This window comes from Streptomyces ziwulingensis (genome assembly GCF_039542605.1).
In the GTDB taxonomy this organism is placed as follows: Bacteria; Actinomycetota; Actinomycetes; order Streptomycetales; family Streptomycetaceae; genus Streptomyces; species Streptomyces ziwulingensis.
This window is the reverse complement of sequence record NZ_BAABIG010000024.1, coordinates 57,672-115,342: the sequence shown is the minus strand read 5'-3', so window position 1 is coordinate 115,342 and position 57,671 is coordinate 57,672. Positions and strand designations below refer to the sequence as shown.

The following is a 57,671-nucleotide window of genomic DNA, read 5'->3' as shown; positions in this document are numbered from 1 at the left end:
GCCGTCCCGGGGTGCGGCGCGGCCGGTCCGGCCGCGCCGCCGGCGTACCCGCTCGTTGATCAGGGGCTGGAGGGCGACCAGGACGAGCGCGAGACCCACCAGCACCGGGACGATCGTGTCGAACGCCGAGGTGGGCAGCGCCAGCAGCAGCCCGGCGCCCACCAGGCCGCCCGGCAGCACCCAGGCACCGAGGCGCAGGACGCGCCGGCGCTGGCCGCGCAGCTCCCGGCGGTAGCCGATCGCGCCGCCGACCGAACCGGGGACCAGCCCGAGCGCGTTGGAGACCGTCGCGGTGACCGGCGGCAGCCCGACGGCGAGCAGGACGGGAAAGGTGACCAGCGTGCCGGAACCGACGACGGTGTTGAGGGCGCCGCCGACCACGCCGGAGAGGAGGACGGCGGCCATCTCCACCGGCGTCACGGCGTGCGCGGGGGGTACGAGGCGATCCACATGGGCGGACGTTAACCGGCGGACGCTTCGGCGCCCACCGAAACGTCCCGGCGCGGACCTTCCGGCGCCGGTGTCCCGGCGCCGGCGTCGGCGCCCGGTGGCAGGCGCCTGGTCACTCCCACAGCTCGGCGCTGTCGCAGACGCGCGCCCCCATGTTCCGTTCCATCATGCGCAGGGCGGCGTCCGCGAGGTCCCGGTGGATGTGGGCCACGGCGTCCCGGGGGACGATCACCTCGAAGTGGCGGATGTGGGCGTCGAGCGCCGAGTACAGCACGCACTGCTCGGTCACCTGCCCGGCCAGGACGAGCTGTCCGATCCCCTGCTGCTGGAGCAGATACGTCAACGGGGTCTCGAAGAAGATCGAGTGGCGTGCCTTGACGACGAACAGGGACGCGTCGTCGGGGCGCAGCGGCTCGACCAGGCCGGCGTGCGGCCCGGCGAGCGCCCGGTCCAGCATCTCACCGTGGTGCGAGCGCCACTCACCGAAGTTGTCGTTGACGTAGATCACCGGGACGTCCCGGTCCCTGGCGCGCGCGAGCAGCCGGGTCACGACCGGCACCACCCTCTCGGCCGAGGGCAGCAGCAGTTCGGCGTCCTTGTGGTCATACGTGTTGATCATGTCGATGACGACCAGCGCAGTCTTGCTCATGCTTCCCAGGGTTCCCTGGCGTCCTCGTTCGAGCGACCCGGGGCCGTCTGCCGAGGCCGCCGCCGACACCGCCGTCAAGGTCCGGTGACGCCCGTCCGGCGTAGGGGGAACGCCTCACCTGTCACCACCGGGCGTCACGACGTGCAACAGTCTGTGCATGATCTGGATGATGTGGTCACGAAACGATGAGACGCCGCGGCTCCGTCCCGCGGTCCTCCCGGGCGTCCGGACCCTTCTGGTCGCGCTGACGGCCATGCTGGCGCTGGCCCCGGCGGCGACCGCGACGGCCTCGCCCGCGGTCTCCTCCGGCCCCGACTGGGACGCCATCGCGGCCTGCGAGTCGAGCGGCAACTGGCGGGCCAACACCGGCAACGGTCACTACGGCGGGCTGCAGTTCAAGCAGTCGAGCTGGGCCGCGGCCGGTGGGCTGAGGTATGCGGCGCGCGCCGACCTCGCCACCCGCGGCGAGCAGATCGCGGTGGCCCGCCGGCTGGCCGCCCTCCAGGGCATGTCGGCCTGGGCCTGCGCCTGAGGGACGCGGAGGTGTCCAGGGGCCGCGGACCGGTGTCCGGGTGACGCGGTCCGCGGCCCGCACGGGGTGGCCCGCGCCCGACGGCATCCGGCCGTTGAGGTGGTTTCCGGCGCGGGCCCGCGTGACGGGACGGCGCCCGGGTTAACGACAAGACCATGAGTTCTGTGCGACGTCCACTCCCTTCCCGTACGGCGGCCGCGTTCTGTGCCCTGGGAACGTCCGCCCTGCTGCTGACCGCCTGCTCGGACGCCGATACGACGCGTGCCGACGTGGCCGCCGCGGCCCCGACCAGTGCGTCGGCCACCGCGACCGGCCCGTCGGCCGGCTCCGCCAGCCCCTCCGGCGGCTCCATGAGCCCCTCCGGCTCGGCGAGCCCGTCCGACACCTCCTCGTCCCTCACCGACGACCAGGCCGAACGCCGGGCCCTGGTGCCCAAGGCCAAGGTGAGCTGGGACAAGGCGGCCGAGACGGCCGTCAAGGAGGTCTCCGGTGGCAAGCTCACCGAGATCGAACTGCGGAGCGTGTCGGCCGAGGCCACCGCCGCGACCGGCTCGCCGAGCCCCAGCACCCCGAACCCCGCCCCCTCGTCGGGGGCCCCGATGTGGGCGGCCAGGGTCGCCGCGTCCGACGGCACCGTGCACGAGGTCGCCGTCGACGCCGTCACCGGCAAGGTCTTCCGCACCCAGGCCGACTCCGACCAGGACGCGGACGACAAGAGCGAGGTCGCCGACTGGCTGAGCAAGGCCGACCGGACGGCCGAACAGGCGGCGAAGACGGCGACCGACAAGACCGACGGGACCGTCACCGCGGTCGAGCTGGACCAGAACGACGCGCAGACCCTCGTCTGGTCCGTCGACGTCGTGACCACCGGCAACTGGAACAAGACCACCTACGACATCGACGCGAGCAACGGCGAGATCCTCAGCGAGGACGTCGACCGCGACTGACCCGCCGAGGAGTCGGCGTCCGGCCCGCGTCCGCGCGGACCGGACGGGACCCGCGGGCGGAGGCGAGGGCGAGTTCCGGTGCCGTACCCACGGCGGCCGCCGGGCCGCCCTCTTCGCCGTGGCCCGGCCGGTCGGCGTACGAGGCGGCCGGAACCCGTGGCCCCCGCCCCCGGCGCAAGGCGGCGCCCCGGATTGAGGGATTGGCGTTCCCCTGTGGCGGGCAGGGAGCCCTGGAATGTCATGCGCACGACTGCCTTTCCCCCACAAGGAGGTCGACCATGCACGTCCGTACTCTGACCGCCGGGCTCACCGCCGCCCTGGTGGTGACCTTCCCCCTGGCGAGCGGCCAGGCCCTGGCCGCCCCGTCCGCCCCCGCCGGCCACACCTCGGCCGCCGCCCGTGTCGTCACCTACGACGCGAGCGCCACCGCGGAGTTCCGGTCCGCCGTGGACCGGGGCGCGGCCATCTGGAACGAGAGCGTCGACGCCGTCGAACTGCGCCCGGTGACGACCGGTCAGCGCGCCAACATACGGGTCCTCGCGGACAACGGGTGGCCGCGGGCCCAGACCACCTCACTGGGCAACGGAACCGTCTACATCGGGCGGCAGGCCGTCGACCAGGGCTACGACACCATCCGCATCTCCGCCCACGAACTGGGCCACATCCTCGGTCTGCCCGACCGCAAGCCCGGCCCCTGCTCGAAGCTGATGTCCGGCTCCGCCGCGGGCACCGCGTGCACGAACCCCTACCCGGACGCGGCGGAACGGGCCGAGGTGGAGGACAACTTCGGCGCCGCCCTGACCGGGCGGACCGGCCCGTCGGCGCGGGACTCCCTGTTCGTGGACTGAACCCGCGGACGACCGTGGACCGGCGCCGGTCCACGGTCGTGACCGCCGACGGTTGACGCGAATGCCGGGCGTCGGCACGGGGCGGTCGAGGGGAAGGATCAGGACGCCGGGGTCACACCCGCCCCGTCCGCATGCCGCCTGATCCGCCTGATCCGCCCGAGCCGAACCGATCGGCCCGATCGGTTCTCCCCCTCGCCCGCCCCGCACCGCGCACCACCTGGAGACCGTATGCCTCTGCCCGCGCCCCTCGGCGGCGTCATCCCCCCGGTCCTCACCCCCCTCACGCCGACGGGGGAGGTGGACGCCGACTCGATGCGGCGGCTCACGGACCACTTGATCGGGGCAGGGGTGCACGGCCTGTTCCTGCTCGGCTCCAGCGGGGAGGCCGCCCACCTGACGGACGCCCAGCGGCTGACCGCGCTGGAGACGGCCGTGGACACCGCGGCCGGCCGGGTCCCGGTACTGGCCGGTGTCATCGACACCAGCACGCCCCGGGTCCTGGCCCGGGCCGCCGACGCCGCCCGAGCCGGCGCCGACGCCCTCGTGGCCACCGCGCCCTTCTACGCCCGCACCCACCCGGTCGAGGTCGCCGACCACTTCCGGCGCCTGCGCACCGGCGCCGGCCTGCCGCTGTTCGCGTACGACATCCCGGTCGCCGTCCACACCAAGCTGCCCCGCGGCCTGGTGCTCGACCTCGCCGCCGACGGCACCCTCGCCGGGCTGAAGGACTCCAGCGGCGACGAGGGCTCCCTGCGCCGCCTGCTGCTCGCCCTGCGCCGGACCACCAGCGGCTTCTCGGTGCTCACCGGCTCCGAACTCACCGTGGACGGCGCCCTGCTGGCGGGCGCCGACGGCGTGGTGCCCGGTCTCGGCAACGTCGACGCCGCCGGGTTCGTCCGCCTGTACGAGGCCGCGCGGGCGGGGGACTGGCCCGCGGCCCGCGCCGAACAGGACAGGCTGGCCGCCCTGTTCTCCCTCACCGAGGCGGGCGACCCCGCCCGGATGGGCGCCGGCTCCTCCGCGCTCGGCGCCTTCAAGGCCGCCGCACACCTCCTCGGCCTCCTCGACTGCCCCGCCACCGCCGCCCCGCAGGTCCCGCTGGACGAGGCCGCCGTGGCCCGGGTCCGCACCCACCTCGCCGAGGCCGGGCTGCTGTGAGCCCCCCGGGGCGGGGCCCGCCCGGCCCCGACGCGACCGCACCCCGTCCGCGGGCGGCCCGACCGCACCCCGTCCGCAGGCGACCCGTCACCCGCAGAGGACCCGCCATGCCGCCGCCCTCCCCGTCAGCCCCGCCCTGGTACCGCGAGATCACCCGGGCCAAGTGGAAAGCCTTCTTCGCCGCCTGGATCGGCTACCTCCTGGACGGTTTCGACTTCGTCCTGATCACCCTCGTCCTGACCGAGATCGCCGCCGACTTCGGCCTGTCCACCGTCGAGTCCGCGAGCCTGGTGTCCGGCGCCTTCATCACCCGCTGGCTGGGCGGCGCCGTCCTCGGCGCGCTCGGCGACCGGTTCGGCCGCAAGAGCGCCATGGTGGCCAGCATCCTGCTGTACTCCGTGGGCACCTTCGCGTGCGGCTTCGCCTGGAACTACACCAGCCTGTTCACCGCCCGGCTGCTGATCGGCCTGGGCATGGCGGGGGAGTACAGCGCCAGCGCCACCTACGTGCTGGAGAGCTGGCCCGCCCGGCTGCGCAACCGCGCCTCGGGGTTCCTCATCTCCGGCTTCTCGCTGGGCGGTGTGCTCGCCGCCGAGGTCTACGAGCACGTCGTGCCCGGCCACGGCTGGCGCTGGCTGTTCTACCTCGGCCTGTTCCCCGTGGTCGTGGCGCTCTGGGTACGCCGGAGCCTGCCCGAGGCCGACGACTGGCAGGAGCGGGTGGGCGACGCCGGCGAGCGGCCGAACCCCTTCCGGCCGCTGTTCGCCGGCCCCCGCCGGGCGACGGTCAACACCGTGCTGGCCGTCGTCGCCACCGCGTCGCTCTTCGCGGTGTTCACCCCGCTCGGCGCGGGCATGGTGCCCGCGCTCTCCGTCGTGGCGGCGGGCTGCCTGGTGGCGTTCGCCGTGCAGTTGGGCGGCCGCCGGCGGTGGCTGCTCCTGGTGGCGCTGTGCGTCACCGTCTTCTGCGCCTTCCTCTACAGTTGGCCGGTCCAGGCCCTGCTGCCCACCTACCTCAAGACCGAACTGGGCTTCACCCCCGGGCAGGTCAGCGACACCCTGTACTGGGCCGGGTTCGGCACGATGGCCGGCTGCGTCGTCGCGGGCTTCCTCGGCGACCGGTTCGGCACCCGCAAGGCGTACGGCTGCACCCTGCTGGTCGGTATCGCCTTCGTCTTCCCGGTCTTCGCCGTCCGGGACAGCCTGCTGGTGCTGGGCGTCCTGCTCTTCCTGATGCTCGCCTGCATGCAGGGGATCTCCGGGCTGCTGCCCAGGTACATCGCCGGGCACTTCCCGACCGAGACGCGCGCCGCCTCGCTGGGGTTCACCTACAACGTGGGCGCGCTGGGCGGTGCGGTGGCCCCGGTGCTGGGCGCCCGGCTCGCGTCGTCCATGTCCCTGGGCCAGTCGCTCGCCGTGCTCACCTCCACCCTGACCCTGGTGGTGATCGTGCTGATCGGCTTCGACGTGCCCAGCAGGCTCAACCGGCTCGTCGACCCGGCGGCCGTCCCCGACCACCTCGCCGCCGAGGCGGCGGTCACCGGCCCGCACGAGGTTCCGGCGCCCGAGGACCAGGGCCGGCCCCCGCCCGACCGCCGGCCCACGCCCTGACGGGGACGCCCCGCGGTCACCGGAGCGCACGCACGCGCACCGGGACCGGCGACGCGGGAGAACCCACGCCACCGGTCCCGTTCACGCGGTCACTTCCCCGACCGGCGCCCCATGATCACGCCGGTGATCACCATCGCCACGGCGACGGCGGCCAGCACCACCCCCGCGGTGCCGTCGGGGAACCAGAGCGCTGCCTGGGTCGTCACGGGCGCCTCCCGTCTCGTGAGCCGGTGTCGAAGGTTCGGATGTCCGCGTTCACCCGACGTACGCGTCCTTGGCGGCGTCGCCGACGGCATTGCCCGCCAGGGCGCAGCCGCCCGCCACGATCGCGCCGCCGATCCCGGCGCTCGCCGCGCCCACCGCGCCGGCCACGAACATGCAGGCCGACTCGGCGGCGAGGCCGCTGACCGCGCCGACCAGGTCGCCTTCGAGGGCCTTGCCGTCCCCGTTGAGGGCGTCGGTGCCCAGTTCCGTCAGGTCCTTGATGAGCAGGATCTTGTCGAGGGCGCTGAGACCGTCGGGGTCGATGCGGTTGAGCGGGTCCCCCTCGGCGTACAGGTAGGGGTTGGTCTCCTGGCCGGACGGGTCGAGCTGGGTGAAGCGTCCGATGCCCGGGTCGTAGTACCGGGCCCCGAAGTGGTAGAGGCCGGTGGGGTCCTGGTAGCCGCCGGCGAACCGGTAGGGCTGCGGCACGGATTCCTTCGTGCCGGTCCTGGGCAGGCCGCCGGGCGTGTAGGTGTAGGTGTTCACCCGTTTGCCGGACTCGTCCACCAGGCCGATGACCGAGCCCAGGACGTCGGTCAGGTAGTAGAGGCTGCGTCCCCCGGTGGAGAGCGAGTTCAGCGTGCCGTCGGGCTCCCGGACGAACTCGGTGTCCTTGCCCGCGGCCGTCTGCCCGGAGAGTCCGAGCGGCCCGTTGTGGAAGGTCGTGCCGCCCAGCCGGGTGCGTTCGCTGCTGTCGGTGCTGGCGTACTGGGCGGTGTAGGTGGTGCCGCCGGCCGCCAGCGACCTGAGCTGGTTGTGGTCGGTGTACTGCTCGTCGGTCCGGGCGGTGTCCGGCGCGGGCGCGGCGGCCGTCTCGTTGCCCGCCGCGTCGTAGGACCAGCCGGAGGTGACACCGTTGCGGGCGATGAGCTGGGAGGCGTCGTTGTAGGTGAAGGAGTTGGCCTTGCCGGGGCAGCCGGGCGAGGTGCCCTCCGAGGTGAGGTTGCCCGCCGGGTCGAAGCAGTACTGCCAGGAGGTGCGGCGGCCCGCCGGGTCGGTCTCGGCCGCGAGCGAGATCCGGCCGGTGGGGTCGTAGTCGTACGTGGTCCGGGTCTTCGCCAGGTGGTCGGTGCGGACCCGGATCTTCAGCCCGTCGAGCGACTGGTCGCCGGAGACGTAGCCGTACTCGTAGGAGAGGTTGTCGAGGATGACACCGGAGGGTGCGGTCACCTTGATGTTCTGTGGCCGCCCGGAGTTGTCCAGGGTCTGCGCCTGGACGGTGCCGCCCGGGTAGGTGGTGCGGGTGCGGTGGTCGTTGGCGTCGTACTCGTAGGCCGTCTTCTTGCCCTGCGGCCCGGTGAGCGCCGTCAGCCGGTCGGCCGCGTCCCACTCGTAGTCGGTGGTCCCGCCCGGGTCGGTGTAGGTGTCCACGTTGCCGTCGGCGGTGTAGGCCAGCACGGTCTGGGAGCCGTTCTGGAGCGTGCGGACCGTCTCCCGGCTCAGCGCGTCGAACTGGTAGCGCTGGGTGCCGGTGGCGTCCGTGCGCACCGAGAGGTTGCCGTCGCCGTCGTAGTCGTAGCTCACCGGCACCGAGCCCGTGGTCTCGACCCGCACCACCCGGTCGCGCCGGTCGTAGGTGTAGGTGATCTGCACTCCCCGTCCGTCGGTCACGGTCGCGGTGCGTCCGAGGGCGTCGTAGGTGTAGGTGGTGGGGCCCAGCGGGGCGGGCGGCGTGGCGCGCTGCAGGTTGCCCGCCGCGTCGTAGCGGAACTCGGTCCGCTTGCCGTCGGCGTCGGTGGCCGAGCAGCGCTGCCCCTGGAAGCCGCCGCAGGTGGGGGTGGCCTCGTTGTAGGTGAAGGTGCGGGTGCCCCCGCCCGCGCCGGTGGTGGCGACGGACGAGGTGTTGCCGGCGGCGTCGTACGCGAACTCGGTCTTCTCCCCGTCGGCGCCGGTGGAACTGGTCAGCCGCTCCGCCCCCGCGACCGTCTGCCAGCTCCCGGAGGACGTGGCTCCGGTGGGCAGCTCGGCCGAGGTGGGATTGTTGCGGGCGTCCCAGCCGTAGGTGGTCACGTTGCCGCCCGGGCCGCCGTTGCCGGTCCCCATGGCGTCGGTGGCGGTCTGCAGGAGACGGTTCGTGTACGTCGAGGACCGCACGTGCCCGAGCCCGTCGGTGACCTTGAGCACCTCGCCGTCCGCGTTGTGCTCGTAGACGGTGGTGTGCCCGAGCGGGTCGGTCACCTTGCTGGTGCCCTGCTCGGCCGGCGTGGCCGTGTCGTAGGCGTAGGTGTACGTCGGCCCGCTCCCGCCGCCGCTCTCCGCGTACCGGCGGACGGAGGTGACGCGGTCCGCGGTGTCGTAGGTGAAGGCGGTGGAACGCCCCTCCGGGGTGGTCACCTTGACGATCCGGCCGTCGGCGTCGTAGCCGTACGACGTCGTCTTGCCCGCGCTGTCGGTGGTGCGCAGCACGTTGCCGTGGTCCGAGGCGAGTGCGAGGCCGACGGTCCGCCCCGTGTTGTCCTCGGCCGTCCAGCGGGTGGCGGTGGGGCGGGTGAGGTCGATCCAGCGGCCGGAGCGGGTCTCGGTGAGCCTGAAGCCCGCCGCGGCGCCGCCGTCGAGGTGCGCGGTGACGGTGAGGACACCGCCGTTGGGGTCCGTGACCTCGGTGAGCCGGCCGGTGGTGTCGTAGGTGTCGGCGGCCCCTGATCCCCGGTCGGTGAGGGTGTAGGTGCCGTCGGCGTTCGCGCGGAGGTCCTTGGAGTAGCCGCCGGGGGTGGTCAGCCCGCCGTCGGCGTTCCGGGTGAACTCCACGGTGGCGCCGGTCTCGTCGTAGTGCAGGACCGAGTCCGCCCCGCTCACGTCGAGGCTGCGTTCGTACCCCAGCCACCAGGGACGGCTGATCTGACCGGCCGGGGCGTCGAAGGAGTTGTACGTCCGGGTGAGCCGGAGGGACTGGCCCACCCCGGCGATGTCGAAGTCGGTGGCGGCGAGCATCAGATTGCCGGTGGAGTAGTCGATCCGGCCGACCAGGGCGTCGGTGATCCGGAAGTTCGCTATCCGGTGCCAGGGCACCTCGCCCTGGCCGCGCGGCACGAAGGCGGCCTCGCGCGCGGCGGCCGAGGCCCCGGCGGCGGGGCGGCGGCCCTCCCGCAGCCGCCGCGACTCGCGCTCCCACCAGGCCCGTTCGGCCGCCGAGGGCGCCTCGGAGCGCATCTGGCGCGGCGGCCGGGTCACGCCGTCGCGGACCGGCGGCATCGCGGCGCGGCCGTGGTCGCGCCAGTGCGATCCGCCCGGCGCCGGGCCGGGGCCGGGCGCGGCCGCGGCGGGGACGGCGGTGGCGCCGAGGGCGAGCAGCGTGACCAGCGCGGTCAGCAGGCGTGCGCCGCGCCGGCCGGCCGGGCGGCCCCCAGGTCTCTTGTGCGGGCGTGCGAAGAACATGGTTCCCCCTGTGATGAGTCGGGCTCAGTGGTCCGTCCGCTCACTGAGCCCACTCAACGTGGCACGCTTCACTCACAACCGACCAGGGGTCCGAAATTCACGGATATATGCGGGCCAGTTACGGCCAATCTTGAGCAGGGGCAACGCGGGTGCACTCCTGCCCCACCCGTGGTGATCTGTGACGCCGCCCCGACGTCGGTCGTGTCAACTAGGCGTGATCACTTCCCTGGAAGCGTCGCTTCCGTCCCAGGCACGCCGGTAGAACGGTCCCGGACCCCATCGGCGCACCGGCCCCGCCGGTGTCCACGGGTGCACCACCGTCCCGCCCGCCACTTCGCCAGTCCGTCCGTTCTCGTACGGGACAACCCCAGGGAGCCCGCCGTGCGCACCTCTTTCCACGTCACCGCCGCCCTGTCCGCCGCCGTCGCCGTCGTGACCGTCATGGCCCCCGTGGCCGCCGCCGAACCGGACCCGTCCGGCTGTCCGAAGGAGAACTTCTGCGTCTACGCGGGTGAGGGCCAGACCGGCGCGGTGGTGCTCAGAGTCACGGACGACTGGACCGGCGGCGTCTCCGGCCGGTCCGTCTTCAACAACGGCATCCCCTTCCCCGAGGCCGACCACATACAGCTCACCTGGACGTACAACGGCGGCACCTGGGAGGACTGCCTGCACTACAACCCCGGGCCCGAGACGTACAAGCTGGACTTCGCGCCCGGGGTGACCTTCACCAAGGTGGTCTGGCGGGGCGAGTGCTGACCCGCTGGGCGGGCCCGGCGGCGGGGGGCGTCACGGCAGCGGGGTGCCGCCCGTGGCGTTGACGATCTCCGCGGTGATGAACGACGCCTCCGGCGAGGCCAGGAAGACGTAGGCCGGCGCCATCTCGGCCGGCTGGGCGGGCCGGCCCAGCGGTGCCTGCTTGCCGAACTCGACGGTGTCCGGCATCGTCGCGGGGATCAGCGGCGTCCACACCGGCCCCGGCGCGACGGCGTTGACCCGGACGCCGCGCCGGGCCAGCATCTGGGCCAGCCCCTGGGTGAAGGTGACGATGGCGCCCTTGGTCATCGCGTAGTCGAGCAGATGCGGACTCGGCTGGTACGCCTGGACGGAGGCCGAGTTGATGATGCTGCCGCCCTCCGGGATGTGCGGCAGGGCGAACTTGGACAGCCAGAACATGCCGTAGAGGTTGGTGCGCAGCACCCGGTCGAACTGCTCCGTGGAGATCGCCTCGATGCCGTCCGGCTGCGACATCTGGTACGCCGCGTTGTTCACCAGGATGTCGATGCGGCCGAACGCGTCGACGGCCCGCGCGACGAGGGCGCGGCAGTTCTCCTCCTCGCGGATGTCGCAGGGGACGGCGACCGCCCGGCGCCCGGCGTCCTCCACCAGGCGCACCGTCTCCGCCGCGTCCTCCTTCTCCTCGTCGAGGTGGGTGAAGAGGACGTCGGCCCCCTCACGGGCGAAGGCCAGCGCCACCGCCCGGCCGATCCCCGAGTCCCCTCCGGTGACGACGGCCTTGCGGCCGTCGAGCCGGCCGCTGCCCCGGTAGCTCTCCTCGCCGTGGTCCGGCGGCGGGTCCATCGGCCCGGTCCAGCCCGGGTGGGGCTGCTCCTGGGCGGGAAGATCGGGCTCCGGATACCGGTGGGCGGGGTTCTGCGGCTGGTGCACGGTGGTCGGCCCTTCTCCTCGGTCGTGCGGCTGTCCTGGGTCCTCGGCAGCGCGGTCCGGGCGGGCCCGGACCGGCACTCGGGTTCCCGGGCGAGTGCCACGGAAACGGCCCCGGGCGGCCCGTGCGGGCGCCGCGCGCCTCGGGGTGCGGGCGTGACCGGCATGTGACCGGGCGGAGCTTGCCGTACTCGCAGTAACAAGATCATCATCTGAGGTGAGAGCCTCAGGCAACTTGTCGAGGCTGTATCTCCTCCTCCCCTCATCTCCTCCCCCCCCGCCATCTCCTCCCCCCCCCGGAAATCACAGGTGTCCGCCGAGCTGAGGCCGGCCGCGCCTCCCTGTCTGCCAGGAGCCCTCCATGCAGCCGTTGAACCAGCCCCCCGCCTCCCTCGACCAGGCCCGCGAGGAGTACGAGGCGCACACCCGCCGGTGCCGTCAGTGCGCGGCGGACGGCGCTCCGTGCCCCGTCGCCAAGCACCTGCGGCGGGTGTACAACAACCTCACCCGCGCGGCCCGGCCCCGCCCCTCCGGCCGCACCCCCTCCAGATGACCCGGGGAGCCCGCTGACCAGCGCCTTCCCGTCGTGGGTGCCGTCCGCGCCGGGTGATCGAAAGGTTCCGCGCACGCCCGAGGGTGATCGGATCGGGCCGATTCCCATGCTCCGCGTTTTTCTGGGTACCCGGCTGCCGTGACGGTCGAAGCTCAGGAAGCGGGCGGATCGGATGGAAAGAGCTGCCCAGAACGGCGGCGACCGGCTTCGGGAAAGGCCGGTCTGGACCTCGGCGGTGTTCGAGGGAGTACCGGGTGACATCGCGCGGGCCCGGGAGCTGGCGCGTGCGTTCGTGACGCACCTGCGGTCCGGGTGCGGGGTGCCGGTCTCCGGCCGCGCCATGGACGTGGTGCAACTGGTGGTCAGCGAACTGCTGACGAACTCCTGCAAGTACGCGCCGGGCCCGGCCACGGTCCACCTGGAACTGGTCGACGACCGGGTGGACATCACGGTGCGGGACAGCGCTCCGGTGCTGCCGATGGCCCGCCCCGCGGACCCGGGCCGCATCGGCCAGCACGGCCTGGAGATCGTGATGGCCGTGTGCAGCAGTTTCGAGGTGGACCGGGAGCCGGTGGGCAAACGCACCACGGCCGGCGTGTCCCTGCTCGACGACCCGGGCGAGAACCCGTCCGGCCACCGCCGCTGACCCCTCCCGGGTCCGTGCGCATGGTGTGCCGGGCCTCGCCGGGCCCTGAGTGACCTGCACCGGGCCCGTCTCCGGCCGCGCCGCCGCGTCCGCGCCCGGAGGCGGCCGAACCGGCCAGGTCCGTACCCGTCCCCTTTTGAGGCTTAGCGCCGGGTGTACCTGGAAACGACTACTCCCGAACGGTTGTCGCGGTGACGGTCGACCGGCCCGGAGGGGGTCTTCTCGTGGATGTGCCCTTATATCTGAGGCCTCGGACCGAACCGCCGCTCGCCTCGTTGCTGGGGGCCGGGCCGTTCCTGCACTCGCTGGTCGACGCACTGGGATCACCGCTGAACCTGCTGCTCCCGGAGGTCATCGCCGAGAACGCCGGGCGGTTCCGCGCGGTCTACCGCCGCCACCACCTCACCGGCCGCGTCTACTTCGCGCACAAGGCGAACGGCTCCAGCGCCCTGATCCGCAGGCTCGCCGCCGAGGAACCGGCCGCCGTCGGCGTGGACGTAGCCTCCCTCGAAGAGCTGAAGCACGCCCTGAGCTGCGGTTTCACCGGGGACCGGATCATGGCCACCGGACCCAAGGACGCCGAGTTCCTGTGGCTGGCGGCCCGCACGGGAGCGACCGTCAACCTCGACTCACCCGGCGAACTGGACCAACTGGCCGCCCTGGTCCGGAAGTACGGGCCGGGCAGGACCGACGTCCTGGTACGCCTCTCCGGCTTCGAGTCGGCCGCAGGACCCGGTGGCGTCGGCACCCGGCTGCTGTCCCGCCGCAGCCGCTTCGGCACCCCCGTCGCGGACGCGGACGAACTGTGGACCGCGCTGGAACGGCACGCCGACGCCGTCCGCCTCACCGGCGTCGCCTACCACCTCGACACCACCGGCGTGGAGGAGAAGGCCCGCGCCCTGGAACGCTGTGTGCTCCTCATGGACGACTGCCGGGCACGGGGCCTCACGCCGCGCGCCGTCGACATCGGCGGCGGCTTCGGCGTCGGCTACGTCGAGGACGCGGGGGAGTGGGAGCGCTGGACCACCGCGCTCAGCGAAGCGGTGCTCGGCGCCCGCCCGCCCCTGACCTGGCGCGGCCACGGTTACGGCCTGCGCAACGAGGGCGGCACGGTACGCGGCACGGCCGCGCTCTACCCCGCCCACCGCCGAACCGCCGGCCCCGGCTACCTCGACGCGCTCCTCTCCCACACCGCCCCGGTCCTCGGCCGGCCGGCCGCCACCCTCCTCCTGGAGCACCTCCACGACCTGTACGTCGAGCCCGGCCGCGCCCTCGTCGACCAGTGCGGCCTGTCGCTGGCACGGGTGCTGGACGTGCGGCCCACCGGCGACGACCCCCGCCGGCACCTGGTGCGTCTCGGCATGAACGCGGGAGACGTCAGCCTGGAGGAGCACGGCGTCCTCGTCGACCCCGTGCTGCTGCCGCGCGGCGGACCCGAGGAGGGCCGTGCCGAGGACGGGCCGGCCGGGGTCCACCTCGTCGGCAATCTCTGTCTGGAGGCTGATCTGATCACCCGCCGCCTGGTCCACCTGCCCCGACTGCCGCGCGCCGGGGACCTGCTGGCCTTCGTCAACACCGCGGGATACGCCATGGACTTCCACGCCCACCACGCGCAACGGCAGCCGCTCGCCCGGACGGTGGCCGTCGAGGCGGACGGCGGCGACTGGCGCTGGTGCCCGGACGAGGACTACTGGCCGCTCGCACACCCGGGGGGAGTGCCGTCATGAGATACGACAGCGTCATCGAGGCCATCGGCAACACACCGCTGGTCCGCATCGACCCGGCCGTGCACGGACTGCGCCACATCGACCTCTACGCCAAACTGGAGATGCTCAACCCCTTTGGTTCCGTGAAGGACCGGCCCGCCTGGCACATGGCCCGCCCGCACCTCACCGGCGCGGCCGGCACCGACGCCACGGTGGTGGAACTCTCCAGCGGCAACACCGCCAAGGCCCTGGCCCTCCTGGCCGGTATGCACGGGCTGAAGTTCAAGAGCGTCACCAACCGGATGCGGGTCCCCGAGATCAAGGAGCTGCTCCTGCTGCTGGGCGCCGAGATCGAGGAGTTGCCGGGGCAGAGCGAGTGTCTGGACCCGATGGACACCGACGATCCGCTCACCCGCTTCCACCAGGTGCTCTCCGAACCCGGAAGCACCTACCTGCACACCGACCAGTACTTCAACCCGCGCAACGCCGAGGCGCACGCGGCCGGCACCGGACCCGAGATCGTCAAGGACCTGGACGGACGGGTCCCGGACTGGTTCGTCGCCTGCGTGGGCACGGCGGGCTCCTCCACCGGCGTCGCCCGCGTCCTGCGCGAACACGACCCCGACGTGCGCGTCCTCGGCCTGGTGGCCGACAAGTCCGACTTCATCCCCGGTATCCGCACCATCGACGAGGTCCACCAGGTCGGCCTGTTCGACCCCGCCACGTACGACACCCTCGCCGCGGTCACCTCGCAGGAGGCCATCGACGGCATGGTCACCCTCATCCGCCGCTGCGGACTGCTCTCCGGGCCGACCGGCGGCGCCGCCTACCACGGCGCGGTACGGCACCTGCGGGACGTCGACGCGGAACTGGACGGCACCGGCGAGCGGCAGAGCGCGGTCTTCATCGTGTGCGACCGCGCCGAGAGCTATCTCAGCTACGTCCGCCTGCGCCGCCCCGAACTCCTCGGCCGGCCACGCCGCGACCACCCGTCCCGGGACCTGAGCGGCACCGAGGCACGGGCGGAGGCGAAGGCGGTCGGTCCCGACGAGGCCCGGCGGTGGATCGCCGCCGGCGAGCCGCGTCCGCTCGTCGTCGACCTGCGCGGCCCGCACGCCTACGCCGCCCTGCACATCGAGGGCTCGGTCAACATCGCCGACGAACTCTTCGGAGAACTGCTGCGCGGCGGACTCCCGTTCAGCAAACGGACCCCCGTACTGCTGGCCTGCCCCGTCGGGGAGAAGTCGCTGCGCCACGCCGCGGCGCTGACCCGCCTGGGGCATCCGGACGTACGGAGCCTGGAGGGCGGCATCGTGGCCTGGCGGGACGCGGGCGCCCCGCTGGTGCGGGAGTGAGCGCGGGGTACCCGCCGCCGGGCGCGGAACCCGGGGCGCGCTGGCGCGAGCAGTTCCCCATCGTCACCGCCCATCCGGAGCTGGCGTACCTGGACAGCGCCGCCACCTCGCAGAAGCCGCAGGCCGTGCTGGACGCCGTCCAGACCTACCTGACCACCTCGAACGCCAACGCGGGCCGGGGCGCCTACCCGTGGGCCAACCGCACCACCGACCTGGTCGAACAGGCCCGGCGGCGGGTCAAGGAGTTCCTCCACGACCCCGCGCCGGACCGCTCGGCCGTCCACTTCACCAGCGGGACCAGCGAGGGCCTGCGCACCGTCGCCCGCGACTGGCTCGCGCCGCACCTCGCCGACGGCGACGAGATCCTCGTCCCGTTCGCCGACCACCGGGCCAACCTCGACCCCTGGCTGGAGGCCGCGCGGTCGCTGGCCGGGCGCGGTGTCGCGGTGCGGGTACGGGCGCTGCCCCACCAGGCGGCCTCCGGTGACTACGACCACCGTGCCCTCGCCGAGGTGATCGGTCCCCGCACCCGCTTCGTCGCCGCCACCCACGTCCACCACGTCTACGGCGGCGACATGAACGTGCACCGGCTGCGGGCCGCCGTCGGCCCCGACGTGCCGATCTGCCTGGACGCCGCCCAGAGCGTCGGCCACCTCCCCGTCCGGGTGAACGACCCGGCGCTCGACGTCGACTTCGTGGTCTTCTCCGGGCACAAGGCGATGGCCCTGCCCGGCACCGGAGCGGTGTGGGCGCGCAACGCCCGCGGACCGGTGCTGCGGCCCGCCGGCTGGCCGGGCACCCCGAACACCGTGGGCATCGTCTCGCTGCTCGCCGCCCTCGACTGGCTGGACGAGGCCGGCCCCGACCGGATCGCCCGCCACACCGCCTGGCTCACCACCCGCCTCACCGACCGCCTGCGCCGGCTCGACGCCTACGAGATCCGCGGCTGTCCCGCGAGCCTGGCGGCCGGCTCGGCGCTGCCGGCGGCGCAGCGGCGGCACGGCATCGTCACCTTCCGGCACCGCGACATCCCCTCCGACGACCTCGGGTTCATCCTCTTCGGCCACGGCTTCATGGTGCGCGCCGACAGCCTCTGCCAGGCGGGCGCGAGCGCCGAGGACGGGGCGGTCCGGGTGAGTCTGCACGTCTACAACACCGTCGAGGAGATCGACCGGCTGCTGACCGTCCTGGAGTCACTCGCCTGACCCGGTCCGGCGGCGACCCGCAGTGGTAAGTGATAACCGTTTCCACCTGTAGATTCTGCGGTGGCCCGACAGGTGCCCCGACAGGCGAGAGACGGAAGAGGTGGCGCGACCAGATGGGCGTGAGCATGGCGACGGCCAAGATGTGGGTGGAGCGCTGGGAGCGGCAGCAGCGGCGGTACGCGGTCGACCGCGAGGAACGGTTCACCGTGATCACGGACGTGGTCGAACACATCGCGGCCGGCCGCTCCCGGCCGCTCCTGCTCGACCTGGGCTGCGGCCCCGGCTCCCTCTCCGCCCGGCTCGTCCGCCGCCTGCCCGGCGCGGAGGTCGTCGCCGTCGACATGGACCCCGTACTGCTGGAGCTGGGACGCACCCACCACGCGGACGCCGCCCGCTACGTCGACGCGGTGATCGGCGCGGACGGCTGGACGCGCTCGCTGGAGCTGGTCCGCCCGGTGGACGCCGCCGTGTCGACGACCGCCCTGCACTACCTGGACGAACCCACCCTGCTGGACACCTACCGCGCCGTCGCGGCCCTGCTGCGCCCCGGCGGCGTCCTCGTCAACGGCGACCACTTCCCGCCGGCGGCCGCGCCCTGCGCCCAGATCACCGCGCAGGTCGGCCGGCGGCGCGCCGAGCGGACGGGCGGCCACCGGCACGAGGACTGGGGGTCCTGGTGGGCCGCGGCGGCCCAGGACCCCGAACTGGCCGACCTCTTCGCGCAGCGCGAGCGGCGCCGGCCGGCCCCGGGCGGGGGCGGCGGCACCGAGCAGGTCTGCGCCGCCCGGCACGCCGAGCTGTTGCGCACGGCGGGCTTCCGGCACGTCACCCCGGTCTGGCAGTTCGGCGACAGTTGCGTACTGGTGGCCGTCAAGGGCTGAGACGGCCCCCGCGGCGTCCGGTCGGGCGGACGCCGCGGGGGCCGGGCGCGCGGGAGCCGCGAGTGGGTCACGGCTTGCGGGCGACCGCCCCGTACATCGCGATGTCCTCGTCCCGGATGCCCTCCTCGCCCAGACCGTCCGGGTGCCACTTGTGCACCTGCACGATGCCCGGCTCGACCAGTTCCAGGCCCTCGAAGAACTCGTGGGCCTCGTCGAGGGTGCGCAGCCGCATCGGCATGTTGCGGGCGGCGTACTCGCGGGCGACCCGGCCCACCTCCTGCGGGGCGTACTCCGCGGTGCCGATCGACATCGCGAGAAAACTCCCCGGGGGCAGCGGCTCCAGGAGCCGGCGCACGATGCCGACCGCGTCGTCCTCGTCCAGCACGAAGTGGACGATGGCGATCACCGTCAGCGCCACCGGCCGCGTGAGGTCCAGGGTCTCCCGCAGTTCGGCGGCGTCGAGAATGTTCGCCGGGTCGCGGAAGTCGGCCTCGATGTACGCGGTCCGGCCCTCGGGCGTGCTGGAGAGCAGGCCCTGGGAGAGGGTGAGCACGATGGGGTCGTTGTCCACATAGACCACCCGCGCGTCGGGGGCCACCGACTGGGCGATCTCGTGGAGGTTGGGGGAGGTGGGGATGCCGGTGCCGACGTCCAGGAACTGACGGACGCCGGCCTTCTCGGCCAGCCAGCGCACGGCGCGGTTCATCCAGTCGCGGTTGGCGCGCATGTGGACCGGCAGGGCGGGCCACTCCCGGGACATGGCGTCACCGGCCTCCTGGTCCGCCGGGTAGAAGTCCTTGCCGCCGAGGATGTAGTCGTAGATCCGCGCGGAGTGCGCGTTCTCGGTGTCGATGCGGTCGGCGGGCCATCCGTTGTCGGGCACCGTCGTCCCTCCCCTTCAGGTGGTGATGTTCTGGCCAACGCGCAACAAAGAAAGCACACTTCAGAGCAGAAAGTCCGCGTCCCCGGCTTTCACACCCGTCACGAAACGCGTCATCTCGTGCGCGCTGAACACCAGGGCCGGCCCGTCCGGGTCGGTGGACTGGCGCACCGCGACCCGTCCGTCGGCCAGCTTCACCACCTCGACGCACGCGCCCCCCTGGTCGTCGCTCCACGGCTTGCACCAGCCGAGCCCGTCGAGTTCCCGGGACGGCACGCCGTTGCGGATGTGCGCCTGCACGAATCACAGCTCCTTGCGAATCCTGCCGAGGACGGCCTCGGTCCTGCCGGCGGGCGTCGCCTGGGCGCCCAGCCGGTCCAGGGCCTCGCGGTACACCACGACGTCGTCGCGCTTGTCCAGGTACACCGCCCCCACCAGGCCGTTGAGGTAGACGATGTCGGGCAGTTCACGGGCCCGGAACCGGAACAGATGGAACGCGCCCGCCCGCATCGCGGGATGCGGCCCGTTCCCGAACGGCATGATCTGCACGGTCACCTGCGGCAGGCGGTTGACCTCGATCAGGTGGTCGATCTGCGCGCGCATCACGTCCGCGCCGCCGACCGGCCAGCGCAGCACGGTCTCGTCCATCACCACCCACAGCCGGGGCGGGGCCGCGCGGGTGAGGAGATCCTGGCGGCGCATCCGCAGCGCGACCCGGCGCTCGGTGGCACCGGAGGGGGCGTGCGGGTTGCCCGCGCCCAGCAGCGCGCGGGCGTACGCCTTGGTCTGGAGCAGCCCGTGGACGAACTGCGGTTCGTAGGCGCGGATCTGCAGGGCCGCCTGCTCCAGGCTCAGATAGGCGGCGAACCAGTCGGGCATCACATCGCGGTAGGTGTGCCACCAGCCGCGTTTGTTGGCCTCACGGACCGACTTCAGGAAGGTGTCGATCTCCTGCCGGTCACTCACCCCGTAGACCTGGAGCAGTTTCTCCGCGTCGGTCAGCCGCAGCCGGGCGACCTTGGCGGCCTCCATCCGGCGGATCGTGGAGTGGCTGACGCCGATGGCCTCGCCCGCCTCCTCGTAGGAGAGACCGGCCCGGTTCCGCAACTCCTCCAACTGCTTGCCGAGGATCATGCGCAGCACGGAGGGGGCGCCGCCCCAGTCGGTCTCCGCCGTCACGCTCGCCCCTTCGTTCGCTGATGTCCGGGGCCACCGTCTCATGTGCTCACTTGACGCGGACACATCGGTCGGGCCGCCGCCTGAGCAGCATGCACGCAGACACTTGCAAATTTCAACTTGCCGGTTGCGATGCGCGGTTGAGTGGTGCCACAGTGGAGTCACCGCTGCGGTTCCCGCCAGGAACCGGGTGGACACGACCCGGTCGAGGGAGACCGGGCTGCGTTCCGGCGCGGCCGGACGCGCGTTCCGGTTGGCGATCCGCACCACCCGCCCACGCGCCCCGGGCCCGCTCGGCACCCGGTGCGCAGGCAACGAGAGGCAGTGGCGATGACACGGTCCTTTCCCTCCCGGCCGGGGCACCGGCCGACCGGAAAGAGGCCGTCCGGCACACCACCCCGTCCGTGCCACCCCCCTCGGCCCCCGTGGGCCGGGCGTGCCGGGTGGCCGCGTGGGGGCGAGTCCTCCGGTCGACCACCGGAGCGGACACCGTCCCCACGACACCCCGGAGGCGAGTACACCGGTCGACTCCCCGGGCCCCACGGCCCCGACCGTCTCGCCTCCGGGAACCTCTTCGCCCCGGCGTCCCACCGGACCCCCGTCCCCGGTCCGCCGGCCACCCCGGCCGCCGCCGGCGCGGCCCGGCGGGCAGCACCCGGACGCCCGCGCGCCGGCCGCCACCCCGCGGCCGTACGGTCCGGACCTCCCACCGACACCCGGGTCGTCAGACCCGGCCGCGGCCGGGCAGCCGGCACCCACCGCGCCGCCCCGGACCGGCCGGCCGGGCCGCCGGGCCGGTGACGGACCCGTCCCCGTCCCTCCGGCCACGCCCCCTCCGCGACCGGCTCCCGGACAGCCCTCCGGCCCCACCGGCGCGCCCGCACCGCCGGCAACTCCACCGCCGCAACCGCCACCCCGACGCCCCCACGCCGTATCCGGCCCACCCCACTCGGCCGAAGGACTCGTGCCCATGGACCGATCGAACCTCTCCCACCCCCATGCCGCCCCGCCGCCGCCCTGCCCGCCCGACCGCACCGGACGGCTGCGGCTCCCCGCCCGGCTCGCCGCGGACCTCGGCTACGACGCCGTGGGCCTGCCCCGCGAGCACGGTGAACGGATGCTGCACAGCCTGCCGCGGGTGGGCTGCGTCTTCGCCGACGACCGGCGCTGGTGGTGGATCGTCCCCTCCGGCTCGCAGATCGGCGTCGAGTGGCCGCCCACCGCCCGCTACGCCGTGGGCGCCCGCCTCACCGACCCGTCCTGGACCCGCACCCAGGGCGCGAGACCGGAAGCGCAACGCCCCGGCCTGCTCCACGCGCCCCGGGCCGGCTCCCCGTACACCCCTCCCCTTCCGCTCTACTTCCTCACCTGCCGCCTCGCCGGCAGCGCCCCGCGCTGGACACTCACCGCCGGCTGAGCCCGGCTACCGCCGCCGTACCGTCATCAGCAGCGTCCTGGGCCGTACGGTGGCCCGGGCCACCGGCCGTACCGTCCGGCCCGGGGCGAGTTCGAGCCGTACCCGCCGCAGGATCGTCGCGACGGCCGTGACCAGTTCGGTGAGCGCGAAGCGTTCCCCGATGCACTTGTGCCGGCCCGCGCCGAACGGCAGGAACGCCTGCGGTGTGTACGCCCTGGCCTGGGAGTCGTCCAGCCAGCGGTCCGGGTCGAAGTGCTCGGGGGCCGGGAAGAGCGCCGGGTCGCGGTGGAGGGCGTGCTGGCAGTACGCCAGCTCCGTGCCGGCGGGCACCGACCACTGCCCGAGCCGGGTCTCGGTGACCGTACGGCGGGTGACCAGCCAGCCGGTGTGGTGCAGCCGCAGCGTCTCCTGGACGACCCGGTCCAGGTAGGGGAGCCGGGTGAGGTCGCCGAAGGTGATCGGCCGGCCGCCGAGGACCTCGTCGAGTTCCGCCAGCACGCGCCGCTCGACCCCGGGATGGCGGGCCAGCTCGTACAGCACCCAGGAGAGCACCGAGGCGGTGGTCTCGGTGCCGGCCACCGCCAGGGTGAGGATCTCGGAGCAGATCTGGTGCCCGGACAAGGGGCGGCCGGTCTCCTCGTCCGTGGTGCGCAGCAGCAGGGAGAGCATGTCGCCGGTGTCGTGCCCGGACGCCTCCAGCTCGCCCACGGCCCGCTCGACGGTGGCCCGCACGGCGTCACGGGCCGCGAGGAAGCGCCGGTTGACCGGCAGCGGCAGGCGTTCGAACCAGTCGGGCAGCATGACGCGCGCGCCGACGCCGTTCATCACCACCGACAGGTCCGCGCGCAGCCGGCGGAAGGTCGTCTCGTCCAGGCTCCCGGAGAACACCGTCTTGGCCAGCATGTCGAGGGAGAGCCCCACCATCGCCTCCCGGACGTCGAGCGGACGGCCGGGCGTCCAGTCGTCGACGACGGCGTCCGTCTCGGCGCGCATGGTGTCGACGTAGCGGGCGATCTCGGGCGGGGCGAAGGCCGGCTGGAGCTGGCGGCGTTTGCGTACGTGTTCCTGCCCCGCGGCGGTGACCACGGAGTCGCCCAGCAACTGCCCCATCTTCTCGAAGAAGCGGCCCTTGTCGAGGCTGGGGCCGAGGTCGGTCAGCATGGTGCGGACCAGGGCGGGGTCCTGGACGATCAGGGTGCGGGTGCCGGGCTGGAGGGTGATCTCGACCAGCGGGCCGTACCTGGTGCGCAGTGAGGCGATGAAGCCGAGGTTGTCGCGCAGGAGCTGTATCGCGTGACCCAGCAGCGGCACCGAGCCCGCTGCTCTGGGGATGGGGGGAGGCGCTGTGGGCGGCACGGAGTGAGGCTCCCTTTCGAATCGGACACCGAGCTGATCATGAGCGCCTTGAGGCTTCCCGGAATGTTCCCTTCCGCAATCGCTCTTCGGACGTGGTCTATGCCACTGGGAGCCGGGTTTGCGGACCGCGCGCCGGTGGCAGCGACCGTGACGGCCGCCCCGCGTCTCGTGGGTCATGGGTACGCTCAAAGAGTGACAAAAGGGCGGCTCGGGTGGGCGTCCTGAACGGGTTCATCCTCCGGAGAGACGTATGTTCCGCAAGCGCCCCGCACCGGGCGGCGACGAGCTGCTCGCCAGGCTCGGTTCGCTGACCACTCAGGCGCGCCGCCACGCGGAGCTGCAGCGGTCGCGGGTGGAGCTGGCCGTCGCCCTCCAGCGCGGCATGCTCCCCGGCGACATGCCCACCGTTCCCGGCATCCACCTGGCCGTCCGCTACGCGCCCGCTTTCTCCGGGCTCAACGTGGGCGGGGACTGGTACGACGCCTTCGTCCTGCCCGACGGCCGGGTGGGACTGTCCGTCGGCGACGTCCAGGGCCACACCATCGACGCGGCGGCGTTCATGGGACAGGTCCGGGTGGGCCTGCGGGCCATGGCCGCCGTCACCAGCGACCCCGGCGACCTGCTCGCCCGGACCAACGACCTGCTCCTCTCGCTGGGCGGCGACCTCTTCGCCACCTGCACCTTCATGCGGCTCGACCCGGCCACCGGGATCGTGGAGAGCGCGCGGGCCGGACACACCCCGTGCGTCTGGGCGACGGCGGACGGCAGGTCCGGGGTGTCCAAGGACGAGGGCGGCCCGCCGCTCGGCGTCCTGGAGGGCATGGACTATCCGGTCACCCGCTACCGGCTCACCACGGGCGGCGTCTTCGTGCTGCTCACCGACGGTGTCGTGGAGGGACCCGCGCTCCCCATCGAGGAGGGGCTCGACCAGGTCGTGCGGCTGGCCGGCATCGCCGCGGTCGCGGGCCTGGAGGCCGGTTCGCTGGCCGCCGCGGTGATCAAGAACGCGGAGCGGGTGGGACACGAGGACGACGCGGCCGTCCTGGTCGTGGGCCACGACGGGAGGGACGGACCCGGCAGGCCCGGAACGCCGTAGACCCGCCCGGTCCGCCCGGTCCGGCGGAGGCAGTACGGCCGCGAGGGGCGGCGCGGAGTGCGGCGGCGCTCGCGTGGCCGCCCCCGCCGTGCCGGTGTCTGATGGCTGTCGTGGTGGTGGGAATCCGTGGTTGGCCGCGACCAGTCGTCCTCGTCCTGGAGACGCTGGGTGTCGCGGCCTGCTACTACGCGGCGGGGCGGCTCGGACTGATCCGCCGGCTCGTCGTGGGGGACGCGGTGGTGACCCCCATCTGGCCGCCCACCGGCGTCGCCCTCGCCTTCCTGCTGATCCTCGGGGTACGCGCGGTCCCCGGCATCGCGCTGGGCGCGCTGTCCGTCGTCGGCTCCCTCGCGGTACTGCGCCTCTCCGTGCTCGGCATTCTGCTCGGCAACACCGCCGCCCCCTTCCTCGCCTACCTCATGCTGCGCCGGGCCGGGTTCCGCACGGAACTGGGCCGGGTGCGCGACGGGCTCTGCCTGGTCTTCCTGGGCGCCCTCACGGGCATGCTGGTCAGCGCCACGGTCGGCGTCGGGGTCCTCGCCCTGTCCGGCAAGGTCGACACCGACGGCCTGCTGCCGGTCTGGCTGGCCTGGTGGGTGGGCGACGCCATGGGGGTCGTCATCGTCACGCCGCTGCTCCTCCTGCTCCACCGGGCCCGCCGGGCCCCTCCCCGTGCCACCCGGTGGCCGGAGGCCCTGGCGCTCGCGGCCGTCGCCTGCTGCCTGGTGACGCCGGCCGCGCTCAGCTCCCTGAGCCTGCTGTTCCTGGTCTACCCCCTCGTGATCTGGGCGGCGCTCCGGTTCGAACTGGCCGGCAGCATGCTGTGCGCCCTGCTCGCCTCCGTCCTGGCCGGCTTCGCGGCGACCGAGCGGACCGGGGCGTTCGCGGGGCTGACCGACGTCCAGACCATGATGAAGCTGCAGGCGTTCAACGGGACCATGGCCCTGACCGCGCTCCTGCTGTCCGCGCTGATCACCGAGCAGCGCGACACCAGGCGCTCCATCGCCCGCGCCTGCCAGGAACTGGTCGAGGCGCTGGACCACCTGACCGCGGGGGAGTCCCCGCCCAGGCGACCGCCCGGCGGCGACGGCCGGCCACCGTGAGAGCGGAGCCGCCGTGACCGCGGGCCGCCGCGACCGGCACGCCCGCGAGGAGCCCGAGGGCGCGCCGGTCATTGCTTCGCGGGGTCCTGGGTAGGCGCGTCCGGTAGCACGGCATCCCCCCACCAGTACAGGAGCAAGTCGGTCCATGGCGTACGCACCCGATCCCTCGGCCCTCGACACCTCGACGGAGCAGGCGCTCGCGATGCCGGACTGGGCCCGCGACCACACCGAGGCGCTGATCGGGATACCCCTGCGCATCGTCCTCATCGTCATCGGCGTGGCCCTGGTCCGGGTACTCGCCAAGCGCGCCATCACCCGCGTCGTGCAGCGCATCCTGGAACCCGCCGGCCCCGCGCGGGAGCCGGCCCGCCGGAGCGGCCGGGGCCCGGCCGTCCTGCACCGCGACCGCTCGCGCGTGCGCGAGCGGCGGGAACAGCGGGCGAAGACCATCGGCTCGGTCCTCAGCAGCATCGTCTCGATCGTGCTCTTCGCGGTCGCCGTCGCCCTCGTGCTCGACCAGGTCGGCATCGCCCTCGGACCGCTGCTGGCCAGTGCCGGCGTGGTCGGCCTCGCCATCGGCTTCGGCGCGCAGAGCCTGGTGGCCGACTACCTCTCCGGCATGCTCATCATGATCGAGGACCAGTACGGCGTCGGGGACTCCGTCGACCTCGGGGAGGCCGTCGGCGACGTCGAGCACGTCGGTCTGCGCCTGACCCACGTCCGGGATCTCAACGGCGGCCTGTGGCACATCCGCAACGGCGAGATCGCGCGGGTGCGCAACGACAGCCAGGAGTGGGCCCGCGCCGTACTCGACGTCGCGGTGGCCTACGACTCCGACCTCGACGAGGTCTACCGGGTGCTGGAGGAGGCCGGGCGGTCGCTGCGGGAGAACCCGGCCTTCACCGGCGTCCTGCTGGAGGAGCCCTCGGTGTGGGGTGTGCAGTCGCTGGACGCGGACGCCGTCGTGGTGCGTCTGGCGGTGAAGACGGTGCCGCTCCAGCAGTGGAGCGTCACCCGGGAGCTGCGCCGCCGTGTCAAGGAGGCCCTGGACGCGGCCGGCATCGACATCCCGTTCCCGCAGCGCACCCTGTGGCTGCGCAAGGAGGACGACGCGGACAGCGCCCCGTCGTTGCTCCGATGAGGGGGTGTCACCCCCCGCACGGCGTGGCTTTCGGGTGATCATGGGCGCGGTCGCGGGACGAAGTGCGCGGACGCGGGACAGCATGGCGACGTCCAACCACTTCGAGATATGGAGACACGCATGCGTATGCGTACGTTCGTGGCCGCGGGTCTGCTCGCCCTGTCGGCCGCCGCGATGGGTGCCGGTACCGCCAGTGCGTCGGACAACCCGCAGGGGTTCGAGCTGGAGAGCGGCTTCTTCGAGCACCGCGCCAGGGGCGAGTTCATGAACGTCGGCGGCGAGAACGGCGTCACCTGGGCGGCCAAGGCCGAGCAGCACCGCGGCGGTGGGCTGGAGATCGAGTCCGGCCACTGACACCTCCCCGCGACCAGCCGGACATCGAGGCCGGGCCCGGACCGCAGCGCGGTCCGGGCCCGGCCTTCGCGCGTGACAGTTCCCCGCGACGTAGCGGAATAATCGCCTCCGGCAGGTGGGCCGGCGCGGAACCGTCCACCCCGCTCCCCGGAAGCGGATTCAGGGGCTGTTGGTGCGAGTTCCGGCGCGAAGATTACTGGTGGGGTCGGTCGTCGCCATGTAGCGTCATGGGCAGATGTCGTGGTTGGCCCGTACCTGCCCGCGCCGAGGTGCGGGCGTTTCGCTGTGCAGTGCCTGAAGACCAAGACGATCACCTCCGGGTCCGCGCGGTGCGGATCCGACACCGGCCGAAAGGGCAAAGGCATGGCCAGCGGTACCGTCAAGTGGTTCAACTCGGAAAAGGGCTTCGGCTTCATCGCGCAGGACGGCGGCGGTCCTGACGTCTTCGCGCACTACTCGAACATCAACGCCAGCGGTTACCGCGAGCTCCAGGAGGGCCAGGCGGTCACCTTCGACATCACGCAGGGCCAGAAGGGCCCGCAGGCGGAGAACATCACCCCCGCCTGACCGGGCGGCAGGCCGACGCACGGTGTTCCGGGAGCGCTCGCTCCCCGGGCGCCGTGCGTCGCCGTTTTCCCCGGCGTACGCCCCCGCGCGCGCCGGGCGCACACCGCCATGAGCGGCCGGCGCACCCGGACCGCGTGGGCAGGGGTGTACCCCGCCGCAGACCGTCGCCACGTTTTGCACACGCCATAGGCACATCTCGGCCATCGCGGGGTACCCGTGGGCCGAGAGGAGGCGGCCGCCCGGACGTCGTGGCCGTGTCGAACGTGAACGAACAGGGCTCTGAGACGCGCCGGTGGCCGAAACGGACGCCGGCCCTCGGGCGCCGACGCGGTCCGCGGCCGGCCGGCGCGCCGCGCGCCGGGACGGCTCAGGCCGTACGGTCGTCGCTCTGGCGGCTGTCGCCGTGGATCCTCGTCGCCGCCGCGTCGCGGAACGCCTCCAGTCCGGTCAGCAGCGCGGTGCGCTCGGCGGCGGGCATCAGGGCCAGTACCGACCGCACCTCCCGCTCCCTGCGCAGCCGCAGGTCGGCGAGGAAGGCGCGACCCGGGCCGCTGAGCCGCAGGCTCACCTCGCGCCGGTCGGCCGGACTCGTCACCCGCTCGATGAAACCCGCGGCCTGGAGCCGGTCGCACAGACGGCTGGTGGAGGGCGGCGTGGAGGCCAGGGAATCGGCGAGGGTACGCAGATTGATCCCCCCGTGGTGTTCGAGGATGAGCAGGACACGCAACTGGGACGCGGAGGCGGGCGCGGTCGAAGCCCGGCCCCACAGGACCTCCAGCAGCTCCGCGACCGTCGCGGTCACGCGGGCGACCTCGTCGGGTTCCGGGCGGGGACGGAAAGCGGTCACAGTCACACTTTCGCAGGCTCTGGGACGTCCGCCAGCCTACTAGGGTCTGTCGTCACGTTCCCGTCGGCCTCCCGCCCGGCGGCCGGGCCCGGCGCGGCCCGGCGACGCGGCCCCGGGCCGGTCGCCGCCCGGCTGCCGCCCGGTGCACAATTTCGTCAAGTGGTCAGGTGAAGGACAGGTGTACTCACTCCCGTGAACAGATTCGTGACCGCGGTACGCGCCCTGCGTGCGGCGGCCCCCCACGAGTTGCTCGACGCCCTGCGCCGGGTGCTCGCCGAGCAGTACGCGGCCCGGTCGGTCGAGCTGCTCATGGCCGACTACGGCCTGACGGTGCTGCAGCCGGTCTCCGTGCTGCCGCACACCCTGGAGCCCGTCTCCGTGCACAACAGCCCAGCGGGGCGGGCCTTCGGCGCGCAGGAGCCGTTCGTGACGGACGCGCCGGACAACTGTGCCGAGGTGCACCTGCCGGTCACCGTGCGCGGCGACCGGCAGGGGGTGCTCTCCGTGGTCCTGCCGGCCGGGGAACACCTGCGCGACCGGCTGGACGAACTCGCGGAGATCGCCGAGGCGCTCGCCCACGAACTGGTCGTGGCCGAGCGCGACACCGACCTGTACATGCAGGCGCGCCGCAAGGACCGCCTCACCCTGGCCGCGGAGATGCAGTGGCAGTTGCTGCCCGGCCGCTCCTCGTCGCGCCCCGAGTACGAACTCGGCGCCCAACTGGAACCCGCCTACGCGACCTTCGGCGACAACTACGACTGGTCGGTGACGGCCGACACCCTCTCGCTGTACGTCACCAACGGCATGGGCGAGGGCGCGGAGGCGTCGCTGCTGACCAACCTCGCCATCAACGCCCTGCGCAACGCGCGGCGGGCCGGCCTCCCGCTCGCCGAGCAGGCCTGCCTGGCCGACCAGGCGATCTACGCCCACTACCAGGGCCGCCGCTATCTCTCCGTGCTCATGTTCGACTTCGAACTCGCCACCGGACGGGTCCGCGCGGTGGACGCCGGATCCCCCCGGCTGCTGCGGCTGCGCGACGGCCGCGTGGAGCGGATCGACTTCGAGGCGCAACTGCCGCTGGGCATGTTCGAGGAGACGGACTACGTCATACAGGAGTTCCAGGTCCGGCCGGGCGACCGCCTCGTCTCGGTCAGCGACGGGGTCTACGGGGTCCACTCGCCCGGCGGCGAGGCGTACGGGGACTCCGCGCTCACACGGGCCGTCCACTCCACCCGCCTGCTGCCCGCCGCGGAGGTCCCGCGCGCCGTCCTGCGCGAACTGACCGGCCACCGCGGCCGGTCCGCGCCGGACGACGACGCCCTCGTCGTCTGCCTCGACTGGCACGGACGCTGACCTCGGCCCGGCCGGCCCCGGCGCGCGGAGCCCGTGTTGTTCACGGCGTCCGACCGGGGCTAATGTTTGTCATACAGCAATAATTTGTCGGGGCGGTACGACCGACGGCGGCCATGGGAGCCGCGCGGAGGAGACGATGCGGGTGTCGCAGCAGGACGCGGTGGACGGGCGGCGTGGGTGACGGCCGCCTTCGGCCCGGCGCCCGCGGCCCCCGAGCCGGTCACGGAGCCGATCACCGCGCCGATCGGCTCGGACGTGGATCTCACCTGGGTCCGGCAGCGGGTCCGCAAGGTCTCCGCCGAGGCCGGTTTCGGCCTGGTCCAGCAGACGAAACTGGTCACCGCGGCCAGCGAACTGGCCCGCAACACCCTCCTCCACGGCGGCGGGGGGCACCTGGAGATCGCCCTGCTGCACCGCGGGCGGGCCCGCGGCGTGCGGCTCGTGTTCACCGACGAGGGCCCCGGCATCCCCGACGTGGACCAGGCCATGACGGACGGCTGGAGCACCGGCGGCGGACTGGGCCTCGGGCTGAGCGGCGCGAAGCGGCTGGTGCACGACTTCACGCTGGAGACCGCTCCCGGCCGGGGCACGACCATCACCGTCGTCGCCTGGGAGCCGGCCCCGGCCGGTCTGTGACCGGCAGCCCGCGGCGCGGCCGCGGGAACCGGCCGGGACCACCGCTCACCCCTCGTCGGCCGCCGGGGCCCGGGCGGGCCGCGTACGGCGCGTGGCGGCCAGGGACGCCAGACCGCGGCCAAGGGCCGCCCGGTCACCGGGGTCCAGCTCCGCCAGGGCGGACGCCAGCGCCCGGGTCCGCCGCTCGGCCACCTCCCGCAGCACCCGCCGCCCCTGGCCGGTGAGGCTCAGCCGCACCTCGCGACGGTCGTGCGGGTGCAGCTCCCGCTCCAGCATCCCCGCGGCCACCAGCCGGTCGCAGAGCCGGCTCGCCGTGGGCAGTCCGATCTCCAGCCGCCCGGCCATGGCGGTGAGGTTCAGCCCCGGTTGCGCCTCCAGCACCCGCAGCGCCCGCAACTGGTGCGGGGAGAGCCGCAGGGCCGCCTGCTGCGCCGCCAGTGACCACAGTTCCGTGAGGCCCTCCACGGCGTCGGCGATCTCTCTCGCCACCGACTGCGGATCGGCGCCCGGCCGCCGCGTCGGTACGTCGCCGGGACCGTTCGGAGGGATCACGAGATCATCACTTTGCGCGAACCCCAGGCCGTACAGGTGCCACCGTCATGCAGACGCTGTACCCGGAGCCCTCCGGCGCAAGCGGCACCGGCCCGTAACGATCCGTATGCCGTACCGGCGTACGCGGGTCAGTACGGACGGTCGCCGGTGATGGCGACGCGCTCGGCGACGCGCCGCCGAGTGCCGTAGTCGTTCACGGCGTAGTGCTGGGTGGCGCGGTTGTCCCAGAAGGCGATGTCGCCGGGCTGCCAGCGGAATCGCACCTGGTACTCGGGGACGTGCGCCTGCTGGAAGAGGAGCCGCAGCAGCCGGTCGCTCTCGTCGCGGTCCATACCGGTGATGTGCGTGGTGAAGGAGGTGTTGACGAACAGCGTCCGCCGGCCGGTGTCCGGGTGCCTGCGGACGACGGGGTGCTCCACGGGCGGGAACAGGTCCTGGAACGGGGCGAGCCGCTCGGGGCCGTAGAAGCGGTCGAAACCGGGGATGAAGTCGTGCACGGCACGCGCCCCGTCGATGCGGTCCCGCACCGCCCGCGGGAGGTTGTCGTAGGCGGCGGCCATGTCCGCCCACAGGGTGTCCCCGCCGAACGGCGGCACCTCCCGCAGTTGCAGGACGGCGCCCAGCGCGGGGCGTTCACGGAAGGTGACGTCGGTGTGCCAGACGTTCTCGAAGGTCGGGGCCGCGGCGCCGCCCTTGTCGAAGCGGACCACGTCCTCGCGGGAGCCGGTGGCCAGCAGCGGATTGGTCTCCAGCTCGCCCCAGTTGCGGGCGAACGCGCGCTGCTGGTCGGGTGCGAGGTGCTGGGAGCGGAAGAAGAGGACCTTCCACTCCAGCAGCGCCCGGTCGAGTTCCCCGCGCAGGGCCTCGGTGAGCGGGCGCGACAGGTCCACGCCGCGGATCTCGGCGCCGATCGTGCGCGCCTGCGGGACGATGTCGAACAGCGTGTAGGGCCGTTCCTCCCAGCCCTCGGGGAGCCGGCGCAGCAGGCGCGGTCCCTCGTGGAGGCCGTCCTCGGGAGTGCGTGCGGCCCGCAGCAGCGCGGCGGGACCGGAAACGGTGGCGGTCATGGGGTCCTCTCCTTCGACCCGGTCTCCGCGGGCCGTATGGGATGCGGTGGGGCGGCTGCCCGCTCACAGCGCGGCGGCGCGGACGTCCGGGACGGACGGCGGCGGGAGGAGAGGGAGAACAGGCTCCGTGCCGCCCGCCGCCCCGAGGAAGCGCCGACGCGCTGGAGGAGGGGTGCGGCGAGCGGAAAGGCTCGGCGGCGGTCAGCCGGTCAACGGCCGGAGCGCTCGCACCCGGTACGACAGGGGCGACAGGAGAGCCCCGTGATCGAGTCGTACCAGGCGGTGGTCATGGACCGATTGTGTGATCACCGGTCCGCCGCTGTCAATCGATCCGCCGCCCGGATGCGGGACCCGGAGCTGTCACCGGCGGCCCCCGGCGGTCCGGGAGAGGCGGTCCGGGGAGCGCGCGGGGCGGCGGCTACTCCGGCGGAGTGGGGGTGTCGGCGTTGCGGTACATCGCCTGCACGTCCAGTTCCAGTTGCACGGTCGGACCGACCACCGCGATGCCGCGCGCCAGCATGGACCGCCAGTTGAGGGTGTAGTCCTCGCGGTGCAGCTCCGCCGTCGCCAGGGCCGCGCAGCGCAGCTCCTCGCCGTAGCCGCCGTTGACCGTGCCCAGGTAGGTGGTCTCCAGCCCGACCGAGCGGCTCACCCCGTGCATGCTGAGCGTCCCGTGCAGGACCCACTTGCTCCCGCCCCGGTAGGCGAAGCGCGAGCTGACGAAGTCGATGTACGGGTAGTGCTCCACGTCGAGGAAGTCGGCCGACCGCAGGTGGTTGTCGCGCGTGGTGTTGCCCGTGGTGAGGCTGGCGGCGTCGATCCGGACCTGGACCCGGGTGTCGGACATGTCCGGGGCCATGTGGATGGCGCCGTCGAAGCGTTCGAAGCGGCCGTGCACATGGGCCATGCCGACGTGTTTCGCGATGAACCGGATCGCGGTGTGCGGCGGGTCGAAGAGCCAGGTGCCGGTGGGCGGCAGCGCGAGCTGCCGGGCCGGCTGGAGCCGGACCACACCCGGGACGGGGCCGCTGCCACCGGTGACCTCGACGGTCTCGCGGTGCGGTTCCAGACCCTCGGCGACTATCAGCATGCTGTAGCGCCCGGGCGGCAGGGCGGCCATGAAGAGGCCGAAGGGGTCGGTGGCGCCGCGCGCGAGGACCTGGTGGGTGTCGAGCGCCGTGACCGTGACGTCGGCACCGGCCAAGGGCTGGTCCACCGGGTCCAGAACCGTACGGCCGACTCCGCCGGCGCCGGCCGGGAGGGGGAGGACGAATCCCGCGGGAGCCTTGGTGTTCCTACGGCGTCGGAGCAGCCCGAGGGCCATGTGTGCACCTTTCGTGGGGGTGGGCGGGTTGCGGTGCTCCGCGCATATGGTGTGCACAGGCAACGCCCCGGGGCAGGATACGACAGTCGGCGGGTCGCGATCATGGGGGCCGGGGCGGTGGTCACGAGTGCCCCGGTACGACACGGCCGACCCCGGGGGCTGCGACAAGGGCTACGGCGGTGGCCGGTCACCGGAGCCTGGCCGATACGCTGAGACCGTCCCGGCGGCGTCGGCTCACTCCTTCCAGCGGCCTTCCCAGTCGCACACGACTTCTTCACCTCGCGTTCGCTCACGCGTCTGCGGCGGGCACGGGAGGGCGGCGCCGGCAGCCCTCGGGAGCCTTGTCGTGCCGGAATCGGGATCGGTCGTCGCCGACGCCGTCGTGGAGGACCCGGTCCTGGCCGAGTTGTGCTGCCGCCGGGTCGCCCGGCGTCGCGCGGCGCTGATCACGGCCCTGTACTCGTATAGCTACGGCGAACGGACATGTAGCGCTGAGTGACTACACAGGGCTGTGGTCACGCTGTTGAAGGGCGGCGAAGTCGGCGTGTGCCGACTCGACTGCCTCCGGGTACGTCTGGGTCTTCTCCCGCTCCGTCTCCGCCATCGCGGCGAAGAAGCCGAACAGCGGCTTGCCGGGGCCGGTGGGGTCGTAGTGCCGGGCAGCGGCCCGGCGAGCATCTCCAGCACCAGGCCGTGCTCGGTCAATGGTCCGCGAGGGCAGTGAGCTCCGCCGCGTCCCGTCCAAGTCACTTCATCTCGAACACGGTGAAGATGACCCGGCAGTGCGGGGCATGGGCTTTGACCTCGCGGGCGGTCCTCAGTGCCCCCTCGAACTGCGGGCGGACCTTGATCCGGGTGCTGATCTTCTCGCTGAAGATCTTGTCTCTGCTGATCCCGTGCTTGGCGAGCGTGTCCAGCCGCGAGTCGAGCTCCTGGCTGAGGTGTGAGCACCGGGCGTACCCGATGCGGATGTCCGCACTCGGCAGACTGGGATCGACGGCCGCGGGAACCGACTTGCCGGGACGCCAGGGCTGCCCCGGCCCTCGGTTGGCCGGGGCCGGCACCCGCAGTTCCTTCGCCAGCTTCGGCACCTTGGTGAAGCGGCCGGTGTGGTAGGCACTCGTGACTGCCCCGCTGCGCGAGCGGCACGGCGAGCCCGGGGCGGCCTCGCACTTCGGGCACGGATGGCGTTCGACGAGGTCGGCTTCGGACTCTGGTCCGGCGAAGGGGCCTTGAAGGGCCGTCATGGGCCCTGATTTTCGCACAACGCAAGTCTCAGAACCCCTCCCCGGTCACCTTTGCGTGCGAACGGGTTCTGAGAGCCGATTCGCTTCTCGGTGGCCTCCGTCGGACCCTTTTTGATCTTGCTCGGGCAAAGGGTTGTTCATGAGAACGACTCCATGCCTCGACCTCGGTGTAGAGCGCGCGGGGTCTGGTGAGCGATCGAGCGGTGTACCGATGCTGACGCGGTGGTGGCCTTCGCGCGGGAAGGATGGGGCCGCGGCTGATCTCGGTGTACGCCGATTGTCAGAGACGGCTGGCAGTATCGCCGCCGTGAACATCATCCGTACCACCCCACCACGGCCGATCGACGTGGCCGCGGTCTTCCCGCGACTGGCCCCGCTGGCACGCACGACAACCCGACTGCATCCCCGCCCCGGCTCTCCGTCGCCGTACGACAGTTCGGTCGGCGGGCCGCTGCTGTGGCCGGCCGATCAGCCTTGGCTGTACTGCGACAAGTGGCACGAGGGTCCGGTCTCTCCCCTTCTGCCAGTGGCGCAGCTGTACGTGCGTGACGTGCCCCTGCTGCGGCCTCCCGGACGGACCGATCTGCTCCAGGTGTTGTGGTGTCCCTCGGAGCACCCGCCGGAGCACAAGCCTACGACCGAGCTGTTCTGGCGCACCGCCGCCGACGTCACCCACGTCCTCGCCTCGCCGCCCAAACCGACCGAGGCGCAGTACGGCTACACGCCGGAGCCGTGCGTGCTCGCACCGGAGCAAGTCACCGAGTACCCCAACATTCTGGAGCTGGACAAGGACCTGCAGCAGCAACTGGGCGACTGGAGCGCGTGGCAGGCAGCCGGCGTCGAGATAGATGACTCCTACGAGGCCGCTCCGGAGGAGTTCTACTCCGACGAGCTGTCCGAAGCCCCCGGCTGGAAGGTCGGTGGCTGGCCGCCATGGGGCCTCACCGATCCCATCGCCCGGTTCTGCATCAACTGTGCCGCCGCGATGAGCCCGTTGCTGACCATCGCCTCGGATGAATGTCGTGACTACAGAAGGGGTTGGGTCCCGAACGAGGAGCAGGCCATCGCCGTGATCGACAACGACGTTGTGTCGAACCCGCCCGGTATCCAGGTCTCCGACGCGAATAATCTGCAGCTCTACTTCTGCCCGAAGTGCTATACGCATACCGGCCTGATCCAATAGGCCATTGCTGGAGTCCCCACGACGGCCGGGGCGTGTGGCTCTTCCAATAGCCCGGCCACTCAGTATGTTGCTGGGCGCTGAGGCGTCCCGGCGACATCGTCTTGCTCACGGCTCCGACCAGGATCGGCAGTCCGGGTGTCACGCTGGGGTCTCGGCTGCCTCGACGTGCGGGGTGCGTGGGCCGGGCACCGTCGCCCGGATGGACAGGTCCAAGTCGAGGCGGCTGTTCATGTCCAGCTCGAACCGGCCGTACGGATTCACGTGCGTCCAGAACCGCGGTGACAGCGCCCGCCGGTCCGCGTCGGGCAGCTTGTCCGCCCACTTCGGATCGGCCAGGACCTCCTGCGTCAGCAGCGTGTTGACGTGCACCAGCGCGGACTGGAGCAGGTGCAGCGCGAGCATGCTGACCTCCTGGGACTCCTTGTCGGCCCCGGCCAGGTCGCCGTCCTTGCCGTAGAAGACGTCCTTGTTCGCGGAGTTCCAGTTCTCGACCACCTGGAGCCCTTCGTGGATCTCCTGGCGCATCTCGACGTCGGCGAGGTAGTCGCACACGAACGCCGTACGCACCGCCCGCCCGAGTTCCTCGATCGCCTGGTACGTATGTTCTTCAGCCGGGGCATCAACTTGAAGTCCAGCATGTGGGCGAAGGCGAAGCCGACGATGGACGCACCGTGGGTGTCGGTGTACTGCCGGTCCACCTCCATGTCGGTGCAGTGCCGCAGCACCCCCTCGATCATCGAGGCGACCTCGGAGGCCGAACAGCTCTTGAGCTGGGAGCAGATACAGACCGACTTCCGCTCCACATGCCAATAGATCATCACCCCGGGGCCCCGGTAGCGCTGATGCCACTCGGTCATCAGGTTCGAGGACCAGGCGCCGAACTTGCGGCTGTCGGAGGCGCACGCGGTGCCGGTGCCGACCACATCTCGTCCCGGACTGCGAAAGTGGCGTTCACCAGCTTGCGCAGGGCCGCACGCATGTCTCTCTGGTGGCCACCGAGGTGAACTCGGCGATGAAGTCCGTGTCGAACGCGGCGTACTTCAAGATGTCCAGGAGGTCGATGGTGCCCCAGCGCCGCTCGATCTCTCCCTTGACGGCGACCAGGGACTCCGGCTCCTCCTGCTTCGCCCGAGGGGAAACCCTGATCCACGGCTCGCCGTGCTTCTTCACGATCGCCACCCCGCCCGTCGTGCCCTGCGCCAGCGCACCCTCGAAGCGGTCCAGCGAGGTGCGGAGCCTGCCTTGCAGGGCGGCGATGAACGCCCGGGCGTCCTGCGGCTGGCCCAAAGCGGCGTAGTGCACGTCCCGGTTGTCCTCGAAGTCGGCGGGCAGGTCGTCCTCCGGGTTGCGCCACCGGTTCGCCCCCACCACCCAGATCTCCCTCCGGCGCACCGCGTCCCGCAGCGCGACCAGCACGCACAGCTCGTACGGGACGCGCTCGACCCGCCCCGTGTCGTCCACCACCGCCGCCCGCCACTGATCCGGCACCACCCCCGCCAACGGCACGCTCTCCGCCGGATCGAAGAACGCCCCCTCCTTCAACGGCTGCTCCAGGTAGCGCTGAAGCAGGTCGATCGCGTCCATCACCGGCCGGTACGCGGTGTTGTTGCACTTCAGCTCCAGCGCGCCCAGCAGCGGCGAGAGCATCCGCCGCCAGTGCGCCGAGTACGACGAGCGCAGCACCGTACGGACCCGCGCCTTGTAGCGGGCCTCGTTCGCCGCGGCCTCCGCCGCCGGCGCCGTCAGCGTCTTCTCCCCGCCGACCACCGGGTAGATCACCCGTCGTACCGTGCCGGACGGCTCGGACAGTGCCGCCTCGGCGACCCGCAGCAGCATGCCCTCCTTGCCCCGGATCTTCTTCAGCTCGGCGTTCAGCTCATTGTCGACCTTCCGCTCCGCCCTCGTGTTGATCTTCAGGACGAGCTGGATGAACAGGTCCACCAGCGAGTCGGTGATCTCCGTCTGCCGCCCATGGCACAACGCGGCCAGCAGCGTCAGCCGCCGGGCATGCTTCATCCGCTCCAGGTTCGCCGGGTACTCCTTCGAAGCCCGCGCCCGCCACGCGTCCACCAGCTTCTCCGACACGTCCGCGAACAGGTCCGCGGGCAGCTCCAACGAGCCCGTGGTTTCACGGCACGGCACGGCGCCGTCCGCCGACGCGCCCGGAGCCGGGTGGCCCCGCCCCGGACGCGTCCCGGGTGCCTTCAGGCGCCGCCCGGTCCCGTCTGCTGCACGACCTCGAAGGACCACAGCGTGGAGCCGCTCGCCGCCGGCTTCGGCCGGTCACCGGCCGTCTCGCCGCCGCCCTGGTGGGCCGACTTCATCGGGCCCTCCATCCACGCCTGGAAGGCGGCCTCGTCCCGCCACCGGGTGTAGACCAGGTAGGTGTCGGTGCCCTCGACGGGCCGCAGGAGTTCGAACCACTCGAAGCCGTCGGAGTTCTCCACGGCGTGGGCGCGCGAGGCGAAGCGCTTCTCCAGCGTCTCGCGCTGCTCGGCGGGCACGGTCAGTACGTTGATCTTGACTACGCTCATGGTCTCATCCTGCCGTACTCCGCTCGGGCCGGCGTGCGAGGAGGGAGGCGCAGATCTCCCCGGCGCGGACCGCGGCCGTGGACAGCAGGGTCGAGGTGAGGCCGTGGGTGTGCTCGGTGCCGCCCTGCAGATAGACGTCGGCGGTGACGTTCGGCGTGGTCTCCACCCGGTGGTCCCGGCCGACGCGCAGGGCGTCCTCGTCGTCGCGCAGGCAGAGCTTGGCGATCTCGCCGAGGTTGTCGCCGATGCTCTGCGGGCGGTAGCCGGTGGCGTAGACGAGGACGTCGGAGGCGAGGACCTCGCGCTCGCCGGTGGGCAGGAACTCGACGGTCACCCGGACGTCGTGGGCGCCGGCCTCCACCTCCCGTATGCGCGAGACGTTCAGCATCCGCAGCCGCTGCCGGCCCCGCACCCGCTCCTGGTACATGGTCCGGGAGAGCGACTCGATCAACTCCATGTCCACCACCGAGTAGTTGGTGGAGCGGTGGTAGTCGAACAGGGACTGCTTGACCTCGGCGGGCGCGCCGTAGAAGACGTCCACCGCCTCCGGGTCGAAGATCCGGTTGGCGAACGGACTGTCGTCGGCGGGGGTGTAGCCGTACTTGGCGAACACCGAGCAGATCTCGGCGTCCGGCAGCCGGCGGTGGAGGTAGTCGACCGCCTCGGCGGCGCTCTGGCCGGCGCCGAGCACCACCGCGCGGCGCACCGGGGTGCCGGAGCGGACCAGTTCGTCGACGCGGGGGAGCAGTTCGCTGTTGTGCCAGACCTGCGCGGACAGGGTGGCACCGGCCGGCAGCCTGGGCTCCAGGCCGGTCGCCACGCACAGGGTGCGGGCGCGGCGGACGGTGGTGACGCCGGGCGTGGCGGGGTCCTGGCTGACGACGTCGAAGAACCGGACCTCGCCGTCCTCGACGACCGGCCGGACGGCGACGACCTCACTGGAGTACTGGACCAGCGGGGCGACCCGGGCGGCGGCCCACTCGAAGTAGTCGTGGAACTCCACGCGCAGCGGGAAGAGCGTCTTCTGGTTGAGGAAGTCGACCAGGCGTCCCTGCTCGCGCAGGTAGCACAGGAAACTGAAGTCGCTGGTGGGGTCGCGCATCGTCACCAGGTCCTTCAGGAAGGAGACCTGCATGGTGGCGTCGTCGATGAGCATGCCCCGGTGCCAGCCGAAACGCGGCTGCCGTTCCAGGAAGCCGACGCGGAGCGTGTCTCCTTCGTGGCCCGTCGCACCGTGCTCGTGGAGCGCGATCGCGAGAGCGAGGTTGGCTGGGCCGAAGCCGATGCCCAGTACGTCGTAGACGGAGTCCGGCCCACACTGCAGTGTCGTCACTGCGTCATCGCCTCCTGTTGAGGGGACACAGCGTTCCCCGAGAAAGAACACAGCTTCCTCCAAGCAGGCACATAGTAGATAAGGTTAGCCTTACCTGACAATGGGTGGGTTGGGTGCGGGAGCCGGATCGGCCGGCTCGTGGTGCCGGCTCATCGGGATGACCATCGGGGTGCCGCTGACCGGGTCCTGGCCGACCACGCAGCGCAGACCGAAGACCTCCTCGACCGTCCTCGCGGTGATGACCTCGGCCGGCGGGCCCTCGCCGACGATCCGGCCGGCCTTCATGGCGACGATGTGGTCGGCGTAGCGGCACGCCTGGTTGAGGTCGTGCAACACCATGACCACGGTGCGGCCCTGATGCCGGTTCAGGTCGGTCACCAGGTCCAGCACGTCGATCTGATGGGCGAGGTCCAGATACGTCGTCGGCTCGTCCAGCAGCATCACCGGGGTCCCCTGCGCGACGGCCAGGGCGATCCAGGCGCGCTGGCGCTGGCCACCGGAGAGCTCGTCGACCGCGCGATGGGCGAGGTCGGTCATCGCGGTGGCCCGCAGCGCCTCGTGCACGGCCTCCTCGTCGGCGGCCGACCACTGACGCCACCACGTCTGGTGCGGTGAACGCCCGCGCCCCACCAGGTCGATGACGGTCAGCCCCTCCGGCGCGAGGGGTGCCTGCGGCAGGATACCGAGCCGCTGGGCCAGCGTCCGGGTGGGTATCGAGTGCAGGGAGCGCCCGTCGAGATGGACCGTGCCGGACTTGGGGTCGAGCAGCCGCGCCAGGGCCCGCAGCAGGGTCGACTTGCCGCAGGCGTTGGCCCCGACGATCACCGTGACCCGCCCGGTGGGCACCGCCAGGTCGAGACCGTCGACGACGATCCGGTCGTCGTACGCCAGCCGCAGGCCCCGCGCGCGCAGATCCGGCCCCGCACCCGCGCTGTCGTCCCCGGCCCCGGCCCCGGCCCCGGCCCCGGCCCCGTACGCCGACCCGTGAACGTGCGCCTCCCGCACGCCTCGCGCCTCCCGCACGCCTTCCATCTCCCGCACCTCCCGCACCTCCCGCTCCTCGTGCTTCGAAGACACCTCGTCACCCTCCTGAACCGGCGCGGTTGGCGCGCACGAGCAGCCACAGCAGTACGGGGGCGCCGAGCACCCCGGTGACGACGCCGACCGGCAGCTCGGTGTCCGTCAGCAGCCGCCGCGCGGCCAGATCGGAACCGAGGACCATGACGGCGCCGGTCAGCCCGGCGGTCAGGGGCGGCGGGAAGGCGGTACCGGCCAGCCGCTGGGCCACCTGCGGGGCGGCGAGGGCCACGAACGCCACCGGCCCCGCGGTCGCCGTCCCGAACGCCACCAGGCCCACGGAGACGAGCAGCACCGCGATCCGCACGCTCTGCACCCGGGTCCCCAGGCCCCGGGCGACGTCGTCGCCCAGCTCCAGCGTCCGCATCAGCCGCCCGAGCAGCAGCGCCGCCGGCACCAGCACGGCCAGCGTCACCGCGAGCGGGCGGATCTGGTCCCAGGTGCGGCCGTTGAGGTTGCCGACCAGCCAGCCCAGCGCGGCCTGCGCCTGGAAACGCTGGCCCCGGGCCATGAGGTAGTCGGTGAAGCTGGTGCAGATCCAGGCGACGCCGACACCGACCAGCACGATGCGGTACCCGGTGGTGCCCCGCTTCCAGGTCAGCGCGTACACCAGCAGCGCCGCCGCCAGCGCCCCGAGCAGGCCGAGCGCCTGGGTGCCGAGTCCCGCGTCCCAGCCGAGCACGATGCCGGCGACCACCGCGGCGCCCGCGCCCTGGGTGATGCCGATCATGTCCGGGCTGGCGAGGGGGTTGTGCGTCATCGCCTGGAGCAGCGCGCCGGAGACCCCGAAGGCGATGCCCACCAGCAGCCCGGCCAGCGAGCGCGGCAGCCGCAGTTCGTGGACGATGAGCCGGGTGCCGGGGTCGCCGCCGCCGAACAGGGCGCGCATGACGTCGGTGAGCGGCAGCGAGATGTCGCCGATCGCGGTCTCCACGCTGAAGGCGAGGAACGCGGCGGCGGCGAGGGCGAGGCACACGGCCAGCAGCCGGGGCCGCAGCAGCCCCGAGACGGGCGGCAGCGCGAGCCGGAAGGGGACGCGGTCCGCCGTACGGCGCGGCCGGGGCCGCTTCGCGGGTCCGCCGGGCTCGGGTGCGGGGGCGAGTTCGGTCGTCATGGGGTCACAGCTCCGCGAGTCGGCGACGGCGGACCAAGGCGATGAAGAAGGGGCCGCCGATGAAGGCGACCAGAACGCCCGCCTGCACCTCGACCGGCCGGGCGATCAGCCGGCCGGTCACATCTGCGGCGAGCAGCAGACAGGGTGCGAGCACCGCCGACAGCGGCAGCAGCCAGCGGTGGTCGGGCCCGATCCCCGCGGCCTGGGTGAGCACCCGCACGATGTGCGGCACGACCAGGCCGACGAAGACGACCGGCCCGATGACGGCGACCGCGCCGCCGGTGAGCAGGGTGACGGCCACCACGCCCTGGATCCGGACAACTCCCAGGCGCAGGCCGAGGGACTTCGCCACGTCGTCGCCGAGCGCGAGACTGTTGAGCGAGGGCGCGCAGGCCAGGGCCAGGACGGCGCCGACGGCGAGGAAGGGCAGCACGCGCAGCAGGACCTCGTGGTTCTGGTCGGCCAGCGAGCCCGCCGACCAGAACCGGTACCGGTTCAGGGCGTCCGGGTCGGTGAGGGCCACCGCGCTGGTCAGCGAGAAGAGCAGCGAGGTCACCGCGACGCCCGCCAGGGCCAGTTTGACCGGCGTGGTCCCCGACCGGCCGAGGCCGCCCAGGACATAGACCCCGACGCTCGCCACCAGCGCCCCGGCGAAGGCGAACCAGATGTAGCCGTAGACCGAACCGACCCCGAGGACCCCCACCGAGAGGACGACCGCGAAGGCCGCGCCCGCGCTCACCCCGAGGATTCCCGGATCGGCCAGGGGGTTGCGGGTCAGCGCCTGCATCAGCGCCCCGGACAGGCCGAGGGCGGCCCCGGTGGCCAGGCCGAGCGCGGTGCGGGGCAGCCGTACCGACCAGACGACGGTGTCGACGCGGGCACTGGGCGCGTGGCCCAGCAGCGTGTCCCACACCTGGTCCAGGGGGACGCTCAGCGCGCCGAAGGCCATGGACATGGCGCACAGAGCGAGCAGCGCCGCGCCGGAGAGGGCGATCAGCAGTACCGCGCGGGGGCCTCTGGCCGCCCGGACCGTCGAGGTCCCCACGTTCAACTTCCTTCGGTCGGGCCCGTCTTGCCGACGGCCGCCGGTTGCCTGTCGTGCCGTGCCGTGCCGTGTTGCGCTTGCCGGAGGGACTTTCACCGGAGGGACTCTAAGGCCGATCCGGCTCCGGTCCGCTCCCGTTGGCCGAATCTGTGCGCCCTCTGTGAATTAGGTAACCCTTACCTTACTATGGCGCCGTCCCCCGGCCCAGGGCCGGGACCTACCCGCTGGGAGGCGCGCTGTCGTGTGCGGTTCAGAGGAAGTCCTGGACCACTGGCGTCGGTTGCTCACACCGCCGCCGCCGGAGATCTCACTGCCCACCGACCGGCCCCATCCGCCGGAGCGGATCGCGGCACCCGAGACGCACACCCTCGCCGGGCTGCCCGAGGCGCCCCGGCCGGTCCTGCTGGCCGCGTTCTTCGCGCTGCTGCACCGCTACAGCGGCGCGACGGACCTCACCGTCGGCCACGACGGGCTCCCGGTGCGGGTCTCCCTCCACGCCGAGCCCACCTTCCGCGACCTGGTCGGGAGGGTGACCCAGGCGTGGCAGGAGGCCGAGATCCAGCGGGTTCCCCTCGACATGCTGATCGAGGAACTGCACCCCGCGCCGACCCGCGGCGGCGGACTCTTCTTCCACACCGCGTTCGCCACCGCCGACCGGCCCGCCGGCCCGCTCCCCGCCCCGCTCGACCTGCTGCTCGACGTGCGCGGCGGCGAGGCCCGCGCGACCTGCCCCGCCGGTCTCTTCGACGCCGTCACGGTCCAGCGTCTCCTCGGCCACTACCGCACCCTGCTCACCGACGCCCTCGACCGGCCCGACACTCCGGTCACCCGGCTCACCCTGCTGGACGCGGCGGAGTACCGGAGCATCACCGTCGACGCCAACGCCACCGGCCACGACGTGCCGGCGGACACCTGGCCCGCGATGTTCGCCGAACAGGTCCGCCTCCGGTCCGCCCACGTCGCCCTCGTCCACGAGGACGAGCGGCTCACCTACGCCGAGGTGGACGAGCGCGCCAACCGGCTGGCGCACGCCCTGATCGCCCGCGGCGCCGGCCCCGAACGCGTCGTCGCCCTCGCCCTGCCCCGCTCCACCGACCTGATCGTGGCGGAGGTCGCCGTCCTCAAGACCGGCGCGGCCTACCTCCCGCTCGACCACGACTACCCCGCGGACCGCGTCGCGTACATGCTCGGCGACGCCGCCCCCGTCTGCGCGGTCACCACCGAGGAGACCGCCCGCGATCTGCCCGCCCGCGACCACATGACGCTCCTCGCGCTCGACGCCCCCGCCACGGTGGCCGAACTCGCCGCACGCCCCGCCCACACCCCCACGGACGAGGACCGCGGCGCCCGCCTCACCGTCTCCCACGCCGCCTACGTCATCTACACCTCCGGCTCGACCGGCCGGCCCAAGGGCGTGATCCTCACCCATGCCGGTGTGGCGGGACTCGTCGCCACCCAGCGCGAACGGTTCGGCATCGGCCCGCACAGCCGCGTCCTGCAGTTCGCCTCGCCCGGCTTCGACGTCGCCTTCTGGGATCTGTGCCTCGGACTGCTCTCCGGTGGCCGCCTCGTCGTCGTCCCCGCCGAACGCCGGGTGCCCACCGCCGCGCTCGCCGACTACGCGCACGCCCACGGCATCACCTTCATGATCCTGCCGCCCGCGCTGCTCGCCGCGCTCCCCGAGGACGTGCGCCTCCCGCCGACGGCGACCCTGCTGGCCGGTACCGAACGGGTCTCGCCCGAACTGGTCGCCCGCTACGCCCGCGGCCGGATGATGTTCAACGCCTACGGACCGACCGAGGCGACCACCAACTCCACGCTGGGCCGGTGCGATCCGGACATCCCGCCGGGCTCCCTCGTGCCGATCGGCGTCCCCGACCCGGGCACCCGGGCCTACGTCCTCGACCGGTACCTCCAGCCCGTGCCGCGCGGTGTCACCGGCGAGCTGTACCTCGGCGGCGCCGGCCTCGCGCGCGGCTACCTCGGCCGCCCGGACCTGACCGCCGAGCGGTTCGTCGCCGACCCGTTCGGCACCCCAGGCGAGCGGCTCTACCGCACGGGTGACCTGGTCCGCAGGCGGTCCGACGGCCGACTGGAGTTCCTCGGCCGCGCCGACGCCCAGATCAAGATCCGCGGTTTCCGGATCGAACCGGGCGAGATCGAGTCCGTACTGCGCGGCCACCCGGCCGTGGACCAGGTCACGGTCGTCGCCCGCGAGGACCGCCCCGGCGACCGCCGGCTCGCCGCCTACGTCGTCCCCGCCCTCGACACACGCTCCGATGCCNCCCGCCCTCGACACACGCTCCGATGCCGATGCCGATGCCGATGCCGATGCCGATGCCGATGCCGCCGGTGACGGTGGCGCGCGGGTGGAGGAGTGGCGGGAGGTGCACGAACTCCTCTACGGCGCGGCCGGTTCCGAGGGCTCGGACGACGATGGCGGCGGCGGGTTCCGGGAGAACTTCGCGGGCTGGAACAGCATGTACGACGGCCGCCCCCTGCCGGTCGAGGAGATGCGCGAGTGGCGCGCGGCCACCGTCGACCGCATCCGTGCGGCGGGCACCGCGCGCAGGGTCCTGGAGATCGGCGTCGGCAGCGGCCTGATCCTGTCCCGGATCGCCCCGCGGTGCGAGACCTACTGGGGCACCGACCTCTCCCGCGAGGCGATCGAGGCGCTGGGTGCCCAGGTCGCGGCGGACCCGGAACTCGCCGCCAGGGTGCGGCTGTCCGTCCGCCCCGCGCACGACACCGACGACCTGCCCACCGGCTTCTTCGACACCGTCGTCCTCAACTCCGTCGTCCAGTACTTCCCGGACGCCGCCTACCTCACCCGGGTGCTGCGCCGCGTCACCGGCCTGCTCGCCCCCGGCGGACGGATCTTCGTCGGCGACGTCCGCAACCTGCGCCTGCTGCGCACCCTGCGCGCGGCCGTGGAGACGCGGCGGGCCGGCGGCGCCGGCGAGGCGGACAAGAACGCCCTGCGCGACTCCGTCGAACGGTCGGTGCGCTGGGAGAGCGAACTCCTCCTCGACCCCGACTACTTCGCCGCCCTCGACGGACTCCACGCGGACATCCGCCTCAAGCGCGCCACCCACCACAACGAACTGAGCCGGTACCGGTACGACGTGGTCCTGCGGCCGGCAGGGGACGCGACCGCCCCGGCACACGAGCCGGGCCCGGCCGGCCCCGGGGAGCACGAGGAGCGGGGGGAGCACGAGGAGTACGAGGTCCCCTGGGCCCGCGCCGGCACGCCGGAGGGGCTGGCGGAGCTGCTGGCCGGCCGGCCGCGGCGGCTGCGCCTCACCGGTGTGCCCAACGCCCGCCTCGCCGACGACCTGGCCGACCTGCGCAGGCTGGACGACAGCAGCGGCGCGGCCACCGCCGGGGCGGACCCCGAGGACGTCCACCGCGTCGCCGCCGCACACGGCTACCGGGCCGTCCTGACCTGGAACGCCGACGCCGACGACGGCGCGTTCGACGCGGACCTCACCCTCGACGACGTACCGGCTCTCGGCGACGTGGACGTACCGGCCCGCACCGGCCGGTACCGCCCCGCCACCGCGCGCCCGCACTCGTCCCCCCACCCCCGCCCGCACGCCAACCGTCCCGCACCCTTCCGTGACGTGACGGCGTTGCTGCGGACCCTGCGGGCACACGCCGCCGAGTGGCTGCCCGAACACATGGTTCCGTCGGCGTTCGTCGCCCTGCACGTCCTGCCGGTCACCCCCAGCGGCAAGATCGACACGCGGGCACTGCCCGCCCCCGACCACGCGGCGATGAGTTCCGGCCGGGCCCCCGAGACTCCCCGCGAGAAGCTGCTGTGCGGGCTCTTCGCCCAGGTGCTGGGCATGGACTCGGTCACGGCGGAGGACGACTTCCTCGCCCTCGGCGGTGACAGCATCACCGCCATCCAGTTGCTGGTCAGGGCCCGCGAGGCCGGCCTCGGACTCACCACCCGCGACGTGTTCCGGCACCGTACGGCCGAGGCCCTCGCGCGGGCGGCCGTCGCCCGCACCGAGGAGCCGGCGGCCACCGACGCCACCCCGCTCCTCGCCCCCGACCCCGCCCGGCTCGCCGCACTCCAGGGCACCGACCCGCTGGCCGTGGCGGAACTGCTGCCGCTCACCCCCCTCCAGCAGGGCTTCTACTTCCACTCCCTCACCGGGGAGGCCGGCCGCGACACCTATGTGGTGCAGCAGGTCCTCGACCTGTCCGGACCGGTCGACTCCGCCCTGCTGCACCGCGCCGCGCAACGCCTGCTGGACCGGCACGCCCCGCTGCGGGCCGCCTTCCGGCAGGGCCCGGACGGCACGCCCGTGCAGATCATCACCGAACACGCCGTCCTGCCCTGGCGGGAGATCGACCTCACGGCCCGCGACACGGCCGACCGGGACGCCTCCGACCGGGACGCCCTGGCCGAGGCCGCGGCCGCCGAGGAGCGGGCCGCGGGCTTCGACCTGGCCGCCCCGCCGCTGCTGCGCTGCGCCCTGGTCCGCCTGGGCACCCACCGCAGCCGCCTCGTCCTGACGTTCCATCACATCGTCGCCGACGGCTGGTCCCTGCCGGTCCTGCACCGCGAACTGATGGCGTACTACGGCACCGACGCCCCCGGCCTGCCCGACCCCGCGCCCTACCGCGCGTTCCTGCGCCGCCTCGCCGAGCAGGACCACGACGCCGCCCGGGACGCCTGGCGCACCGCGCTCGCGGGTCTGGACGGCCCCACCCGGCTGGTGGACACCCCCGCCTCCGGCGCGCCCGTCCGGCCCGCGCACGTCCGCGTGGAACTGCCCGAGGAGATCACCGCCCGGCTCACCGACCGGGCCCGCGCCCACGGCGTCACCCTCGGTACGGTCGTCCAGGCCGCCTGGGGGCTGCTCCTCGGCCGGCTGACCGGCCGCACCGACGTGGTCTTCGGCACCACCGTCTCCGGCCGCGACAGCGAGGTCGACGGCATCGCCTCGATGGTCGGCCTGTTCATCAACACCGTGCCGACCCGGTTCCGCTGGACCCCCGGCACCCCGCTGTCCGAGCTGCTGACCCGCCTCCAGGACGAGCAGGCCCGCCTCCTGGACCACCAGCACCTGCAACTGGCCGAGATCCAGCGGCTGGCGGGGCACGCGGGGGAGGGAGAGCTGTTCGACACCCTCGTGGTCGTGGAGAACTACCCGGCCGCCACGGGCCTGAGCGACGCCTCCGGCCGGACCCGGATCACCGGCGACGCCTTCCACGACGCCGTGCACTATCCCCTCGCCCTGGTGGTCAAGCCGGGGCGCCGCCTCGATCTGCGGCTCAAGCACCACGCCGACCGGCTCGACGCCACCGCCGTGCGCGCCCTCGGCGACCGGCTGGCCCGCCTCCTGGAGACGCTCGCCGACGACCCCGGCCGCACCGCCGCCGCGGTGGACCTGCTCACCCCCGACGAGGCCCTGCGCGCCCACCCGGCCGGCGCGGAACGGCCGGTGCCGCCCACCACGCTCGCCGAGGCGTTCGCGGCGCAGGCCGCCCGGACCCCGACGGCGACGGCGGTCCTCTTCGAGGACACGGCCCTCAGCTACGCGGAACTCGACGCCCGCGCCGAGGCGCTCGCCGCCCGGCTGCGCCCGCTCGGTGCCGCGCCCGGCACGTTCGTGGCGATCGCCGTACCCCGGTCCGCGGAGCTGATGGTGGCGCTGCTCGGCGTCCTGAAGTCGGGTGCCGGCTACCTCCCGGTGGACCCCGACTACCCGGCCGACCGGATCGCCCACATGCTCCGCGACAGCGCGGCCACCACGGTCGTCACCCGCACCACCGAGGCCGGCCGGCTGCCCGCGCTCCCGGCCGACACCACCCTGCTGCTCCTCGACACCGGCACCGGCACCGATGCCACTGCCGACGAGGACATCACCGACACCGACACCGACACCGGCACCGGCACCGGCACCGATGCCGACGAGGACACCACCGACCCCGGCCCCCTGAGCGCCACCGCCCCCAGCACACCCACCGCCCACACCGCCACCCCCGACGACCCCGCCTACCTCATCTACACCTCCGGCTCCACCGGCCTGCCCAAGGGCGTGGTGGTCACCCACCGTGCCATCGTGAACCGGCTCGCCTGGATGCAGGGCGCCTTCGGGCTCACCGCCGAGGACCGGGTGCTGCAGAAGACGCCGTCGAGCTTCGACGTCTCGGTGTGGGAGTTCTTCTGGCCGCTGCTCACCGGAGCCGCCGTCGTCCTCGCCCGGCCGGACGGCCACCGCGACCCGGCCCATCTGACGGAGCTGGTCCGCGAGCGGCGCGTCACCACGATGCACTTCGTCCCGTCGATGCTGGCGGCGTTCCTCCGGGCGGACGAGGTCACCGCCGACCCGGCCTGGGCCGCGTCCCTGCGCCGCGTGTTCAGCAGCGGCGAGGCACTGCCGGCCGCCGCCGCCCGCGACTGGCACGCCCTGACCGGTGTCCCGCTGCACAACCTGTACGGCCCGACCGAGGCCGCCGTCGACGTCACCCACCACGCCTGCGACGGCACCGCAGGCACCGACGGCGACGCCGCTCCGGTCCCCCTCGGGCGACCGGTGTGGAACACCGGCCTGCGCGTCCTCGACACCTGCCTGCGTCCCGTCCCCGACGGCGTCCCCGGCGAGCTGTACCTGACCGGCGTCCAGCTCGCCCGCGGCTACCACCGCCGCGCCGCGGTGACCGCCGAGCGCTTCACCGCCGACCCCTACGGCCCGCCCGGCACCCGCATGTACCGCACCGGAGACCTGGTCCGGCGCCGCGCCGACGGAGTCGTCGAGTACCTGGGCCGCACCGACCGGCAGGTCAAACTGCGCGGCAACCGCATCGAACCCGCCGAGGTCGAGGCCGCGCTCACCGCCCTGCCCCAGCTCGCCCAGGCCGCGGTGACGGTACGGGAGGACACCCTCGTCGCCTACCTCGTCCCCGCCGCCGCACCGGACGCCGTCGACCCGGCCGCCCTGCGCGAGACACTGGCCGACGTGCTGCCCGCGCCCATGGTCCCCGGCGCCTGGGTCGTCCTCGACGCCCTGCCCCTCACCCCCAGCGGCAAGCTCGACCGGGCCGCCCTGCCCGCCCCGCAGGCGATCCGCACCACCGCCCGCGCCCCCCGCACCCCGCGCGAGCACCTGCTCACCGAGATCTTCGCGGCCGTCCTGAAACTGCCCGGCGCCGGCGCCGACGACGACTTCTTCCTGCTGGGCGGCGACAGCATCAGCTCCATCGCCGTCTCCAGCCGCGCCCGCCGCGCCGGCCTGGTCCTCAGCCCCCGCGACGTCTTCACCCACCGCACCCCGGCGGCGCTCGCCGAGGCCGCGACCACCGCCGACGCCCCGGACACCGGCCCGGCCGCCCCGTCCGCCTTCTCCCTCACCGACGAGGAACGCGCCCGCGTCGAACGGCTCGCCCCGGGCCGCGTCGAGGACGTCTGGCCGCTCGCCCCGCTCCAGGAGGGCCTCTTCTTCCACTCCACCTACGACGACGGGTACGACGACGGCGCCCTGGACGTGTACACCGTCCACGAGTCGTTCGACTTCGCGGTGCGCGTGGACGCCGGCCGGCTGCGCGCCGCCACCCGCGCCCTGCTGGCCCGCAACGCGAGCCTGCGCGCCGGGTTCACCAGCGAGGGGCTGCGCCGCCCGGTGCAGTTCATCGTCCGCGACGCCGACGCCCCGCTGACCGAGACCGACCTGTCCGGGCTGCCGTACGACGAACAGGACCGCCGGATGGCGGAGCTGCTGGACGCCGAGCGCACCCGGCGCTTCGACCTGACCCGGCCGCTGCTCTTCCGCATGCTGCTGATCCGGCTCGGCGCCGAGCGCGGCGACCGGCTGATCGTCGGCCGCCACCTCATACTCTGGGACGGCTGGTCGGCCTGGCTCTTCCTGGACCAGCTCTTCGCCCTGTACGAGAGCGGAGGCGACCCGGCGGGACTCGCCCGCCCCGGCTCCTACCGCGACTACCTCACCTGGCTGGAGCGCCAGGACGACGCCGAGGCGACCCGCGCCTGGCGGGCCGCGCTCGCCGGGTTCGACGAACCGACACTGCTGGTGCCGGCCGTTCCCGACGGCGGCGCCCGGCCGGTCGTCCCCCGCCACCTCGACGCCGAACTCGACACCGCACTCGCCGCCCGCGTACACGACTTCACCCGGCGGCACGGCCTCACCCCCAACACGGTGTTCAACGCCGCCTGGGGCCTGACCCTCGCCGCCGCCACCGGCCGCACCGACGTCGTCTTCGGCACCACCGTCGCCGGACGCCCCAGCGAGGTCCCCGACGTCGAGCACGTCGTCGGCATGTTCCTCAACACCGTCCCCGCGCGCCTCGCCCTCGACCCCCGCGAACGCGTCCTGGACCTGCTGCGCCGCATCCAGGGCGAACGCCTCGAACTGATGCCGTACGAGTACCTGGGCCTGGGCGTGCTCCAGGCGGAGACCGGCCACCGGCGGCTCTTCGACACACTGTTCGTGCTGCGCAACGCCGACACCGACGAGCGCCTCGCCGACCTGCGCGCACGGCACGGCGCCACCGCCGTCGCCAACGTGGACGCCACCCACTACCCGGCCAACCTCGTCGTCACCCCCGGCGAGACGGTCCGCGTCACCCTCGCCCACCGGCCAGACCTCCTGGACGAGAGGTACGCGCGCGGACTGCTGGACCGGTTCGTGCTGCTGGTGGGCGAACTGGTGGCCGATCCGGCGGCGCGGGTCGGCTCCCTGGACAGCACCCTGCCCGCCGAACACACCGTCCTGGCCCGCGAGGACGCGGAGCAGCGGCAGCCGGTACCCCCGGAGACCGTGGCCGACCTGCTCGCCGCGCAGGCCGCCCGCACCCCCGACGCGACCGCCCTGGTCTGCGGCGCCGAGACGGTGACGTACGCCGAACTCGACGCCCGCTGCAACCGCCTGGCCCGGCTGCTCCTCGACCGGGGAGCGGGCCCCGAACGGGTCGTCGCCCTCGGACTGCCGCGCTCGGTCGACACCGTGGTGGCCCTGTTCGCGGTCCTGCGCACGGGGGCGGCCTATCTGCCGCTCGAACTCGACCACCCGGCCGAGCGGCTCTCCGCCATGCTCACCGACGCCCGCCCGCTCCTCCTGCTCTGCACCCGGGCCGTCTCCCGCCGCCTCACCGGCGACCTGCCGCGCCTGCTCCTCGACGCCCCGGAGACCGCGGCCGCCCTCAGCGCCCGCTCCGCCGCCCCGGTGGACGTCTCCTTCAGCCTGGACCACCCCGCGTACGTCATCTACACCTCCGGCTCCACCGGCCGCCCCAAGGGCGTGGTCACGCCGTACGCCGGACTGACCAACATGCGGCTCAACCACCAGCGGGAGATCTTCGCCCCGGCGATCGCCGCCGCCGGCGGCCGGCGGCTGCGGATCGCGCACACCGTCTCCTTCGCCTTCGACATGTCCTGGGAGGAGCTGCTCTGGCTCGTCGAGGGCCACGAGGTGCACATCTGCGACGAGGAACTGCGGCGCGACGCCACCGCGCTGGTCGCCTACTGCGAGGAGCGGCGCGTCGACGTCGTCAACGTGACCCCCACCTACGCCCACCTCCTCATCGAGGAGGGCCTGCTGGAGGGCCACCGGCCCCCGCTGGTGCTGCTCGGCGGCGAGGCGGTCACCGAGACGGTGTGGAACACCCTGCGGGACACCGAGGGCACCTACGGCTACAACCTGTACGGGCCCACCGAGTACACCATCAACACCCTCGGCGGCGGCACCCGGGACAGCGCCACCCCCACCGTGGGCCGCCCCATCCGCGCCACCCGCGCCCGCATCCTCGACACCTGGCTGCGGCCCGTCCCCGAGGGCGTGCCGGGGGAGCTGTACATCGCCGGTGCCGGCCTCGCCCGCGGCTACCTCGACCGCCCCGGCCTCACCTCCGAACGGTTCGTCGCCGACCCGCACGGCCGCCCCGGCGAACGGATGTACCGCACCGGCGACCTGGTACGCCGCCGCGCCGACGGCAACCTGGACTTCCTCGGCCGCACCGACGACCAGGTCAAGATCCGCGGCCACCGTGTCGAACCCGGCGAGATCGAGACCGCCCTCACCCAGCACCCCGAGGTCTCCCAGGCCGCCGTCATCGCCCGCGACGACCCCGGCGCCCCGGGCACCCAGCGCCTGGTCGGGTACGTCGTCGCGGCCGAACCCGACGCCGAGACGCGCCGGTCCGCCGAAGCGGAGCAGGTCGGCGAGTGGCGGGAGATCTACTCCGCCGAGTACACCGAGATCGGCACCGCCCTGTTCACCGAGGACTTCGCCGGCTGGGACAGCTCCTACGACGGCACGCCCATCGCGCCGGACCACATGCGCGAGTGGCGCGAGAACACCGTGCGCCGCATCGGCGCGCTGAACCCGCGGCGGATCCTGGAGATCGGCGTCGGCTCCGGCCTGCTGCTCTCCCGGCTCGCCCCGGCCGCCGAGGCGTACTGGGCGACCGACTTCGCGGCCCCCGTCATCCGCAAACTCGGCGAGGACCTCGCCGCCGACCCCGGACTGGCCCGCAAGGTCACCCTGCGCTGCCAGCCCGCCGAGGACACCGACGGCCTGCCCACCGGCTACTTCGACACCGTCGTCATCAACTCCGTGATCCAGTACTTCCCGAGCCTCGACCACCTCCACTCGGTGATCCGGGGCGCCCTGGGCCTCCTGGCCCCGGGCGGCGCCCTCTTCCTCGGCGACGTCCGCGACCTGCGGCAGGCCCGCGTCTTCCAGGCGGGCATCCAGCACGCCCGCGCCGCGGCCGGCACCGACCCGCAGACCCTTGGCCGGGCCGTGGACCGCGGCCTTGCCCTGGAGAAGGAACTCCTGGTCGACCCGGACTGGTTCACCACCCTCGGCCTCGACGTCGAACTCCGCGTCAAGGCCGGCCGCCACCACAACGAACTGACCCGCTACCGCTACGACGTGGTCCTGCACGAGGGCACCGCCGGCGCGACCCCGCTGCACGACGTCCCGGCCGTCGACTGGAGCGGACCGGCCGGCCTCACCGCCCGCCTCGCCGACGCCACCCCGGTGCGGGTGCGCCGCATCCCCGACCCGAGGACCGCCGCCGACCTCGCCGTACTGCGCGCGCTGGACGGCGACCCCGCCCCCGCCCCCGCGGGCGCGGAACCCGAGGAACTGCGCCGCCTCGCCGAGGCCCGGGGCCACACCGTACTCACCACCTGGTCCGACGAGCCGGGTCACCTGGACGCCGTCTTCCTCCCCGGCGCCCGCCCCCGGCGCACGACCGGCCTGTACCGTCCGCGCGCCGACCGGGGCACCGCCCCCTACGCCAACACCCCGACCGCCGGCCGCGGCCACGGCGCCCTGGTACGGCGGCTGCGCACCGACCTCGGACAGCGGCTGCCCGCCTACCTGGTCCCGGCCGCCTTCGTGGTCCTGCCCCGGCTCCCGATGAACGCCAACGGCAAACTCGACGTGCGGGCCCTGCCCGACGCCGAGCCGGCGGCGGCCCTCGCCGCGGGCCGCGGGCCGCGCACACCGGTCGAGGAGGTGCTGTGCCACCTCTTCGCCGAGGTGCTCGGGCTGCCCCGCACCGGCGCCGAGGACGACTTCTTCGAACTGGGCGGCCACTCGCTGCTCGCCACCCGGCTGATCAGCCGCGCCCGCACCGAACTCGGCGCCGAACTCGCCATCCGCGACCTCTTCGAGGCCCCGACCCCGGAGGCGCTGGCCCTGCGCGCGGGGCCCGGCCGGGCCGCCGCCCGCCCGGTGCCGGTGCCCGCCGCCGACCGGCCCGCGCGCATGCCGCTCTCGGCGGCCCAGCGCCGGCTGTGGCTCGTGGAGCGGATCACCGGCGACGGAACCGCGTACCACTTCCCCCTCGTCGTCCGCCTCCGCGGCCGGCTCGACCTCGACGCCCTGCGCACCGCCCTCACCGACGTGACGGGCCGCCACGAGGTGCTGCGGACCCGCTTCCCGGAGGCGGACGGCGAGCCGTACCAGTGGATCGCGGCACCCGGCGAGGCGGTACCCGGGTTCCTCGTGGAGGACTGCGCCGAGGACGCGCTGCCCGCGCGGCTCACCGCCGCCCGCCGCCGCCCCTTCGACCTCGGCCGCGACCTGCCGGTGCGCGCCGAGGTGCTGCGGCTGGGACCCGACGACCACGTCGTGGCGCTGCTGCTGCACCACATCGCCACCGACGAGTGGTCGGACCGCCCCTTCCTGACCGACCTCGCCACCGCCTACCGGGCCCGCCGGGACGGCCGCGCCCCCGAGTGGCCGCCGCTGCCCGTCCAGTACGCCGACTACACCCGCTGGCACGACACGCTGCTCGCCCAGGTCGGCGAGGCGCAACTCGCCCACTGGACCGCGACCCTGCGCGACCTGCCCGAAGAACTCGCCCTGCCCCTCGACCGCCCCCGGCCGGCCGAGCCCACCGGCGACGGCGGCAAGGTCCGCCTCGAACTGCCCACCGGCCTCGCACACGCCCTGCGTGACCTGTCCGGCGCCACCGGCACCAGCATGTTCATGCTGTTCCAGGCCGCCACCGCCGCCCTGCTGCACCGGCACGGCGCCGGCCACGACATCCCGCTCGGCGCGCCGATCGCGGGCCGTACCGACGACGCCCTGAACGACCTGGTCGGCTTCTTCGTCAACACCCTCGTCCTGCGCACCGACCTGTCCGGCGACGACCTGACCTTCCGCGGGCTGCTGTCCCGCGTGCGGGAGACCTCGCTGACGGCGTTCGAGCACCAGGACGTGCCCTTCGACCAGGTGGTCGAGGCGGTCAACCCGCCCCGGACGACGGGCCGCAACCCGCTGTTCCAGGTCATGCTCGGCTACCACTACCGCCCCGGCGGCGACCCGGACGTGCTCGGCCTGGACACCGAGTGGTTCGACATGGACACCGGCGCGGCCAAGTTCGACCTCCACTTCACCTTCGTGGACGAGGCCGACCGCGGCCGGCTGGTCCTGCTCCTGGAGTACGCCCGCGACCTGTTCGACGCCGCGACGGCCGAGCTGCTGGCCGACCGGCTGCTTCTGCTCCTCGGCCAGGTGGCGGCCCGCCCGGACCTGCGGATACGGGAACTGGACGTCCTCACGCCCGGCGAGCGGGACGCCGTACTCGCCCGCTGGAACGCCACCGCCCGCGACGTCCCCGCGACCACCCTGCCGGAACTGTTCCGCGCCCAGGCGGCGCGCACCCCCGACGCCCCCGCCCTCATCACCGGGACCGAGCGCCTCACCTACGCGGAGCTGGACGCCCGGGTCGAACACACCGCCCGGGTTCTGGCCGGCCTGGGCGTGGCGCCCGAGCGGACCGTGGCCGTCGCCCTGCCCCGCTCCGTCGACCTCGTCGTCACCCTGCTGGCCGTGCACCGCGCGGGCGGCGCCTACCTCCCCCTGGACCCCGGACAGCCCGCGGCACGCACCGCCCTCGTCCTCCGGGAGGCGGCACCCGTCTGCGTCGTCGACGGCGCGCCGCCCGAGGGCCCGCCCGGGAAACTGCCCGCCGCCCTCGACCCCGCGCACCCCGCGTACGTGATCTACACCTCCGGTTCGACGGGCCGCCCCAAGGGCGTCGTCGTCCCGCACCGGGGCATCGTCAACCGGCTGCTGTGGATGCAGGACACCTACGGACTGACCGCCGAGGACCGGGTGCTGCAGAAGACACCCGCCGGATTCGACGTGTCGGTGTGGGAGTTCTTCTGGCCGCTGATCACCGGCGCCGCCCTCGTCCTGGCCGCGCCCGACGGCCACCGGGAACCCGCCCACCTCGCCGAGCTGATCCGCGAACAGGGCGTCACCACCGCGCACTTCGTGCCCTCGATGCTCCAGGTGTTCCTGGACGAACCGGCCGCGGCCCGCTGCACCGGCCTGCGCCGGGTCCTGTGCAGCGGCGAGGCGCTCCCCGAGGCGGTCGCCGAGCGCTTCCACCGCCTGCTGCCGGCCACACTGCACAACCTGTACGGGCCCACCGAGGCGTCCGTCGACGTCACCGCCACCGAAGTCCGGCCGGACACCGCGCGCGTGACCATCGGGCGTCCCGTCTGGAACACCCGGGCCTACGTCCTGGACGCCGCGCTGCGCCCCGTCCCGCCCGGCGTCGCGGGGGAGCTGTACCTGGCCGGCGTCCAACTGGCCCGCGGCTACCTGGGCCGGCCGGGCCTGACCGCCGAGCGGTTCGTCGCCGACCCCTTCGGCGCCCCCGGTGACCGCCTCTACCGCACCGGCGACCTGGCCCGCTGGACGCCCGACGGACACCTCGACTTCCTCGGCCGCACCGACCACCAGGTGAAGATCCGCGGCGTGCGGGTCGAACCCGGCGAGGTCGAGGCCGTCCTCGCCCGGCACCCCGGCGTCCGGCACGCGGTGGTCGTCCCGCACGACGGCCGGCTGGTCGCCTACGTCGTCCCGGCCGCCGGACCCGCCCCCGACGCGGCCGGACTCGCCCGGCACGCCACCGCCGCACTGCCCGCCGCGATGGTCCCCGCCGCCTACGTGACACTGGACGCGCTGCCGCTCACCGCCAACGGCAAACTCGACCGCCGTGCGCTGCCCGCCCCCGACCGCACCGCGGGCAGCGGCGCCGGCGGCAGGGGCCGCGACGCCCGCGAGGAGATCGTGCGCGGCCTGTTCGCCGCCGTCCTCGACCTCCCCGGGGCGGGGATCGACGACGACTTCTTCGCCCTGGGCGGCCACTCACTGCTGGCGATGCGGCTCACCGCCCGGATCCGCGCCGCGCTCGGCGTCCAGGTGCCGCTGCGCACGGTGTTCGACGCGCCCACCGCGGCCCGCCTCGCCCGGCGCCTCGCCGACGCGGCCGGCCCGGCGGCCGACCGCCCCGCCCTGCTGCCCCGCCCCCGCCCCGCCGACCTCCCCCTCTCCTCCGCCCAGCGGCGCCTGTGGGTGCTGTACCAGGTGGAGGGCGCCGGCCCCACCTACAACATCCCCTCCGTCCGGCGGCTGACCGGCGACCTCGACGTCGAGGCGCTGCGCGCCGCCGTAGGCGACCTGGTGGCCCGCCACGAGACGCTGCGCACGGTCTTCCCCGACGAGGAGGGCCGGGCCCGCCAACTGGTGCTCGGCCCCGACGCGGCCGCCGTCCCCTTCGAGGTGGAGGAGGTCACCGCCGACCGGCTGCCCGAGCGGCTCGCCGAGGCCGCCGCCCACGGCTTCGCCCTGGACCGCGAACCCCCGCTGCGCGTCCACCTCTTCCGCACCGGCGAGCGGGAGTGGACCCTGCTGCACCTGCTCCACCACATCGCCGGGGACGAGTGGTCGCAGGCCCCGCTCGGCCGCGACCTCGCCCTCGCCTACGCCGCCCGCGCGGCCGGCCGCGCCCCCGACCGGGCGCCGCTGCCGGTCCAGTACGCCGACTACACCCTGTGGCAACGCGAACTCCTCGGCGACGAACGCGACCCCGAGAGCCTCGCGGCCCGCCAGCTCGCCCACTGGAAGCAGGCACTGGCCGGCCTG

The 57,671-nt window shown here is 73.4% G+C and carries 42 protein-coding genes and 2 pseudogenes (2 of these 44 cut by a window edge); 23 read left to right on the top strand and 21 right to left on the bottom strand.

The window, feature by feature from the left end; genetic code table 11:
- Positions 1–405 carry the 5' portion of a sulfite exporter TauE/SafE family protein gene (locus ABEB00_RS14230; protein WP_425586493.1) on the bottom strand. Its footprint begins 348 nt before the window's first position, so 405 of the gene's 753 nt are visible here — the first part of the coding sequence; its start codon is at positions 403–405; its stop codon lies beyond the left edge, outside the window.
- A gap of 157 nt (positions 406–562) precedes the next feature.
- Entirely contained in the window at positions 563–1,099 is a 537-nt protein-coding gene (locus ABEB00_RS14225) for a cysteine hydrolase family protein (RefSeq protein WP_345619918.1), read from the bottom strand.
- Positions 1,100–1,265: 166 nt separating this feature from the next.
- On the opposite strand from ABEB00_RS14225, the gene ABEB00_RS14220 reads away from it, so the two are divergent.
- From ABEB00_RS14220 to ABEB00_RS14200, 5 genes are all read left to right on the top strand, one after another.
- On the top strand, positions 1,266–1,631 hold the full coding sequence (locus ABEB00_RS14220; RefSeq protein WP_425586492.1) for a transglycosylase family protein: 366 nt from the start codon (positions 1,266–1,268) through the stop codon (positions 1,629–1,631).
- Between the two features lie 155 nt (positions 1,632–1,786).
- Positions 1,787–2,578 (top strand): PepSY domain-containing protein, encoded by a 792-nt coding sequence (locus tag ABEB00_RS14215; RefSeq protein ID WP_345619917.1) that lies wholly within the window; start codon positions 1,787–1,789, stop codon positions 2,576–2,578.
- A 278-nt stretch (positions 2,579–2,856) separates the two neighbouring features.
- Positions 2,857–3,426 carry a snapalysin family zinc-dependent metalloprotease gene (locus ABEB00_RS14210; protein WP_345619916.1) on the top strand — a complete coding sequence of 190 codons (570 nt, stop codon included), beginning with the start codon at positions 2,857–2,859 and terminating at the stop codon, positions 3,424–3,426.
- Between the two features lie 228 nt (positions 3,427–3,654).
- On the top strand, positions 3,655–4,584 hold the full coding sequence (locus tag ABEB00_RS14205; protein WP_345619915.1) for a dihydrodipicolinate synthase family protein: 930 nt from the start codon (positions 3,655–3,657) through the stop codon (positions 4,582–4,584).
- A 107-nt stretch (positions 4,585–4,691) separates the two neighbouring features.
- Positions 4,692–6,194 (top strand): sialate:H+ symport family MFS transporter, encoded by a 1,503-nt coding sequence (locus ABEB00_RS14200; RefSeq protein ID WP_345619914.1) that lies wholly within the window; start codon positions 4,692–4,694, stop codon positions 6,192–6,194.
- A gap of 255 nt (positions 6,195–6,449) precedes the next feature.
- Here the strand turns inward: ABEB00_RS14200 and ABEB00_RS14195 are convergent, their stop codons facing one another.
- Positions 6,450–9,833 (bottom strand): RHS repeat-associated core domain-containing protein, encoded by a 3,384-nt coding sequence (locus ABEB00_RS14195; protein WP_345619913.1) that lies wholly within the window; start codon positions 9,831–9,833, stop codon positions 6,450–6,452.
- Positions 9,834–10,214: 381 nt separating this feature from the next.
- Between ABEB00_RS14195 and ABEB00_RS14190 the strand changes: the two genes are divergently transcribed.
- Complete coding sequence (locus ABEB00_RS14190; protein ID WP_345619912.1) at positions 10,215–10,589, top strand: hypothetical protein; 375 nt, start codon at positions 10,215–10,217, stop codon at positions 10,587–10,589.
- 30 nt (positions 10,590–10,619) lie between these two features.
- On the opposite strand, the gene ABEB00_RS14185 is transcribed toward ABEB00_RS14190, so the two are convergent.
- The gene (locus ABEB00_RS14185; protein WP_345619911.1) at positions 10,620–11,498 is read right to left on the bottom strand and encodes an SDR family oxidoreductase; all 879 of its coding nucleotides are present in this window, start codon (positions 11,496–11,498) and stop codon (positions 10,620–10,622) included.
- Positions 11,499–11,856: 358 nt separating this feature from the next.
- Here ABEB00_RS14185 and ABEB00_RS14180 point away from each other — a divergent pair, with 358 nt between their 5' ends.
- The 6 genes from ABEB00_RS14180 (at position 11,857) to ABEB00_RS14155 (ending at position 17,841) form a co-directional block, all read left to right on the top strand.
- The gene (locus ABEB00_RS14180) at positions 11,857–12,048 is read left to right on the top strand and encodes a hypothetical protein (RefSeq protein ID WP_345619909.1); all 192 of its coding nucleotides are present in this window, start codon (positions 11,857–11,859) and stop codon (positions 12,046–12,048) included.
- Between the two features lie 172 nt (positions 12,049–12,220).
- Positions 12,221–12,694 carry an ATP-binding protein gene (locus ABEB00_RS14175; RefSeq protein WP_345619908.1) on the top strand — a complete coding sequence of 158 codons (474 nt, stop codon included), beginning with the start codon at positions 12,221–12,223 and terminating at the stop codon, positions 12,692–12,694.
- Between the two features lie 224 nt (positions 12,695–12,918).
- Entirely contained in the window at positions 12,919–14,421 is a 1,503-nt protein-coding gene (locus ABEB00_RS14170) for a Y4yA family PLP-dependent enzyme (protein ID WP_345619907.1), read from the top strand.
- Positions 14,418–15,755, top strand: a complete 1,338-nt coding sequence (locus ABEB00_RS14165; protein ID WP_345619906.1) for a pyridoxal-phosphate dependent enzyme — start codon at positions 14,418–14,420, stop codon at positions 15,753–15,755. Before ABEB00_RS14170 ends, ABEB00_RS14165 begins: the two co-directional genes overlap by 4 nt.
- Positions 15,752–16,960, top strand: a complete 1,209-nt coding sequence (locus ABEB00_RS14160) for an aminotransferase class V-fold PLP-dependent enzyme (RefSeq protein WP_345619905.1) — start codon at positions 15,752–15,754, stop codon at positions 16,958–16,960. Before ABEB00_RS14165 ends, ABEB00_RS14160 begins: the two co-directional genes overlap by 4 nt.
- Positions 16,961–17,073: 113 nt before the next feature.
- Complete coding sequence (locus ABEB00_RS14155; RefSeq protein ID WP_345619904.1) at positions 17,074–17,841, top strand: class I SAM-dependent methyltransferase; 768 nt, start codon at positions 17,074–17,076, stop codon at positions 17,839–17,841.
- A 67-nt stretch (positions 17,842–17,908) separates the two neighbouring features.
- Here ABEB00_RS14155 and ABEB00_RS14150 read toward each other — a convergent pair whose 3' ends face one another.
- The 3 genes from ABEB00_RS14150 to ABEB00_RS14140 are packed head-to-tail and all read right to left on the bottom strand — an operon-like array spanning position 17,909 to position 19,900.
- Complete coding sequence (locus tag ABEB00_RS14150; RefSeq protein ID WP_345619903.1) at positions 17,909–18,724, bottom strand: SAM-dependent methyltransferase; 816 nt, start codon at positions 18,722–18,724, stop codon at positions 17,909–17,911.
- A gap of 60 nt (positions 18,725–18,784) precedes the next feature.
- Positions 18,785–19,021: a DUF397 domain-containing protein gene (locus tag ABEB00_RS14145; protein ID WP_345619902.1), complete on the bottom strand. Its 237-nt coding sequence runs from the start codon at positions 19,019–19,021 to the stop codon at positions 18,785–18,787.
- A 3-nt stretch (positions 19,022–19,024) separates the two neighbouring features.
- Positions 19,025–19,900 (bottom strand): helix-turn-helix domain-containing protein, encoded by an 876-nt coding sequence (locus tag ABEB00_RS14140; protein ID WP_345619901.1) that lies wholly within the window; start codon positions 19,898–19,900, stop codon positions 19,025–19,027.
- A 967-nt stretch (positions 19,901–20,867) separates the two neighbouring features.
- Between ABEB00_RS14140 and ABEB00_RS14135 the strand changes: the two genes are divergently transcribed.
- Positions 20,868–21,314 (top strand): hypothetical protein, encoded by a 447-nt coding sequence (locus tag ABEB00_RS14135; protein WP_345619900.1) that lies wholly within the window; start codon positions 20,868–20,870, stop codon positions 21,312–21,314.
- 6 nt (positions 21,315–21,320) lie between these two features.
- Here ABEB00_RS14135 and ABEB00_RS14130 read toward each other — a convergent pair whose 3' ends face one another.
- The gene (locus ABEB00_RS14130) at positions 21,321–22,625 is read right to left on the bottom strand and encodes a cytochrome P450 (RefSeq protein WP_345619899.1); all 1,305 of its coding nucleotides are present in this window, start codon (positions 22,623–22,625) and stop codon (positions 21,321–21,323) included.
- Positions 22,626–22,920: 295 nt separating this feature from the next.
- Between ABEB00_RS14130 and ABEB00_RS14125 the strand changes: the two genes are divergently transcribed.
- The 5 genes from ABEB00_RS14125 (at position 22,921) to ABEB00_RS14105 (ending at position 26,931) form a co-directional block, all read left to right on the top strand.
- Entirely contained in the window at positions 22,921–23,766 is an 846-nt protein-coding gene (locus tag ABEB00_RS14125) for a PP2C family protein-serine/threonine phosphatase (protein ID WP_345619898.1), read from the top strand.
- Between the two features lie 101 nt (positions 23,767–23,867).
- A complete protein-coding gene (locus ABEB00_RS14120) occupies positions 23,868–24,869 on the top strand; it encodes an MASE1 domain-containing protein (protein WP_425586485.1) in 1,002 nt (333 codons plus the stop codon).
- A 145-nt stretch (positions 24,870–25,014) separates the two neighbouring features.
- Complete coding sequence (locus tag ABEB00_RS14115; RefSeq protein ID WP_345619897.1) at positions 25,015–26,010, top strand: mechanosensitive ion channel family protein; 996 nt, start codon at positions 25,015–25,017, stop codon at positions 26,008–26,010.
- A 120-nt stretch (positions 26,011–26,130) separates the two neighbouring features.
- Complete coding sequence (locus ABEB00_RS14110) at positions 26,131–26,364, top strand: hypothetical protein (RefSeq protein WP_345619896.1); 234 nt, start codon at positions 26,131–26,133, stop codon at positions 26,362–26,364.
- A gap of 363 nt (positions 26,365–26,727) precedes the next feature.
- Positions 26,728–26,931, top strand: a complete 204-nt coding sequence (locus ABEB00_RS14105) for a cold-shock protein (RefSeq protein WP_028964611.1) — start codon at positions 26,728–26,730, stop codon at positions 26,929–26,931.
- Between the two features lie 367 nt (positions 26,932–27,298).
- On the opposite strand, the gene ABEB00_RS14100 is transcribed toward ABEB00_RS14105, so the two are convergent.
- Positions 27,299–27,784: a MarR family winged helix-turn-helix transcriptional regulator gene (locus ABEB00_RS14100; RefSeq protein WP_345619895.1), complete on the bottom strand. Its 486-nt coding sequence runs from the start codon at positions 27,782–27,784 to the stop codon at positions 27,299–27,301.
- A gap of 186 nt (positions 27,785–27,970) precedes the next feature.
- On the opposite strand from ABEB00_RS14100, the gene ABEB00_RS14095 reads away from it, so the two are divergent.
- Positions 27,971–29,131, top strand: a complete 1,161-nt coding sequence (locus tag ABEB00_RS14095) for a PP2C family protein-serine/threonine phosphatase (RefSeq protein WP_345619894.1) — start codon at positions 27,971–27,973, stop codon at positions 29,129–29,131.
- 231 nt (positions 29,132–29,362) lie between these two features.
- Positions 29,363–29,767, top strand: coding sequence for an anti-sigma regulatory factor (locus tag ABEB00_RS14090; protein WP_345620047.1), 405 nt, complete (start codon positions 29,363–29,365; stop codon positions 29,765–29,767).
- A 45-nt stretch (positions 29,768–29,812) separates the two neighbouring features.
- Here ABEB00_RS14090 and ABEB00_RS14085 read toward each other — a convergent pair whose 3' ends face one another.
- From ABEB00_RS14085 to ABEB00_RS14075, 3 genes are all read right to left on the bottom strand, one after another.
- Positions 29,813–30,316, bottom strand: a complete 504-nt coding sequence (locus tag ABEB00_RS14085; RefSeq protein WP_425586491.1) for a MarR family winged helix-turn-helix transcriptional regulator — start codon at positions 30,314–30,316, stop codon at positions 29,813–29,815.
- A gap of 131 nt (positions 30,317–30,447) precedes the next feature.
- Complete coding sequence (locus ABEB00_RS14080) at positions 30,448–31,386, bottom strand: TauD/TfdA dioxygenase family protein (protein WP_345619891.1); 939 nt, start codon at positions 31,384–31,386, stop codon at positions 30,448–30,450.
- A gap of 418 nt (positions 31,387–31,804) precedes the next feature.
- Positions 31,805–32,710, bottom strand: coding sequence for a YceI family protein (locus tag ABEB00_RS14075; RefSeq protein WP_345619889.1), 906 nt, complete (start codon positions 32,708–32,710; stop codon positions 31,805–31,807).
- Positions 32,711–33,056: 346 nt separating this feature from the next.
- Between ABEB00_RS14075 and ABEB00_RS14070 the strand changes: the two genes are divergently transcribed.
- On the top strand, positions 33,057–33,209 hold the full coding sequence (locus ABEB00_RS14070; protein ID WP_345619887.1) for a hypothetical protein: 153 nt from the start codon (positions 33,057–33,059) through the stop codon (positions 33,207–33,209).
- Between the two features lie 247 nt (positions 33,210–33,456).
- Here ABEB00_RS14070 and ABEB00_RS14065 read toward each other — a convergent pair whose 3' ends face one another.
- Positions 33,457–33,957, bottom strand: a complete 501-nt coding sequence (locus ABEB00_RS14065; protein WP_345619886.1) for a zinc finger domain-containing protein — start codon at positions 33,955–33,957, stop codon at positions 33,457–33,459.
- 313 nt (positions 33,958–34,270) lie between these two features.
- On the opposite strand from ABEB00_RS14065, the gene ABEB00_RS14060 reads away from it, so the two are divergent.
- Positions 34,271–35,140: a hypothetical protein gene (locus ABEB00_RS14060; protein ID WP_345620046.1), complete on the top strand. Its 870-nt coding sequence runs from the start codon at positions 34,271–34,273 to the stop codon at positions 35,138–35,140.
- 138 nt (positions 35,141–35,278) lie between these two features.
- Here ABEB00_RS14060 and ABEB00_RS14055 read toward each other — a convergent pair whose 3' ends face one another.
- The 8 genes and pseudogenes from ABEB00_RS14055 to ABEB00_RS14020 all read right to left on the bottom strand — a co-directional run bounded on the left by ABEB00_RS14055 (position 35,279) and on the right by ABEB00_RS14020 (position 42,243).
- Complete coding sequence (locus tag ABEB00_RS14055) at positions 35,279–35,707, bottom strand: Tn3 family transposase (RefSeq protein WP_345619884.1); 429 nt, start codon at positions 35,705–35,707, stop codon at positions 35,279–35,281.
- Positions 35,708–35,815: 108 nt separating this feature from the next.
- A pseudogene (locus tag ABEB00_RS14050) lies at positions 35,816–36,063 on the bottom strand (Tn3 family transposase); the annotation flags it as partial.
- Positions 36,064–36,091: 28 nt separating this feature from the next.
- Positions 36,092–37,255 (bottom strand): hypothetical protein, encoded by a 1,164-nt coding sequence (locus ABEB00_RS14045; RefSeq protein WP_345619883.1) that lies wholly within the window; start codon positions 37,253–37,255, stop codon positions 36,092–36,094.
- 89 nt (positions 37,256–37,344) lie between these two features.
- Positions 37,345–37,674, bottom strand: a complete 330-nt coding sequence (locus ABEB00_RS14040) for an antibiotic biosynthesis monooxygenase family protein (protein ID WP_345619882.1) — start codon at positions 37,672–37,674, stop codon at positions 37,345–37,347.
- A 4-nt stretch (positions 37,675–37,678) separates the two neighbouring features.
- Positions 37,679–39,007 carry a lysine N(6)-hydroxylase/L-ornithine N(5)-oxygenase family protein gene (locus tag ABEB00_RS14035; protein ID WP_345619880.1) on the bottom strand — a complete coding sequence of 443 codons (1,329 nt, stop codon included), beginning with the start codon at positions 39,005–39,007 and terminating at the stop codon, positions 37,679–37,681.
- Positions 39,008–39,097: 90 nt separating this feature from the next.
- Positions 39,098–40,039: an ABC transporter ATP-binding protein gene (locus ABEB00_RS14030; RefSeq protein ID WP_425586490.1), complete on the bottom strand. Its 942-nt coding sequence runs from the start codon at positions 40,037–40,039 to the stop codon at positions 39,098–39,100.
- 49 nt (positions 40,040–40,088) lie between these two features.
- Positions 40,089–41,198 (bottom strand): FecCD family ABC transporter permease, encoded by a 1,110-nt coding sequence (locus ABEB00_RS14025; RefSeq protein WP_345619878.1) that lies wholly within the window; start codon positions 41,196–41,198, stop codon positions 40,089–40,091.
- A gap of 4 nt (positions 41,199–41,202) precedes the next feature.
- On the bottom strand, positions 41,203–42,243 hold the full coding sequence (locus tag ABEB00_RS14020; protein ID WP_345619876.1) for a FecCD family ABC transporter permease: 1,041 nt from the start codon (positions 42,241–42,243) through the stop codon (positions 41,203–41,205).
- A 241-nt stretch (positions 42,244–42,484) separates the two neighbouring features.
- Between ABEB00_RS14020 and ABEB00_RS14015 the strand changes: the two are divergent.
- Positions 42,485–57,671 (top strand): annotated as a pseudogene (locus ABEB00_RS14015) (amino acid adenylation domain-containing protein); it runs 3,984 nt beyond the window's last position.

Coding starts and splice junctions, on each gene's coding strand:
- ABEB00_RS14195 (WP_345619913.1), bottom strand. CDS start 9,833: ATGTTCTTCGCACGCCCGCACAAGAGACCTGGGGGCCGCCCGGCCGGC.
- ABEB00_RS14180 (WP_345619909.1), top strand. CDS start 11,857: ATGCAGCCGTTGAACCAGCCCCCCGCCTCCCTCGACCAGGCCCGCGAG.
- ABEB00_RS14065 (WP_345619886.1), bottom strand. CDS start 33,957: ATGACGGCCCTTCAAGGCCCCTTCGCCGGACCAGAGTCCGAAGCCGAC.
- ABEB00_RS14025 (WP_345619878.1), bottom strand. CDS start 41,198: ATGACGACCGAACTCGCCCCCGCACCCGAGCCCGGCGGACCCGCGAAG.
- ABEB00_RS14215 (WP_345619917.1), top strand. CDS start 1,787: ATGAGTTCTGTGCGACGTCCACTCCCTTCCCGTACGGCGGCCGCGTTC.
- ABEB00_RS14080 (WP_345619891.1), bottom strand. CDS start 31,386: ATGACCGCCACCGTTTCCGGTCCCGCCGCGCTGCTGCGGGCCGCACGC.
- ABEB00_RS14155 (WP_345619904.1), top strand. CDS start 17,074: ATGGGCGTGAGCATGGCGACGGCCAAGATGTGGGTGGAGCGCTGGGAG.
- ABEB00_RS14135 (WP_345619900.1), top strand. CDS start 20,868: ATGGACCGATCGAACCTCTCCCACCCCCATGCCGCCCCGCCGCCGCCC.
- ABEB00_RS14105 (WP_028964611.1), top strand. CDS start 26,728: ATGGCCAGCGGTACCGTCAAGTGGTTCAACTCGGAAAAGGGCTTCGGC.
- ABEB00_RS14205 (WP_345619915.1), top strand. CDS start 3,655: ATGCCTCTGCCCGCGCCCCTCGGCGGCGTCATCCCCCCGGTCCTCACC.
- ABEB00_RS14175 (WP_345619908.1), top strand. CDS start 12,221: ATGGAAAGAGCTGCCCAGAACGGCGGCGACCGGCTTCGGGAAAGGCCG.
- ABEB00_RS14165 (WP_345619906.1), top strand. CDS start 14,418: ATGAGATACGACAGCGTCATCGAGGCCATCGGCAACACACCGCTGGTC.
- ABEB00_RS14110 (WP_345619896.1), top strand. CDS start 26,131: ATGCGTATGCGTACGTTCGTGGCCGCGGGTCTGCTCGCCCTGTCGGCC.
- ABEB00_RS14220 (WP_425586492.1), top strand. CDS start 1,266: ATGATGTGGTCACGAAACGATGAGACGCCGCGGCTCCGTCCCGCGGTC.
- ABEB00_RS14225 (WP_345619918.1), bottom strand. CDS start 1,099: ATGAGCAAGACTGCGCTGGTCGTCATCGACATGATCAACACGTATGAC.
- ABEB00_RS14125 (WP_345619898.1), top strand. CDS start 22,921: ATGTTCCGCAAGCGCCCCGCACCGGGCGGCGACGAGCTGCTCGCCAGG.
- ABEB00_RS14075 (WP_345619889.1), bottom strand. CDS start 32,710: ATGGCCCTCGGGCTGCTCCGACGCCGTAGGAACACCAAGGCTCCCGCG.
- ABEB00_RS14210 (WP_345619916.1), top strand. CDS start 2,857: ATGCACGTCCGTACTCTGACCGCCGGGCTCACCGCCGCCCTGGTGGTG.
- ABEB00_RS14040 (WP_345619882.1), bottom strand. CDS start 37,674: ATGAGCGTAGTCAAGATCAACGTACTGACCGTGCCCGCCGAGCAGCGC.
- ABEB00_RS14120 (WP_425586485.1), top strand. CDS start 23,868: ATGGCTGTCGTGGTGGTGGGAATCCGTGGTTGGCCGCGACCAGTCGTC.
- ABEB00_RS14030 (WP_425586490.1), bottom strand. CDS start 40,039: ATGGAAGGCGTGCGGGAGGCGCGAGGCGTGCGGGAGGCGCACGTTCAC.
- ABEB00_RS14115 (WP_345619897.1), top strand. CDS start 25,015: ATGGCGTACGCACCCGATCCCTCGGCCCTCGACACCTCGACGGAGCAG.
- ABEB00_RS14200 (WP_345619914.1), top strand. CDS start 4,692: ATGCCGCCGCCCTCCCCGTCAGCCCCGCCCTGGTACCGCGAGATCACC.